General features: G+C 59.4%; 37 protein-coding genes, 2 pseudogenes and 1 other annotated feature. Of the genes and pseudogenes, 9 read left to right on the forward strand and 30 right to left on the reverse strand.

What is annotated here, in order from left to right; translation table 11 throughout:
• Positions 1-140: 140 nt before the first annotated feature.
• The 8 genes from OIN59_RS23995 to OIN59_RS24030 form a co-directional block, all read right to left on the reverse strand.
• Positions 141-1,625, reverse strand: coding sequence for a M81 family metallopeptidase (locus OIN59_RS23995; protein ID WP_274114559.1), 1,485 nt, complete (start codon positions 1,623-1,625; stop codon positions 141-143).
• Positions 1,626-1,664: 39 nt separating this feature from the next.
• The gene (locus OIN59_RS24000; protein WP_274114561.1) at positions 1,665-2,366 is read right to left on the reverse strand and encodes an ABC transporter ATP-binding protein; all 702 of its coding nucleotides are present in this window, start codon (positions 2,364-2,366) and stop codon (positions 1,665-1,667) included.
• On the reverse strand, positions 2,363-3,139 hold the full coding sequence (locus OIN59_RS24005; RefSeq protein WP_274114563.1) for an ABC transporter ATP-binding protein: 777 nt from the start codon (positions 3,137-3,139) through the stop codon (positions 2,363-2,365). Before OIN59_RS24005 ends, OIN59_RS24000 begins: the two co-directional genes overlap by 4 nt.
• Complete coding sequence (locus OIN59_RS24010; protein ID WP_274114565.1) at positions 3,136-4,143, reverse strand: branched-chain amino acid ABC transporter permease; 1,008 nt, start codon at positions 4,141-4,143, stop codon at positions 3,136-3,138. Before OIN59_RS24010 ends, OIN59_RS24005 begins: the two co-directional genes overlap by 4 nt.
• Positions 4,144-4,149: 6 nt before the next feature.
• A complete protein-coding gene (locus tag OIN59_RS24015) occupies positions 4,150-5,010 on the reverse strand; it encodes a branched-chain amino acid ABC transporter permease (RefSeq protein WP_056058931.1) in 861 nt (286 codons plus the stop codon).
• 118 nt (positions 5,011-5,128) lie between these two features.
• Positions 5,129-6,334, reverse strand: coding sequence for an ABC transporter substrate-binding protein (locus OIN59_RS24020; RefSeq protein ID WP_274114568.1), 1,206 nt, complete (start codon positions 6,332-6,334; stop codon positions 5,129-5,131).
• A 202-nt stretch (positions 6,335-6,536) separates the two neighbouring features.
• A complete protein-coding gene (locus OIN59_RS24025) occupies positions 6,537-7,295 on the reverse strand; it encodes a response regulator transcription factor (protein ID WP_274114569.1) in 759 nt (252 codons plus the stop codon).
• Positions 7,296-7,332: 37 nt separating this feature from the next.
• On the reverse strand, positions 7,333-9,345 hold the full coding sequence (locus OIN59_RS24030) for a sensor histidine kinase (protein WP_274114571.1): 2,013 nt from the start codon (positions 9,343-9,345) through the stop codon (positions 7,333-7,335).
• A gap of 726 nt (positions 9,346-10,071) precedes the next feature.
• On the opposite strand from OIN59_RS24030, the gene OIN59_RS24035 reads away from it, so the two are divergent.
• The 4 genes and pseudogenes from OIN59_RS24035 to OIN59_RS24050 all read left to right on the forward strand — a co-directional run bounded on the left by OIN59_RS24035 (position 10,072) and on the right by OIN59_RS24050 (position 13,835).
• Positions 10,072-11,346 (forward strand): tyrosine-type recombinase/integrase, encoded by a 1,275-nt coding sequence (locus OIN59_RS24035; RefSeq protein WP_274114573.1) that lies wholly within the window; start codon positions 10,072-10,074, stop codon positions 11,344-11,346.
• Between the two features lie 163 nt (positions 11,347-11,509).
• Positions 11,510-12,199: pseudogene (locus OIN59_RS24040) on the forward strand (VOC family protein); the annotation flags it as partial.
• A gap of 4 nt (positions 12,200-12,203) precedes the next feature.
• A pseudogene (locus OIN59_RS24045) lies at positions 12,204-12,431 on the forward strand (FAD-dependent monooxygenase); the annotation flags it as partial.
• A gap of 363 nt (positions 12,432-12,794) precedes the next feature.
• Positions 12,795-13,835 carry a DnaJ C-terminal domain-containing protein gene (locus OIN59_RS24050; RefSeq protein WP_274114575.1) on the forward strand — a complete coding sequence of 347 codons (1,041 nt, stop codon included), beginning with the start codon at positions 12,795-12,797 and terminating at the stop codon, positions 13,833-13,835.
• 316 nt (positions 13,836-14,151) lie between these two features.
• On the opposite strand, the gene OIN59_RS24055 is transcribed toward OIN59_RS24050, so the two are convergent.
• From OIN59_RS24055 to OIN59_RS24065, 3 genes are all read right to left on the reverse strand, one after another.
• The gene (locus OIN59_RS24055; protein WP_274114577.1) at positions 14,152-14,871 is read right to left on the reverse strand and encodes a hypothetical protein; all 720 of its coding nucleotides are present in this window, start codon (positions 14,869-14,871) and stop codon (positions 14,152-14,154) included.
• 18 nt (positions 14,872-14,889) lie between these two features.
• A complete protein-coding gene (locus tag OIN59_RS24060) occupies positions 14,890-15,279 on the reverse strand; it encodes a hypothetical protein (RefSeq protein ID WP_274114578.1) in 390 nt (129 codons plus the stop codon).
• A 575-nt stretch (positions 15,280-15,854) separates the two neighbouring features.
• Positions 15,855-16,322, reverse strand: a complete 468-nt coding sequence (locus OIN59_RS24065; RefSeq protein ID WP_274114579.1) for an IS66 family transposase — start codon at positions 16,320-16,322, stop codon at positions 15,855-15,857.
• A 21-nt stretch (positions 16,323-16,343) separates the two neighbouring features.
• On the opposite strand from OIN59_RS24065, the gene OIN59_RS24070 reads away from it, so the two are divergent.
• Positions 16,344-16,670 carry a flagellin gene (locus OIN59_RS24070; protein ID WP_274114580.1) on the forward strand — a complete coding sequence of 109 codons (327 nt, stop codon included), beginning with the start codon at positions 16,344-16,346 and terminating at the stop codon, positions 16,668-16,670.
• A 144-nt stretch (positions 16,671-16,814) separates the two neighbouring features.
• On the opposite strand, the gene OIN59_RS24075 is transcribed toward OIN59_RS24070, so the two are convergent.
• Together OIN59_RS24075 and OIN59_RS24080 are read right to left on the reverse strand one after the other, a co-directional pair.
• Positions 16,815-17,786 carry a Bug family tripartite tricarboxylate transporter substrate binding protein gene (locus OIN59_RS24075; RefSeq protein WP_274114581.1) on the reverse strand — a complete coding sequence of 324 codons (972 nt, stop codon included), beginning with the start codon at positions 17,784-17,786 and terminating at the stop codon, positions 16,815-16,817.
• 208 nt (positions 17,787-17,994) lie between these two features.
• A complete protein-coding gene (locus OIN59_RS24080) occupies positions 17,995-19,047 on the reverse strand; it encodes a porin (RefSeq protein ID WP_274114582.1) in 1,053 nt (350 codons plus the stop codon).
• 415 nt (positions 19,048-19,462) lie between these two features.
• On the opposite strand from OIN59_RS24080, the gene OIN59_RS24085 reads away from it, so the two are divergent.
• Entirely contained in the window at positions 19,463-20,446 is a 984-nt protein-coding gene (locus OIN59_RS24085) for a Bug family tripartite tricarboxylate transporter substrate binding protein (RefSeq protein WP_274114583.1), read from the forward strand.
• A 210-nt stretch (positions 20,447-20,656) separates the two neighbouring features.
• Here the strand turns inward: OIN59_RS24085 and OIN59_RS24090 are convergent, their stop codons facing one another.
• The 14 genes from OIN59_RS24090 to OIN59_RS24155 all read right to left on the reverse strand — a co-directional run bounded on the left by OIN59_RS24090 (position 20,657) and on the right by OIN59_RS24155 (position 39,521).
• A complete protein-coding gene (locus OIN59_RS24090; protein ID WP_274114584.1) occupies positions 20,657-21,547 on the reverse strand; it encodes a LysR family transcriptional regulator in 891 nt (296 codons plus the stop codon).
• 58 nt (positions 21,548-21,605) lie between these two features.
• Positions 21,606-22,553 (reverse strand): hydroxymethylglutaryl-CoA lyase, encoded by a 948-nt coding sequence (locus tag OIN59_RS24095; protein ID WP_274114585.1) that lies wholly within the window; start codon positions 22,551-22,553, stop codon positions 21,606-21,608.
• A 1-nt stretch (position 22,554) separates the two neighbouring features.
• A complete protein-coding gene (locus tag OIN59_RS24100; RefSeq protein ID WP_274114586.1) occupies positions 22,555-23,397 on the reverse strand; it encodes a Rossmann-like and DUF2520 domain-containing protein in 843 nt (280 codons plus the stop codon).
• Between the two features lie 2 nt (positions 23,398-23,399).
• The gene (locus OIN59_RS24105) at positions 23,400-24,848 is read right to left on the reverse strand and encodes an aldehyde dehydrogenase family protein (protein ID WP_274114587.1); all 1,449 of its coding nucleotides are present in this window, start codon (positions 24,846-24,848) and stop codon (positions 23,400-23,402) included.
• A 28-nt stretch (positions 24,849-24,876) separates the two neighbouring features.
• Positions 24,877-25,950, reverse strand: a complete 1,074-nt coding sequence (locus OIN59_RS24110) for a tartrate dehydrogenase (protein ID WP_274114588.1) — start codon at positions 25,948-25,950, stop codon at positions 24,877-24,879.
• Positions 25,951-25,963: 13 nt separating this feature from the next.
• On the reverse strand, positions 25,964-26,863 hold the full coding sequence (locus OIN59_RS24115) for an NAD(P)-dependent oxidoreductase (RefSeq protein WP_274114589.1): 900 nt from the start codon (positions 26,861-26,863) through the stop codon (positions 25,964-25,966).
• Positions 26,860-28,101, reverse strand: coding sequence for a CaiB/BaiF CoA transferase family protein (locus OIN59_RS24120; RefSeq protein ID WP_274114590.1), 1,242 nt, complete (start codon positions 28,099-28,101; stop codon positions 26,860-26,862). The genes OIN59_RS24115 and OIN59_RS24120 overlap by 4 nt, the downstream gene beginning before the upstream one ends.
• A 6-nt stretch (positions 28,102-28,107) precedes the next feature.
• Positions 28,108-29,088 (reverse strand): SMP-30/gluconolactonase/LRE family protein, encoded by a 981-nt coding sequence (locus tag OIN59_RS24125; RefSeq protein WP_274114591.1) that lies wholly within the window; start codon positions 29,086-29,088, stop codon positions 28,108-28,110.
• 4 nt (positions 29,089-29,092) lie between these two features.
• On the reverse strand, positions 29,093-30,079 hold the full coding sequence (locus OIN59_RS24130) for a Bug family tripartite tricarboxylate transporter substrate binding protein (protein ID WP_274114592.1): 987 nt from the start codon (positions 30,077-30,079) through the stop codon (positions 29,093-29,095).
• 352 nt (positions 30,080-30,431) lie between these two features.
• Positions 30,432-32,114, reverse strand: a complete 1,683-nt coding sequence (locus OIN59_RS24135) for a tannase/feruloyl esterase family alpha/beta hydrolase (RefSeq protein WP_274114593.1) — start codon at positions 32,112-32,114, stop codon at positions 30,432-30,434.
• A gap of 712 nt (positions 32,115-32,826) precedes the next feature.
• Entirely contained in the window at positions 32,827-33,960 is a 1,134-nt protein-coding gene (locus OIN59_RS24140) for an acyl-CoA dehydrogenase family protein (RefSeq protein WP_274114595.1), read from the reverse strand.
• Positions 33,961-33,970: 10 nt separating this feature from the next.
• On the reverse strand, positions 33,971-35,164 hold the full coding sequence (locus OIN59_RS24145) for an acetyl-CoA C-acyltransferase (RefSeq protein WP_274114597.1): 1,194 nt from the start codon (positions 35,162-35,164) through the stop codon (positions 33,971-33,973).
• Positions 35,165-35,192: 28 nt separating this feature from the next.
• Positions 35,193-35,951, reverse strand: a complete 759-nt coding sequence (locus tag OIN59_RS24150; protein ID WP_274114599.1) for a 3-hydroxyacyl-CoA dehydrogenase — start codon at positions 35,949-35,951, stop codon at positions 35,193-35,195.
• Positions 35,952-36,011: 60 nt separating this feature from the next.
• Positions 36,012-39,521, reverse strand: a complete 3,510-nt coding sequence (locus OIN59_RS24155) for an indolepyruvate ferredoxin oxidoreductase family protein (RefSeq protein ID WP_274114601.1) — start codon at positions 39,519-39,521, stop codon at positions 36,012-36,014.
• A 148-nt stretch (positions 39,522-39,669) separates the two neighbouring features.
• Here OIN59_RS24155 and OIN59_RS24160 point away from each other — a divergent pair, with 148 nt between their 5' ends.
• Positions 39,670-40,128, forward strand: a complete 459-nt coding sequence (locus OIN59_RS24160; RefSeq protein ID WP_274114603.1) for an Lrp/AsnC family transcriptional regulator — start codon at positions 39,670-39,672, stop codon at positions 40,126-40,128.
• A gap of 57 nt (positions 40,129-40,185) precedes the next feature.
• Here OIN59_RS24160 and OIN59_RS24165 read toward each other — a convergent pair.
• Positions 40,186-41,543 (reverse strand): IS3 family transposase gene (locus OIN59_RS24165; protein WP_274114605.1). Its coding sequence is split into 2 segments (ribosomal slippage): positions 40,186-41,043 and positions 41,046-41,543, totalling 1,356 coding nucleotides; the frame shifts between segments, so codons are not numbered across the junction.
• Positions 41,544-41,621: 78 nt separating this feature from the next.
• Here OIN59_RS24165 and OIN59_RS24170 point away from each other — a divergent pair.
• Positions 41,622-42,853, forward strand: a protein-coding gene (locus OIN59_RS24170) for an IS3 family transposase (RefSeq protein WP_274114607.1) whose coding sequence is annotated in 2 segments (ribosomal slippage) — positions 41,622-41,910 and positions 41,910-42,853 — 1,233 coding nt in all. Because the reading frame shifts where the segments join, the coding sequence is not laid out codon by codon here.
• Positions 41,900-42,016: a sequence feature (AL1L pseudoknot), on the forward strand. Its footprint overlaps the gene before it by 117 nt.
• Before the next feature lie 233 nt (positions 42,854-43,086).
• Here the strand turns inward: OIN59_RS24170 and OIN59_RS24175 are convergent.
• Positions 43,087-44,088, reverse strand: a complete 1,002-nt coding sequence (locus OIN59_RS24175) for a YagK/YfjJ domain-containing protein (RefSeq protein WP_274114609.1) — start codon at positions 44,086-44,088, stop codon at positions 43,087-43,089.
• Positions 44,089-44,501: 413 nt separating this feature from the next.
• Between OIN59_RS24175 and OIN59_RS24180 the strand changes: the two genes are divergently transcribed.
• Positions 44,502-45,428: a hypothetical protein gene (locus tag OIN59_RS24180; protein ID WP_274114611.1), complete on the forward strand. Its 927-nt coding sequence runs from the start codon at positions 44,502-44,504 to the stop codon at positions 45,426-45,428.
• Positions 45,429-45,499: 71 nt separating this feature from the next.
• On the opposite strand, the gene OIN59_RS24185 is transcribed toward OIN59_RS24180, so the two are convergent.
• Positions 45,500-45,868 carry an H-NS histone family protein gene (locus OIN59_RS24185; RefSeq protein ID WP_274114613.1) on the reverse strand — a complete coding sequence of 123 codons (369 nt, stop codon included), beginning with the start codon at positions 45,866-45,868 and terminating at the stop codon, positions 45,500-45,502.
• Positions 45,869-46,334 lie beyond the last annotated feature (466 nt).

Below are 46,334 nucleotides of genomic sequence, written 5' to 3' on the forward strand. Positions count from 1 at the left end.
GGCACACGCCGCCTTTGGGGGTGGCACCGATCTGGGCCAGCTCCATGAGGGAGGCCCACAGGCGTTCGCCGTTGATGCGCAGGTTTTCGGTGTTGGTCTTCACTTGGGTGTCCATGGTGTTCTCCGGAGACATGAGTCAGTCAGGGGTACGCTGGCACATCGCCCAGCGGGTAGACGGGCTGGCGCAGGTTTTCGAACGGGAACAGCCGGTAGTCCGAGCTGGTCACGCCAGGGCTGTCGCACTCCACCAATCCAGCAGAGAGCGGCACGAACACCGGTCGGCAGTACATGCGCGACTTGAGCAGCAGGTAACGATATGCCGTGGGGTCCAGGCCCACACAAGAAAAAACGCCCAGATCCCACGGTTCGTGCGGCTGCTCCACCACCACGATCTGCGTGCCGCCGGCATCCAGCCAGACGGCACGCCCCATGGAGCAGCGCTGGCCGGTGTAGATCGGCCCAGTCACGGTGTAGCTGCCGTCGCTGATGGCACGCACGGTGCCATGCACCAGCACGGGCTCTTTGACAATGCCCAGCCGGGCCAGCGGCACCTTGTTGCCCAGACGTACCGACACCTGCGCACCCACACCGGCTGCCACGAGCTGCGCGACAGCCTCCGGATCAGACAACGGCCCCGTGGCAATACCGGTCAGGCCATGCCGCCAGGCGGCCTGCAGCACGTCCATGGTGTCGCAGGTTCCGCCGGACATGCAGTTGTCGCTGTGGTCCAGCAACAGCAAGGGCTTGCCCGCCCCCTCGGCCATGCGCTGCGCCCGCGCGAAGGCGTCGGCCAAGGGCTCGCTGGCATACACGTAGCCCTCGCGCTCCGCCCAAATCTGGGCAGCCACGCGGTCCAGCGCAGCGGTGCACAGCGCCTCCCCCTCGGCAGTGCATTCCGCAGTGGCCACCACGCTCATGCACGGCGCGGCGATGTCGGCCAAGGAGAAGCCCGCAAAGATGGTCATGGCCGGGACACTCTCCCCTTCGGCCTGCCGCGCCGAGGACACGGCGGCGGCCATAGCGCCGCCCAAGGTCGTGCTGCGCAGGGTGTGACTGAGCAGCGGCAACTGTCGCCAGCGCACAGCGTACCTCGTCCCTTGCTGCAACATTTGCAGCACCAGGCGCGCCGCGTGCTCACCCGTCTCGTACATGTCCACATGCGGGTAGGTCTTGAAACCCACCATCACATCGGCGTTGTCGATCATCTTTTGCGTGATGTTGCCGTGTAGGTCCAGGGCCACGCCCAGCGGGACGCCAGGTACAGCCGCCCGCACTCGGGCGAGCAGGTCTCCCTCTCCGTCTGGCGTGTTCTGGGCGACCATCGCACCGTGCAGATCGAGCAGGATGGCATCGCAGCCCGCGGCTGCGGCAACGATGCGGTCCGTCAACTGGTTGTAAGCGTCGGCATCCATCGGTCCACTAGGGTTGGCCGTGGCAGAGACGGGCGTCACGCACTGCGCTCCCACCCGCTTTGCTGCATCAATAAAAGCAGCCATCGCCGTTCGCATGCCGACATTGGCCTGGAAAGCCGCAGCATCGTAGTCAGGAGCAAACGCCTCCAACGGCGTGGGCACGGGAGAAAAGGTGTTGGTCTCGTGGTTCAGACGAGCAATCAGAAACTTCATGAAGTGGCCTTTGGGATTCAATGCGGCAAGGGCTGGCGCTCAGGCCAGGCCCACGCCAAGGTAGCGGTCCTTGACCTCTTCGTCTGCCAGGAAGCTTGCGTTGTCGGCGGTGTAGACAATGCGCCCCTGCTCCAGGATGCAGTGGCGGTCTGCCAACTGCGTGCACACCTCCAGGTTCTGCTCCACCAGCAGTATGGCGACACCCGCCGCCTTGATGGTTTTGAGCTGGGCCACGATCTCTTCCACGATCACGGGGGCCAGTCCTTCCACCGGCTCGTCCAGCATGAGCAGCTTGGGGTCGTTCATCAGCGCACGGCCAATGGCCAGCATCTGCTGCTCACCGCCCGACAGTTGCCCGCCACCGTTGCGCCGCCGCTCCTTGAGCCGGGGGAAGATGCGGTACACATCATCCAACTGCCAGGGAGATCGCTTGCGCAGGCCCAGCATCAGGTTCTCTTCCACCGTCAGCAGCTTGAAGATACCCCGGTGCTCCGGCACCAAGCACACGCCTTGCCGGGCGATCACATGTGAAGCCTGCCCCTGAAGCGGTTTGCCAGCAAATGCCACGCGGCCTTGTGTGGGAGTGACCGCGCCTGCAATGCTCTTGAGCGTGGTGGTCTTGCCCGCACCGTTGCGCCCCAGCAGTGTGACCAGCTCGCCATCACCCACCGTGAAACCCACGCCCTGAAGCACATGGCTTTTGCCGTAGTGGGCATGCAGGTTGTCAACATCGAGAATCATGCCTTGCCTCCGGTGATCATGTTGCCCAAGTACGCGGCCCGCACCCGGTCGTCGCTGCGGATGTCGTGCGGCATACCTTCGGCCAGCACTCGGCCCAGCTGCATCACCGTGACGGTGTCCGATATGTCCATCACGATGTTCATGTTGTGCTCGATCAAGACCACCGTGTGCTCATCACGCAGGCTCTTGATCAGTCGCTTCATGTCGTCGAGGTCATCAATGCCCATGCCGGACGTGGGCTCATCCAGAAAGATGGCCTTGGGCCGGGCGGCCAGGGCCATGCCCACCTCCAGTCGCCGTTGCTGACCATGCGACAGGTTGCCGGCGGGTATGTCCGCGAACCTCTCCAGGCCCACCTTGGCCAGCACCGCCTCCACCACCTGCGATTGCGCGCGGGCGCCGATGGGTTCATGCCAGGGATTGAGGGCATGTGCGGGGGCAACGCCCTGCGCCCCAAGGCGCAGGTTTTCGCGCACGGGCAGACTCAGGAACAGGCTGGTCACCTGGAACGACCGCGCGATGCCGCGTTGCACACGCCGGTGGTCGGGTTCGTGCGTGACATCCTGGCCGTCAAACAGGATGCGCCCGCCGCTGACCGCCTTGGTCCCCGTGAGCATGTGGAACAGCGTGGTCTTTCCGGCCCCATTGGGGCCAATCACAGAGTGCACCGTGTTCGCGCGCACCCTCAGACTCACACCGCCCAGCGCAGCAAACTTGCCATAGTGCTTCTCGACGTCAATGGCTTCCAGCAGGATGGGGGCCTTGGGGCTCATGCCTGTTCTCCTTTGGTGGCCGCCGCAGTGGCCGATGGCGCCAGCGGGTCTGCCGATGGCTTGCGATAGCCCTGCCACTTGTTCCAGATGGTTTCACCCAGGCCCCACAGGCCCCGCTGCATCCATAGGCTGACCGCCATCAGCGCAATGCCCAGCAGCAGCAGCCAGCGCGGCCACAGTTGTGACAGCCAGTCGGCCAGCAGCAGATAGAACGCCGATCCGAGCAGCGACGCAAACAGGTTGCCCGTACCCCCGATCACGGTCATCACCAGGATCATCTCGCTTGTGTGGTACTCAGCATTGGACAGTGGCGCCAGGCCGGTCATCATCGCGTGCAGCGCGCCTGCAAGGCCCGTGACAGCGCCCGAAATCACAAACGCCTGCAACTTGAGCAGCCGGAGGTTGTACCCAATGGCCGCCGCGCGTTCCTCGTTGTCACGCACGGCCAGCAGAGTGCGGCCAAAGGTGGAGCGCGACACCTTGATCAGCAGACAGAACACCACCAGGAAGATCGCCGAGACGAAGCCATAGAACTGCCATGGCGATGCCAGCGTCCACAGGTTGGTGCCCAAAATGGACAGGTTGGGCCGCGGGATGTCCATCAGCCCGTTGTCGCCACCCGTCAGGCCAGTGGCCGTATAGGCGATGAAATAGAACATCTGCGCAAAGGCCAAGGTCAGCATCACAAAGTAGGTGCCACGCTGGCGAATTGCTACCCAGCCCACCACGGCGGCGCCCAGCGCCCCCATCGCCGTGGCTAGCAGCAACGCAAGCGGCATGGGAATAGGCCAGCGAGTGAGCAGTAAGGCTACGGTGTAACTGCCCAAACCAAAGAAGATGCCCTGCCCGAACGAAAGCAAGCCAGTGAATCCGAGCAGCAGATTGCAGCCCATGGCCGCCAGCGCAAAAATGAGGACCTCGCTAGCCAACGAGCCCGACTGCATCAGCAAAGGCATAGCCGCCACCACCACTGCTGCAAATAGGAAATGCGTGTATTTCTTCATGGGGATTCACTCCTTGCGGCCCAGCAGGCCGTGGGGACGCAGCAGGAGCACCGCCGCCATGGCCACATAGATCATCAAGCGGGCCCCTTCTGGCCAGAGCGTGCTCATGACGCTTTGCACGATGCCGATCATCAATCCGCCCAGCAGTGCGCCACTGAAACTGCCCAGGCCTCCCACGACCACCACGACAAAGGCTACGGCCAGGGCTTCAATACCCATGAAAGGTTCTGCTCCACGAATGGGGGATGCCAGCACACCGGCCAGTGCAGCGGTGGCAGCGCCTAAGCCAAATACCAAGCTGAAAATACGCAGCACATTGATGCCAAGCAGCGAAACCATCTCGGTCGACTCGCTACCGGCTCGCACAGCGCTACCGAGTCGCGTGCCCTCAAGAACCCACCACAGCAGCACTGCCAGCACCGAAGTGAAGCCAATCACAAACAGGCGGTACTTCGGGTAGATGAAACTGCCCCACATCACCACTCCCTGCAGCGCGTCGGGAACCGCCACGCTGTCACCCAGCGGGCCCCATTGCAGGATCACCAACTCCTGGACTGCGAGTGCCAAGCCCACCGTCACGAGGATGTGAAATTCGTGGTCCGAGGCATACACGTGGCGCAGGACCAGCTTCTCCGTGGCCCAGCCAATCGCCCCAACCACCAGCGGCACCACCACCAAGGCCAGCCAGAAGCTCATGCCCCAGCGCGTCATCTGGTAGCAAAAGTAAGCCCCGATCAGATAGAACGCGCCATGCGCGAAGTTCACGAATCGCAGCAAGCCAAAAACAATGGACAGGCCCACCGCCAACAGGAAGTACAGCATGCCAATGCCGATCCCGTTGATGACCTGTAGTAGGTAGATGTTCATAAAGTGCTCGGCCGAACAACCGCCAGCCACACTTGTCGGTGCCGCTGGGGTTCTCAAAACAAAGGGCATCCACAGCGCGCGCACCGGGCTGTACCCAGCCCGGCGGCCGCTGTGAGGGTCAGGCGCGTTTGCAGCCCGTCTGGTCGATGGGCAGGAACGACTTGCCCGAGCTGAGCACGTCCACGTAGTCGTCCTTGTTCTTCATCTTGGACTTGGCCTTGCCCTTGAGCAGGTAGTAGTTCTTGAGCACTTGGTGGTCCGCCTTACGCACCTCTTCTTCGCCCGTCAGGCCCTGGTACTTGTGGCCTTCCAGCGCTGCGATCACGGCTTTTTGTTCAACAGAACCGGCCTTGATGATCCCGTCAATCAGCAGCTTGGTGCAGATGTAGGAACCCGCCAGGCTGTAGTTGGGGTTCATCTTGAGCTTGTCATTGGTGCGTTTGACGAGATCGCGGTTGAGTTCGGAATCCACCGTGTGCCAATACTGGGCGCCAAAGTAGATGCCGTCGCACAGGTCGGCACCCAGCGACTCGAACTGCTCCAGACCAGAGGCCCAGGCCACCAGGATGGTCATGTTCTTGTGCATGCCAAAACTCACGGCCTGGCGCAGGGTGTCGGCACACTGCGCACCAAAGTTCAGCAGCAGCAGCACATCGGGCTTGGCGGCCAGCGCGTTGGTGATATAGCCGCTGAACTCCTTCTCGGCCAGCGAGTGGTAGCTGTTGCCCACGTGCTCGACGCCCTTTTCCTTGAAGATGTTCTTGGCCGCCGACAGCAGGCCATCGCCAAACACGTACTGTGGCGTGATGGTGTACCAGCGCTTGGCCTTGGGCATGGATTCGATCAGCGGACGCACCGTCTGCTCGATGGCACCGAACGTGGGCACAGACCAGCGGAAGGTCGCCACATTGCAATCCGACCCCGTGATTTCGTCAGCCCCCGCCGTGGTCACGAACAAGCCGCCAGCCTTCTCGGCCTCCTTGCCCATGGCCAAGGCCTCGCCCGACAGGATGCCGCCCGCGAAGAAGCGAGCGCCCTGCTGCTGCGCAGCTTCCTGCACTTTGCGCACGGCGGTGGCAGGCTTTCCTTCAGTATCCAGCAGCGTGTAAGCCAGGGGGCGGTTGAGGGCCTTGCCATATTGCTCGATGGCCAGTCGCATCCCCATATCTGCGAATTTTCCATTGGCGGCGAACGGGCCGGACATCGGGACCGGGCAGCCGAACTGGATGGCACCTGGGGCCTGCGCAAAGGCGCCCCGGGTCAGACCGATGGAAGCGGATAGCGCACTCAGTGCCGATACTTGCAGGAGATGACGACGTTGCATGGAGGACTCCAGTGATAGATGTGGGAGATCAAGAGTTGCAACCTCCATGGTGGGCAGGAAATTGCCTTCTCAATCTTTCCAAATCTTTCATTTACATTCATGCAAGCACAGGGTTAACCCACCACGCCTTTCCAGCAGACATAGCCAAGCCCGGCGCGCACCCGGACCGAGTGAGCACCGCAACGGAATGATCGCAAGGGGGTCAATGCAGCTGCTGCGCGTCCTGTACGAGCTGAGCTGCGGCCGTGAAGGCGTAGCCGATCTGGTGGAGAGTCTTGACCGGCAGAGGCTCGGAGAACGCTTCTGCTGCCTTTTTCCGCAGCCGCGTGAGTAGCAAGTTGAGCCGCTCAGCCCCGTTTTGGGCACGGGCACCAAACAGGTGACTACTGAGATCGCGCTTGGACACCGGTTGGCAATCTGCTCGCATGAGTTGCTGCAAGAACATGAACTCGTGGGTGGTCAGCTGCAGGCACTTTCCCTGCGGCGAAGACAGCGCCCAGTCCTTCATCGCGAGCACCCAGCACGCTGGCTGCGCCGCAGGTGCCGCCATGGAGCCCAGCGATCCAAGGGTGTCGGCAGCGGCCCTAGGGGTCAGCCGACTCGCCGTAGCGTCGATATTGGCAGCCAGCTCCAGCAGGTTGACCGGTTTGACCAAATAACGATCTGCCCCGGCGCGCATGCCTGCGAGGCGGTCATTGAGTGAATCGCGGGCGCTCAGAATGATCACCCCCACCTCGGGCCTGGACTTGAGCAGCGACGCCACGCTGAGCCCATCTTCACCAGGCAGACCCAGGTCCAAGAGAACCACATCGACAGGCTGAACAGTGAACCCTTTGTAAAACGCCTCGGCGCTGCACACACCCCAGACGCTGTAGCCCGAATCGAGCAAAAACTCTTCGATGCTGTGCAGTTGGTCGGAGTCATCCTCCACGATGGCGATGCTGGGCTTAGATTGGGTCATGTTGCAAATACCTCCGGCACCGACCGGAATGCAACATTCAGGCCACCGGTGTCACTGTCAACGGAATGTTGATTACAAAACGCATGCCCTGGGGCTGCCGTGCCTGCAGCTGGACAGCCCCGCCGTGCAAGTCAACAATCCGTTTTACCAAAGCCAGTCCCAGTCCGGCACCGGGTTTGCCCTCTGCCGTGCGCCCACGGCGGTACTTTTCAAACACCAACTTTTGTTCTTCCGGCGGAATGCCTGGGCCCTCATCCTCAACGGCAAAACGACACGTCGTCCCCTCCCGGAGCACACTGAGAGACACCGTTGTACCGGCATCGGAATACTTAAATGCGTTGGACAACACATTCATCAGCATCACCCGCAGCAGCACCGGATCACCGTTCAACGCGGGCAACCCGGGCTCCACGGCCAGAGTCAGAAGGTGCTCCACGGACAACTGCCCACCGTTTTCTGTGACCCACAGGCACAACTCCCCCACATCGACGGGCACCGGTTCCACCGCGAAGTTGTGGCTGTCGATACGGTCCTGGGTCAGGCAGTTGTCAAAGAAATAGCTCAGCCGCGCAGAGCCTCGCAAGATGCGCTGCGCCAAAGCCAGCTGCGCTGGCACCTCCTTGGACCGCAGCGCAAGCACTTGCCCAGCGGTATTGATCACCGCCAGCGGAGAACGCACCTCATGGGAAAGCATGGCGATGAAATGGCGCTGGTCGGTCAATGTCTGCTCAATGGAGGCTACCGCACTCTCCAGCTCCTGCGTGCGCTGTGCAACCATTTGCTCCAGTTCTTCGGCATGCTCCTTCAGGTGTCCAGCCATGTAGCCCATGGAATCAGCCAGAGACCGCAGCTCGCGGATCGGGCTCGATTTCGGTGCCTGTGCGTTCCAGTCGGCCTGGGTCAGCCTGACCGCCCAATCGCTGAGCACCTGCAAGGGTCTCACTACCCGGCTGGCCACGAACAGCGAAAACAGCACCGATGCCAGCATGACCGCCACCGTGGTGTAGATCGTGTTGCGCAAAACCCCGCGCAACGGCGTATTGAAGCGACTCTCGGGCAGGATGATCGCCATGGTGAGCACGGGACCTCGGTGCAGGGCGTGCGTCCACCAACGCGCCAGGTGACGCACGCCATCAACCTCCATGAACTGGTTGCCCTCGGCTTGCCCGCTCTGCAGGATGTGTTCCCCCAGCGCACGCATCACGGGGTCACGGCTCTGGTCGATGCGCATGCGGTGCCCATCGGCCAGCGCCGCCACACCGGCGGACGGATCGTGCGAGGACATGGCCAACAATTCTCCCGAGGCCTCTGCCAAAAAAGCCCGACCTCCCGACTCCAAAGCCAGCGCCGCCAGGAACTCGTTGAGCTGGGACAGCGCCACATCGGCAGTGACCACCCCAATCAGTTGCCCGTCGCGCGAGCGCACCGGTGCAGAGATGCCCATGCCGATCGCAGCATATGCACCTTGCGCATCGTTGATCATGTAGCGATAGGGTGCGTACCATGAGACCCCATCGTTGGCGATCGCAGACTGGTACCACGGACGGTTGCGCGCATCAAAGCCCACCTCGCTGCGCGAGATCAGCGTCGGCTGACGGTTCTCGGGGTCAATACGCAGCACCTCCATGGCCCGCCCATCGCTGATTCGTGCGCGCAGCATTCGCAATGCCCGGTCGTCGCCCAAGGGAGGACGGCTACCGGCGTAATACTGACCATCGGGCATGCCCATGGAGATGAAGGTCAGTTGGGGCTGTTGATCGATCTGCAGCATGAACTGGCGCATCAATACATCGGGCTGCTGCACCATCAGGTACCCGGCGCGCACTTGCTCGACGTTGAACGCCACCACCCGCTGCGGGACGTCAAAGAACGACACTACCTTCTCCCGCACACGACCCGAGACCTCATCGGCCAATTGCAGCGCAAACTCCTCCATGGCCACAACAGCCGAGCGATAGAACAGGCTGCCGCTGGCAAGCACAATAGGCAGCAATACCGCAAGCAGTGCAAGCGTCAGAAAACTGCGAAGAGCGATACGGCGCACAAACATGGGCGTTCAAGAGTGTGTAGGCACCTCGACCTCAGGTAAACACCCGCACGAGCGACTGGGCGCCTTGTATTGGATTCAATCACAAGTGCCAAGGATGGCGCGACCGACCTTTGCCAGGCGCGACTGTGCGCCTCATACCGCCAGTGCGCTTATGCACACATGCGCAATGCAATTGGATGCCAACTTCAGGCGACGCACTGTCGAAGCTGCCACCCTCAACGAGCGCTCAGTCCCTGGCTCTGTGGGCCAGAAAGTGGATTGCCTTTTGACCCTGCTGATTGGGGAGGCTAGGTACACACGCCATACGAGGGCATCTCCGCCGCCGACCTGTTCATTGAGTCGCGCTGGCGAGCGTTCATCCCCAGCCGAGGCCTGGGAGAAAACGGCACCCTAACCGCTGCAAATGTGTACAAGGCCTGTCATCACTTGCTTGTTAGGGATGGTGGCCACATGCTGGCTGTACGGGACAAAACCCTGCACCGCTGGTTACATGATGGCTACACGACTTGGAAAAAGAAAAACCCCGCTACCGTATTGATAGCAGGGTTTCCTTTGTACTGGCGGAGAGGGTGTCTGCCTGTTTAGTATACAAAGATGTTCAATGGCATCCAAAATAAGAACCTAAGTCTTTGTTTTATATAAATAAAAATTCAATATAGCTCAAAGGCCATCAACAAGAGCAATTTTTGGATGGCATACTGAATGGCATACCGGACTACGAATCCAATGGCCACCATTACCGATACCAAAGCTAGAAACATCAAACCCACAGACACAGCCATTCCCCATGGCAGCGTCACTGGTCTAGCCCTACATCCTTCCAGCACTAAGGGCCACGGTAAGTGGGTGCTTCGATACGTCAGCCCCATTTCGGGCAAGCGTCGCAATGCCGGCCTGGGCTCTTACCCCGAGATCAGCATTGCGGAAGTGGGCAAGCGCGCGACCGCGATGCGTATCGAACTGGCAGAGGGAAAGGATCCCCTTGATGAGCGGGCAAAGATTGAAGACAAGCCCAAGATTCCCACATTCAAGGAGGCCGCTCTGAAGTTGCACGGTGACCTGCTTCCTGGCTGGAAGAACCCGAAACATGGCAATCAATGGATTAACACCATGGTTGAGTACGTCTTTCCAAAGCTTGGAGACAAACTGCTGCAGGAGATCCAACCGGGTGACGTTGCGGAGATACTGAAACCCATCTGGCTCACCAAGGCAGAAACAGCTACCCGGGTCAAACAACGCATCCACGCCGTAATTGCCTGGGGCTGGGCACACGGGTACTGCCAATCAAACCCTGTTGACGTGGTTGGACACCTGCTCGCGCAGCAGCCTGGCAAAGCCATACGGACTCAACATCATCCGGCAATGCCCTGGCGAGACATTCCGAAGTTTGTGCAAACACACCTCAAGCACAGCACAAGGCCAGAGGTGACACGCACCTTACTTGAGTTTGTCATTTTGACGGCCAGTCGCTCAGGGGAAGCAAGAGGCATGACCTGGAGCGAGTTAGATCTACAAAACAAAGTCTGGACGATTCCTGCGGAGCGAATGAAGGCAAAGCTTCCCCATCGCGTCCCCCTCTCCCCTCGTGCAATGACTATCATTGAGGGGCAGAAGAGCCAACATAAAACCCTCGTTTTTCCATCAATTCGAGATCGAGTTGAGCTCTCAGATATGGCTCTTACATCACTTCTTCGCAAGCTGAAAGCAGAAAGCGACACGCCAGGAAGGGTCGCGACAACCCATGGATTTCGGTCCAGCTTTCGAGATTGGTGCAGCGAGATAGGTTACTCCCGCGATCTGGCAGAGCGCTCCTTAGCCCACAGCATCAAAGATAAGGTTGAAGCCGCCTACCATCGCACGGACCTACTGGAACAACGGCGAGGAGTTATGAATGCTTGGGCGGCATTCGTAACAGGCAAAACACCTGTGGCAGTTACATCAGAGGAGCCAAGCAGACCACGGATCTCTGCGAATCATGCCGCATCGCTTACAGGCGATTAACATCACTGTGTCCAAGTCATTTGGCAGCCCTCTAGAGGCAATGCTCGACGCCTTAGGCTGCAAATGATGATCAGTTCGTTCATGGCAAGAGAGGCGCGCGTACTACAGGTACACAGCCCTCTGTGATGACCTCATCAGCGTCTACTCTGGCAGCTTCAAACCTGAGCTGCGCCGAGACCGGGAAGTGACACGTACCCAGGGCGTCGTGGGCGCTTTCGACGACATGGGTTTCGCCCTGGCGTTTCAAGTCACTGTGCGCAAGCCGCTTGGCCTGCCGGCCGAGCTGGTCAATGTTCCAGGCGCGACGGGCAGAGCGGCGAATGAGTTGGGGATGGACGATGAGCTGGCGGCGTGCCCTCGTACCCTGTCGCACGTCGTTTACTTCGTGCCCGATGCGGCCAAAGCCGAAGCCTTCTACGTCCGGCTAGGGTTCACTGTGACCGACCGGTTGGGCGGCGGCCCCTTTCTGCGCCCAGCGGGCACGTCGGAGCACCATACGCTGTTCCTCATTCAGACCCCACCGTTCAGGAAGGGTGTCGAGCACTTCACCTTCCACATGGGCGGACCCACCGAAGTCATGGTCGCCGGAACGCGTTTCGTTCAGAAGGGATACGAGTCCTTCTGGGGCCCGGGGCGGCATAAGCTGGGAAGCAACTGGTTCTGGTACTTCAACAGCCCGCTGGGTTGCCACGTCGAGTACGACGCCGACATGGATTTGCACGACCCTTCCTGGACACCGCGCGACCTGCCGATGGGCGCCGAGAACTCCCAATACTTCCTGCTCAAGTCCAGCGAGAAATGGGCGCCGGGTGGCCCGCCGCCCAGCGGCGTTCGCGACAGGAAGGCGGTGTAAACCCATGACCCCAGAAAGGATCTTGATCATCGGCTATGGCTTCTCCGGCATGGCGGCCGCCATCGAGCTGCGCAAGAACGGTGCGGAAGTCTACCTCGTCGAGATCGACCCCGAGTGGCGCAACTATGGCGCTGGCATCAGCCTCGCCGGCCCGACCTTGCGTGCGTTTCGCCAGCTTGGCGTCCTGGATGCTTTTCTTGCGCATGGTAACGCGCATGAAACGGTGTCCCTTCGGCCACAGTCTCCGCCAAGATACCAGCAAACATGAGCCTTCCGTGGCGCTTTTTTGTTTTTTCTACCATCAAATACACCAAAAGAAGTTTGCTTCGATGGGTCATTGATGGAGCTTGCTGAAGGGAGCAACTTGAGCCGTGCTTTCCGGGGGGTCTCCACCCCCTCTCGCATGTGAGTTCTCCGAACCTAGGACGCGTCTGTTTCTCTGCCAGCGTTGGACATTTTGGGAGCTTCCGAGTTCTTCAACAGAATAGCCCCGACAGCACATATCCCTGAGATCGGGAAAACTTGGCCGTGCAGAGCGAACGCCAAACCAACTCGCACAGCCGGAGGATCCGGCGGGCCCGCTACGCCTGCTAACATGCTGCACTGCAACATAGCTTGCACCAATCAGACCAAGGACCTCGACGACCCTTACCACGAACTTGGCTTGGCGCCAGGATCCAGCGATGCCGAGGTGAAGGTTGCGTGGCGCCGCCTGTCCGCACGCTGGCACCCGGATCGCAACAACAGCCCGCATGCCCTGAGAAAGATTCAGCGTATCAATCGAGCGCTGGAAATGATCCGCAACGCCCAGGCCGAACCAGAGGCTGATACCGAGGGTCCCGCCCCGGGTGCGGAACCTTCCACTGTCGAGCACACCATCAACCTCACACTCGAGGAAGTGGTGACCGGTTGCGTCAAGGAAGTTCGAGGCGAGGTGATCGAAGACTGCGCCGAGTGCTCCGGCAGCGGCCTGCAACTGCAGGCTACCGAGTGCAGTGAATGCGGTGGCGCTGGCCACAGCCGGCAGAATCTTTGGTTCGCTTGGATCGCGTCAACGGACAAATGCACAGCCTGCCGGGGACAAGGGAAGACGCGCCATAGTTGCACTGCCTGCGCAGCGAGCGGTAAGGCACCGGCGAGGAAGTACCGCTGTCGGGTGCCGGTCGCGCCTGGCGCGCGCGGTGGCGACCTGCTTGATATCAGCGCCCGGGTGGAAGGCAATCGACGCCAGCACAAGCTGGCGCTGCGCGTGCGCGTAGAACTGCGGCCGCACGAATTCTTCACGGCTGAAGCCGATGGGGCCTTGAAGTGCGAGCTGCCCGTCGATGGGTTTGCATGGATGGCCAATCGCTGGATAGAGGTTCCGAGCCCCCGCGGGCTGCAACAGATGAAGCTGCGGCGAGGCCATCTGAACTACCGCATCAAAAACGCGGGCCTACCGTGGAAGAATGAGACAGAGGCTGGGGACTGCCTTATCACCGTCGTACCGATGTTTCCGCAGGAGCTTAGTCATGAGCAGGAGGCCATGATCGATCGGCTGGTGGCCAGCAACTCCGGGACGGCCGGTACGTCGGCAGGTGGTCGCATGGCGGCATGGAGCCGGTTGGTGAACAACTGGCTGGACCGGCGCAGGTGAGATCCTCAATGACCATCAGCATGATGGACTAATGGTGGCCCGCTTTGGCCAACATCATCGGTACGGAGCTGTCGTTTGCCGGCGAGTTATGACCGACTTGTTCAGGCTGTAAGCAGTCGGTCGCCACGCCCCCGATAGCTGACTGCTGCGAGGAAAAGCCGCCAGGGACATTCTCGCGTCATTCGCTTTGCTCGACTACTCCGGGCGCGTAGGAAAAATTCACGGTCTCGAAAGTTTCCATGCCCGTAGTCGCTCACTCCCCTGACTCCGCCGCGATTTTCAGCCTGCGCATCTACGAACTGCTGTCGATATCTGCCTAGTGGTAGCCGGCCTCTGTGTCGTCCCAGTCCTGCATGTGCCGAGCGCGATGAGTTTCGTTTTCGGCAGGAGTAGTTTCGCGCTGGATGGCTACGACCAGCGCATCGCCTCCCGCGATCAGATCTTCAATCAGCGTTTGAGGTGCCGCGGTCGTACTGCTGTCCGTACCGGTGTAGCCCGATTGCAGCAGACTGTAAAAGACTGTCTGGCGCATGTAGCACCCCTCCAAGGCCACAGAACTCAAGTGGACCTTCTTGGACCTTGGTGCTTTCGCTGGACCACGCACCAGCGCTTCGAAATGCTCCAGCGGGAGGAGGAAGCTCGGTTCCGAATCACCGTAGCGGCGGACGAACTTGAGGTAGAAGAAGTCGTCGGAAAGCCGATAGGTCTTCTTTGAACTCACTGCGCGTCGGGAAAACCGATGCATCGCGCCCAGTTGCTTGGAAAGGTGACGATCCTGAGTGTAAGTCCAGTCGTCGCGCCCGCCCGCGCCGTCGTGTTGAAGCATCTTGTACTGGACCATCACGAGGTTGTCGTGGAAGTGGTTGATGTAGATGAGATCGACGCCGAACACTTCCTCGAGCTTCTTGCGATTGGCCGTGATGACCTCTAGGGTCTGCTGGCCCTTGTGGAATATCGCGCGCCTGGTGGCATCGCTGCCGACGAGCTCGAAATCCGGGAACCGGCGCGCATCGTGCTCGATCACCGAGTCCTCCATGAACCGTGCGCCGACCAGTCAGCTCTCCTTGCCCTTGACGAGTTCGAGATGCGCGGCGGGCGCATCGCCCGACAGTCCGAAGACCTTCAGCGCCATGTCGATCGCGTCCCCCTGCAGTCGTGCGGAAGGTTCGAGGGGAAGTGGTTCGAGCCCGACGGACACCATGCGCAGCGCGTCATGATTGCCCTGGGAATTGGCCATCGTGTCCAGGAGGATCGCGCTTAGCTTGGGCGACAGTTTGGTCACCGGCGACGGGTCCGCCAGGTGTTTGGAGAATCGCTCTGCAGCGCGTGCCTCCTGGATCAGACCAGCCAGTTGCGACGCTGACGGTGTGACGCGCGCGGTTCTGTCGACCTTGATCCGGGTGTCGAGCGTGGCAGTAACCTGCTTGGACTTGATGACACCCACGTATAGCATCTCCTCCCCGTCATCGTGATCCTAGAGGCCTCGCCAACGCGTTCAGGTGTCAGGCATAGGCAGGGAGCGACGACCTCGCGCAGGTGATCGTGCGGGATGTTGAGCGTGAACTCCCTCATGCCCTTCCTGGAACCCAGGAGGGCGCCGTATTGATGGTCTTCGAGTCGAAGAATGTCTATCGGGCGGCGGGTCACGAACCTTCGCAGGAAGGACTGCCACTCCGGGGTTGTTGAATCGGTCACGGTTAACAAGTGAGTCTGTGGATCTGACGCTACACCCTATATGCGCAGACGAGGCCAAGAGTTTCCGCCGTTTCTTCCTGAAAGCGTGCGATCCCAACAAAGGGCCGCGGCACGAATCACGGCCTCCAGCGGGTTTCAGCGAGCCACCGGCTCACCTGGGCGATCTCACCTTCCTGCAGTGATGACGGCGTGGGCAGGTTTGCGCACCTCCGGATCCCTCCCGTACTAAAGCGCCCCGAGGGCCCGTCGATGGCGCCTTGGTTATGGGGACTCATGGTGGGCAACAAAACGATCTCCGCGTCGCTTGAGAACTCCTATTGCATGTCAGTGTCCATCAAGACGATGGAGTGTTGGCAAGCGCGAACCGTCGGGGTGAGTCGCTTCGTGGCCACACATGCGGTCCGACTGCACCAAGCTCCTCATCACGGCCGCGCGTTGCCCGGCAAGTTCACTGCCCACCAACATCCAGGCCTTGCGCCCCGTAGCCCATGGCTTGATCTGGAGCTCCATGTGGTTGTTATCGATAGGTACCGCACCGTCTTCGAGGTGATGCGCGAGTGCCGTCCAGTGCTCGAGCGCGTAGTCGATGACAGATGCCGTCGAGCCGCCATTTGCCAAGCGCCGGCGCTCAAGTTGCAGCCATGCGCCGAGCTGGTCCCACAGCGGCCGCATCAGTGCCTGCCGCCCGCTGCGACGCCCCTCGTCGCTAAAGCCGGCGAGTTCACGTTCGACTGCGTAGATGCCTGCAAAGCGCTGTATCGCATCCTCGCCCACCGCGCTGGTGCCACCCAATCAAGCAGGTAGGACTGGATGATGTCTCTTTTTTCAACCAGAAAAGCAAACGAGGCACTGCAGGTTTTTGATTCGGCGATCAATTCGGTTTCGCGCTCTCAGGCAAACTTAGATGCCGTGCAGTCGCGCTTAGAGGCCACGATTGCCAACTTTGAAATCTCGTCAGAAAAAACCGCTGCCGCCCGCGCACGCATCGTTGATGCCGACATTGCCCAAGAAACGGCGCAATTGGCGCGACAGCAAATCTTGCAAAACGCTGGTACTGCTATGGTCGCGCAAACCGATGCTTTGCCGGAGCAGATGCTGCACGTGCTCAAGGGCATAGGGCTTGGCAGTTTAAGTCGTTGAAGCTGATTTACCCAAGCTTCTAAAACCACGTGCGAGCGCCTCGCTAGTACCGGGTGAGCCTTGAAATCGCGGTATAAAACCAGTCTAGTTTTATCCGCCCCCTTTTTTAGTGTTAGTTTTCGGTCAGCGGAACATAGTCCCGCACTACTCCAGTTTGATGCCAGTCGCTTTCACGATTTGATCCCAGCGCTTTTCCTCCGTCGCGATGAAGTGTGCCGACTGCAAAGGGCCTTTTGGCTCTGCCGCCTGGACGCCCAAGCTCTTGAGCTTGGTACGGAATTGATCGCTACCGATGACACGCGACACAGCAGCATTCAATGTCTCGACGATAGATACGGGCGTGCCCTTCGGCGCAACCAGAACGTAAGGGACCGTGTAAGAAAAATTCGAAAGCCCCGCCTCTGCCATTGTTGGAGTCTCGGTGAACACAGGATCACGGTTTCTAGCAACTATCGCTAAGCCTTTGATCTTTCCCGCCCTCGCGTATTCCATGGCGCCCACCTGCAAAAATCCATAGGCGACCCTGCCGGCCATCAAGTCAGGAAGTATTGAAGGCACGCCTTTGTAGGGAACGTGCGTCGTGTGCACTCCCACCTCTAGGTTGAAGATCTCTGTGAGCATGTGAATCGGAGAACCCAGACCAGCAGAAAAATAGGGGTACTTGGAAGGATCTGCGCGCAATAAAGACACGAATTCCTTCAAGTCATTGGCTGCAATGGAAGGTGCAGTTACCAAGACCAATCCGACGTCCGCAACATGGGAGATCGCAGCAAAGTCGCGTATACCCGCATATGGCAGCTTTTCTTGGACGGAAGCCGCGACCACTGCAGGCAGGTTCGCCAGAAGCAGCGTGTGCCCATCTTTAGGCGCACGAGCTACAAAAATGCCTGCCACCGTTTGACTGGCACCTGGTCGGTTCTCAACAATCACTGGCGACCGAATGATTTCAGCGAGATCGCTTCCTAGGGCTCTTGCGACAATATCCGTCGGGCTACCAGCCTGAAACGGAACAACGATGGTGACAGGTTTGTCCGTAAAGGACTGCGCTTGGCAGACAGGGAACAGAACAAGGCCGAACACTGCAATCAGAAACCGAGTGAACGCAAAACGTGACATATTGATGGTCTCAAATTAGGCTGGAACCAGGGGTCAGCTCTCAGTTGAAGAGTTCGCGGCAAAAGAAGCGATGGCGCGGGGCGCAGCGCATTGCGTCGACCGAATCGTTGGCGCCAGACGTCAGGCCTGGCCAATGATTGCGCCGCTCGCACAACTCCCGCGAGTTCTTTCAGCACACCGCGGAGCGAATTTTCTGGTGCAGCAGCTTTCAGAAGATGTGGCGAAGGCCCACGTCGTACCCATTGGAGCTCGAACCTGGTGCCGTCACAGCGTTGTTCAAAGCCATCGTGGAGCCACCGCTGTTACGTACGTGCGCGTACGTCGCGTAGAGGGCAGTGCGCTTAGACAGCTGATGGACGTAGCCGAAAGCCACCTTCCTGGCTTCCGAGTTGATCGCTGCGTTGGTCTTGTACGTAGAGAACGAGGCTTTCAGTTCATTCACCCCCACTGGGACGACAACACCGATGACGCCTCCTCGACCGGAAGCAACGCCAGTGCTGTCCCGGTTTAGCGTGGCCATCAGTCGGACCATGCCAAAGTCGTACGCCGCGTTCAGATTTCGTTGAGTTGCATCTCCGGCAAGGTAGTGGGTACGTCCCCAAGCTGCGCCGAGCGTCATGCGTCCCGCCGTGTAAGCAAGGCGAATGCCGTCGCCGTTGCCATCGTTGCTGTTGGGTGCATTTCGTGCGTTCTCGCCCCAGTAGTGCATCAACTGCAGACCGAATCCACCAACGACTGGCGACAAATAACCTAAGCTGTTGGAGGCCCGGGTATTGGTGACCCCAGAGATGTTCGCCACATACGAAGCTGCAGCACCCGCACCCACGTTCCCAAAGGGATCACCAGCTGCATGGTTAAGATACTGTGGCACAAGGTCGCGCCCGATACGAATCTCGCCCAACGTTACGCTAGCCAATGAAACCGTGGAACGACGTCCAAATGTAAGACCTTGACTTTGGGTGGCGCCACTGCCGGCCTGATTGTTCGTATTGGTCGGAACCCCTGAGCCATCGTCTAAGTTGTAGCCCGCTTCAAGCCAAAAGTTGGCCGACAGACCGCCGCCCAAATCTTCGGCTCCACGAAATCCGATGCGATTGGAGCTCAAGCCTCCCCGTGAAATCTGCGTTCGATTTGACGTCGAGCCTGAACCGTGGCTAATGGAAGCGTCCGCGATGCCAAACAGCGTCAAGCTTGTTTGCCCGAAAGCGGTGCCGACGGTGCCGACAAGAACCGACAGCAAAAGTTGGTCTCTGATTTTCATGTGTCTCCGGTATGGTTAGTTGTGGTGACGGCGAGTGTTCGCCAGCCCGACACCGGAGCGATCCAAAATTTTCCGACTGCCATCGCTGGACGCGAGACATCAAGAACAGTCAGTGCGTCCACCCTGTTCAACTCCTCGCGTGCCCTTGCCTTCAAAAGCGAATGTCTGAACTTGCGATCCACGAGCTCATGCGAATTGAAAGAATGAAGAAGTTCCTTTGTAGATCGCATGGAGGTGATGCGATGAACTTCAACCGATGAGCAAGACACTCATCGCGAATTCCGAGGGCACCGAGTCGATTTGAGATGCCTGTGCGATGGCGGCGCCACAACATTGGCTTCCCATCAATAAACCGGGCCGAAGAGCTGCGGAGATTCGAAATCTGCTGCGGCGATCGCCCTCCAGGAGACAACCTATGACCTTGCGCAATATCACTCGGCGCCAACTCATGCGCCATGCAGCCGCCTCTGGCGTTCTTGTCACAATGGGCCCTCAAGCTATCAGCCAAACAGATCGTCCCGTTCGTCTCGTCTTGCCTGTCGCTGCCGGTTCGGGTGTGGACGCACTGACCCGTGCCATTGGCCCAGCGCTGTCGAAATCTCTGGGACATCCGATCGTGGTTGAAAATCTACCAGGCGCTGGAGGCATCATTGGGACCTTGGCTCTAACAAAGTCCACGCCCGACGGTCGCACCCTAAGCATCGTTTCCAACAACCACGTGGTCTTTCCCTCCGTTCTGAAGTCAGTTCCGTTCGATCCATTGGGCGACATCACGCCCATCTCCATCATCGGTACCGCCCCAATGGTCCTAGTGGTGAACTCCAAGCTTCCGGCAATCGACTCGAAACAACTGATTGCGCTAATGCAAGCAAAGCCTGGATTGATTAACTACGCATCAGGAGGCAATGGCACCCTTCCGCATTTGGCAGCGGCGATGTTTGTCGACGAGGCAGGTGTGAAAGCGAGCCACATTCCCTACAAAGGGGTAAGCCCGATGGTCACCGATCTCATCGGCGGTCAAGTGGATTTTGGGATCCTCTCTCTTGGGGCCATCCACGCACAGCTGAAGAGTGGTGCCCTGCGCGCCATCGGCGTCGCCAGCGCAGAGCGGAGCGCAGCGGCACCACAAATCCCGACATTTAAGGAGCAAGGTCTGGCGAATTTTGTGATTGATGCCTGGTTCGCCGTCATTGGGCCCAAGGGCATCCCGCCAGCAGAAGTAGCACACATCCATTCGGCATTGACCGAAACGTTCAGATCGGCCGATGTTATCGCCTCGATGGCAAAGCAAGGTATTACGGTCGCTCTGAGCACGCCCGATCAAGCGAAAGCCTATTTCCGCTCTGAGCTTGCGAAATACGCGACGCTGGTCAAGAAAGCAGGCGTAGAGCCGCAGTAGGTCTGGATCAATGCACGCCGCCGTAGTTCTCTCAAGCAGGGGCGCCTAGCTGGCGCCAGACGGCGCAAGTTGAAGCGTGCTGACTAATCCTGGCTCGTGCACTGGCTTGATCAATTGACCCCCCCCTGAACGTTCAACATAGGCTGGCGAAACGAATAGACGGATCGGATTGTCGAATTGTGAGCCGATAACCGATATGTGCCCGATTCCTTATCGACGTCCAGAGGAGAGGAGGTGGTCAAGCAACATCTGCCCTGCAGCGGATTGAGCTTCTCCGCGCCGCACCCCGAGTTTGATTCGGCGGCGGGCCCAAGTTTCTGTGAGCTGCATGGTCACCAGTTCGGTTTGCTCGTATAGAGGAACAGCACCCAAAGGCATCAGTCCGATGCCAAGTCGTTGGCGAACCATCGAGATCAACGCGTCGTAGGATTGTACGAAAAACCTCATGCGCAATTCGCGACCAGCACTCGTAGCAACTCGTTGCATGATGGTTCCCATAGCACTGTGACGCTGCATGCCGATGTGCTCGTAGTCCAAGGTATCGAGAAAACTGGCTCGACCACGAGGCGCAAGTGGATGAGACCTGTGCATGATCATGACCACCTCGTCTTCGCGATAGGGGTGGACATCAAGTTGCTGCTCGTCCTCGGAGAACATGAAGACGCCGATATCGGCAACGTTGTCCAGGACCATCCGGGTCACGCTTGAACTGATGCGCTCCTCCAGATCAATCTGAATGCGCGGGTAGGCCTGCGTGAAGTTGCTGAGATCGGTCGCTAGGAACTGTGTGATCGCAGAGAGGTTTGCAGCTACGCGCACGTGGCCTGATGCTCCCGTTGCGAAATCACGAACCTTCACTTCCAGATCGACCGCCTGGTGCAACAAAGTTCTGGCGCCCCGAACCAGAACTCTTCCAGCAGCCGTGGGCTCGACTCCGCGCGCTTGACGAAGTAACAACGCCGTCCCCAGAACGCGCTCCAACTCCGTGACGCGTTTGCTAAGCGCGGATGCGGCGATGAATTCGCGTTCGGCCGCAGCCGTTATGCTCCCCTCCTCCACGACTGCTACAAACAATTTCAAGGAATGCAGATTCAGTCGCATAAGGTTCTGATAAAGAAAGAGGTAGATCGCATTGTGCTACCTCCATCCTTGGTCGTCTTCAACTTCCCAATGCGCACAGTGCCTCTTCAACTGTAAAACGGCGCAGCCTGGGGCCGGCGTGCATCACCTGTCCTGGAAGCGGATGTCCGAGCAGATTCTCAAATTCCTTGGCGACCTCACACAGCGCTGCAAGGTCGATCCCGGTGTCTACCCCCAATTCTTGCAACATGTGGACCGTGTCCTCGGTGCAAATGTTGCCAGTGGCTCCAGGCGCGAACGGGCATCCACCGATGCCCCCGAGCGACGATTCGAAGGACGTAATGCCGCTTGCCAGCCCTTGCACAACGTTGACCATGCCCATGCCACGAGTATTGTGGAAGTGCAAGGTAACAGGCAGACCGGGCAACTTGTGGCGCAACATGTCGACCCGCTGTTTGACCAGGCGTGGCGTGGCCATGCCCGTCGAGTCGCCAAGCGTTATGCCTTGGAAGCCGAATTCCGCAAACGCCGTAGCCAAGCGCTCGATCTCTTCCAGCGCGACCTCGCCTTCGAAGGGACAACCGAACGCCACCGCAATGGCCGCGTGTAGGTGGACACTCGTGCCACGCACTAGCTCGGCCGCTTCCCGCATGTCTTCCAACGAGCGAGCGCGAGAGCGGTTGAGGTTGGTCCGATTGTGCGTCTCGGATGCAGAGAGAAAGACCACGACCTCATCGACATTGGCCTGCAAAGCGCGCTCGATCCCTTTGGCGTTGGGTGCAAGCGCTGCCAGCGTCACGTCACCGCGCCGCTTGACCTCTCGCATGAGATCCGCGGCATCCGCGAGTTGCGGAACGGCACGCGGAGACACGAACGATGTCGCTTCAAATCGGCGCACGCCTGCGTCGATCAATGCATGCAGTAGCCTAAGCTTTTGCTCCGTCGGGAGGAACTTCGATTCCATCTGAAGTCCGTCGCGTAAGCCCACTTCAGTTATGGTAACGCGTGGTGGATAGGTTTCGCTCATGCTAGTTTCCCGTTTCCGATACTTGCGTTGTTTGTTGAATTGCGAGACGCCTCGCCAGTCGACTCAGTTCCTGATAAAGGATCCCTGCTTCCGGATGCCATCGAAACACCTCGGCCCCTTGCAACCGAACGACTTTGTGATCTCCCCGTGCTGCAGGACCTGTGATGGCCCGGGGCCCGAACTCCGAAATGTTTTTCACGGTTGCTGCCATCAGCGATGCTTCAATTTGCGGCACCAACGCGTCAGGAACGCCCGCACTGGCCCATGCTTCGCGAGCGATCGCTTGCAGCACCACTGTGAAATTGCTCGAAAAGACGGCAGCAGCGTGGTACAGCGGTTTGGAAGCCGTCTCAACTGAGAAGCACTGAGCGCCGGCGGCCTGGAACAACGGGCGCAGCGCGGCCAGAGCAACTTCGTCACCCTCCAATCCGCAAGGTGTTCCAGAGAACTGGGCAACCGCAGCTGCTGGATCGGCGAACGTGAGTACTGGGTGGGTGCTAGCAAGCGTCCAACCTAGCGTGCGCAAAGGCGTAAGCGTGGCCGCCGGCAGAAAACCGCTGCAGTGGAACGCCACGGTACCGGTAACCGGCGGCACTGCAACTGCCATTTCCTCGGCCACCTCTGCGATTTTCGTGTCCGGTACAGTGATCAGCCATAAATCAGCCGGCCGCATGTCTTGCCAACCCCCGACCGCCTGGCCCGCCTGGATGAACTCTGCCGCTCGGCTCGCCTCCGACAAGTCCAGTCCTTTCAGATCCTGCACAGTGCAGACACCGTTGGCATGAAACACGCGAGCGAGCGTCTGCCCCACCTTGCCGCAACCGACAATGTTCAACGTCTTCATGATCAGCCGTGCTTGACTGCGATGGTCTTCAACACGGTGAACCCCAGTAAGGCTTCGAATCCCTTCTCGCGACCGTAGCCGCTGGCCTTAACTCCGCCGAAGGGCAACTCCACGCCGCCGCCTGCGCCGTAGTTGTTGATGAAAACCTGACCACATCGAAGCTTTCGCGCCATGCGAAGTTGTCGCGCTCCATCCCGCGTCCACACCCCTGCAACCAGTCCGTAGTCGGTGCCATTGGCCAGCTGAATGGCTTCAGCCTCGTCTGCAAAAGGCATGGCTACGAGCACAGGTCCAAAGACCTCTTGCTGTGCGATGCTGTGCTCATGGGGCACATCGCGGAACAGCACAGCCGCCTGATAAAAACCTGCGGCAGCTGCATCCGGGTGCAATTGGCCGCGCGCCATCACCTGGATGCCATCCGCCTCGGCACGGGCCACGATGCCCTTGACCAAGTCGAACTGCTTGCGGTTCACGAGCGGCCCCATGTCAAGACCCAGAGCCGGTGGGCCCGTGCGAAGTGCGCGAAAGCTGTCGGCAACCGCTTCCATAAATTTCTCATAGACACCGCGCTGCACCAGCAGGCGGCTGCCTGCAGAACACGTTTGGCCCGCGTTTTGAACGATGGCGTTCACGATCACCGGCAACGCCGTATCGAGGTCAGCATCATCGAAAACGATTTGGGGCGACTTACCACCAAGTTCCAAGGTGACCGGGCAGTGGCGCTTTGCGGCGGCTTCTGCGACCAGACGGCCTGTGACCGTGGAACCTGTGAACGAGATGTGGTCAACGCCGGAGTGAGCCGTCAGCCAAGCCCCAGCCTCGTGCCCGAACCCTGTCACGACGTTGAGTGCGCCGGCCGGAAAGCCCACTTCCGCAGCCAGCTCGGCCAGACGCAGCAAGGACAGGCTGGCGTCCTCGGCGGGCTTCACAACGCAGGCATTGCCCGCCGCCAGCGACGCCCCGACCGTGCGGCCGAAAATCTGCATAGGGTAATTCCAGGGAATGATGTGGGCGGTTACGCCGTGCGGCTCGCGCACGGTCACCACCATATACCCCTGTTCGTAAGGCAACGTTTCACCGTGCAATTTGTCGCAAGCTCCCGCGTAATACTCAAAATAGCGAGCGAGTGCGACCGCATCCGCTCGAGCGGTCTTCATGGACTTACCCGTGTCTTTGGCCTCGAGGGCAGCGAGCTCTTCTGCGCGTTCCGTCACTGCGGCTGCGAAGCGGTGCATCAGCCGGCTGCGCTCAAGCGCGCTCAGGCGGCCCCACGGGCCGTCGAACGTGTCGCCGATAGCCGAGCGCGCTGCCTCCACTGCCGCGTTTACATCCTCTTGGGTGCCACGAGCGATCTCGCCCAGGATGCTGCCGTCGCTAGGATCGGTGACGGGAATCGGCTCACCTTGACCATGGGAGATCCATGCATTGGCGATGTAGTGTTGCTTCTTCATGTCTAACTCTTTCAATGATTTACGGCTGCTAGATGCATTCAGCGATGGCACGGCCCACGTCGGCCGTGCTTGCACTGCCGCCCATGTCGGGCGTGCGTGGCCCGTCGCGCAGCACCGTCTCGATGGCTTGGACAATGGCATCTGCGGCGGCCTGGTGACCAGCGTCACCCCGACCAAGGTGCTCCAACATCAACGCAGCCGACCAGATCTGACCGATCGGATTTGCAATCGCCTTGCCGGCGATGTCTGGTGCTGACCCATGGACCGGTTCGAAGAGCGAGGGGAACTTGCGCTCTGGATTGAGGTTGGCGGAGGGGGCAATGCCGATCGTCCCTGTGCAAGCAGGGCCCAGATCGGAGAGGATGTCCCCGAACAGGTTAGATGCCACGACTACGTCGAACCAGTCCGGGTGTTGCACAAAGTGGGCCGTCAGGATGTCGATGTGATACTTACGAACACTGACGTCTGGGTAACGCTTTGCCATCTCGGCAAGGCGCTCGTCCCAAAACGGCATCGTGACCGAGATGCCATTGCTTTTGGTGGCTGCGACCAGCGACTTACGGGGGCGCCTCCGCGCCATCTCGAACGCATGCTGCAGAACGCGATCGACGCCGTAGCGCGTGAAGATCGACTCCTGGATGGCGATCTCACGCTCGGTGCCCTCGAACATCCGACCGCCTACCGAGGAATATTCGCCTTCGGTGTTTTCGCGCACGATCAGGAAGTCGATGTCACCTGGCTGACGGTTCGCCAGCGGGGACGCCACTCCTGGCATCAGGCGGGCCGGGCGCAGGTTGACGTATTGATCGAACTCGCGGCGGATTTTGATCAGTGACTCCCAAACCGCCGTGTGGTCGGCCACGATGTCGGGGGCACCGACTGCGCCGAAGTAGATGGCGTCGTGGCCACCGATCTTGTCTTTCCAGTCCAGCGGCATCATCGTGCCGTGGCGCACGTAGTGGCGGCTGCACCAGTCGAAATGGTCGAGGGCGAAGCCGATGCCGAACTTGCGGCTGACGGCATCCAGGACGCGCACGCCCTCGGGCATGATCTCGGGGCCGATTCCGTCACCAGGAATGACGGCGATGCGATGGGTTTTCATAAAAAGTCTCCGATCAGGTTTTAGACACGTCAGCGGGCTCGGCCTCGATCAACAGCGAGACCAGTTCTGGCACCATGGCCCGTGGACCGCCCTGCTGCACGGCGGCGTCGAAGGTCGCCGAGACGGCGTCGCCGATGCGATGCACGGCGCTGCTGTCGCCCGCCATCTGCACGTAGTAGCGCAAATCCTTGAGCGCGTTTGACATGAAAAACTGCAAGGTCGAGCTGTCACGAGAGAGGATGTAGGGCTTTAACCGATCAAGGGCCACACCCGCTCCACCGCCAGAGGCCAGAACCTCCACAAACAGCTCTGGCCGAATGCCGCCCCGTGCCGCGCATGCGGCCGCTTCCGCGAGCAAAGACACGCTGCCCAGCGACACGAAGTTGTGCAGCAACTTGAGACGGTGGCCAGCACCGATGACGCCAGCGTGGGACACGTTTTCGGCGAAGCAGCGCAGCACTGGCATCAGCTGCTCCAACACCGCGGCGTCCCCGCCCACCAGCAGATTCAGGCGGCCCTCGTGCGCGTGCTGCGCGGTGCGCGTCATGGGCGCGTCGACGAACAGCCCGCCGGCCGACACGACCATGGCAGCCATGCGCTCCGTGGAGGCGGGAATCGCGGTGGAGCAATCCACCACGATGGTTCCAGGCCGAAGCCCCTTCAAGACGCCATCGGCACCGGAGAGCACCAATTCGACCTCAGGGCTGCCCGTGACGCACAGAATGATCACGTCGCTCTGCGCTGCCAGCGCGCGGCCCGTCTTTTCCGTCTTGGCGCCTGCCTCGAGCAGATCGTCCATTGGCTGGTTGCCTGCATGCTCCAGGGCCACCAAGGGGTGACCATGCTTGAGGATGTTGCGCGCGATGCCGTGGCCCATGAGGCCCACACCGATGATGCCGACACGTTGTTTCATGCTGCTTCTCCGCTTGCGCCATGACCGGCGCGTTCTGCATCGGCGGCAAGCGCCGCGATCTGGGCATCTCCGTAACCAAGTTCGCGCAACACGCTCGCGTTGTCGGATCCGAGATCGGGCGCTGGCAACCGCACTTGGCATGGCGCTTCGGAAAACTTCAGCGCGAATCCAGTCATCTTCACCTTGCCATGGCCTGGGTGCTCCACTTCCATCAGCATGTCCTGCGAAAGGACTTGGGGATCCGCATACGCACCCGCAAGATCCTGCACCATGCCTGTCGGCACGCCTGCTGCGTTCAACACGTCGATCCAGTGACTAACTGTCTTCGTACGCACAACCTCGTTGATCACAGCGTTGACGTGCGTTCGGTTCTTCACGCGAGCTGCATTCGTCTGGAAGTGCACGTCGTCCTTCAAGTGCTCCAGCTCTAACGCCTTCATCAGCTTGTTGTAGACACCTTCGTTGGAGGGCGCGATCGTGATCTCGCCATCGGCCGCGGTGAACAAACCGTAGGGCGCCACCAAGGAATGGTCATTTCCCACCGCCTCAGGTACCTCGCCGGTGGCAAAGTAGTGGGCCGATGAGAACGCACCGTAGCTCAAGAGGCCATCCACCAGAGCAGCGCTCACTCGCTCGCCCCGACCCGTGCGATCGCGGCGCATCAGCGCGGCAACCGTGCCCAGTGCGGCATAAGTGCCCGCGACCAGATCGCTGATCGGAATTCCGGTGCGCAAAGGGCCAGATTCGCGCGTTCCATTCAGAGCCATGAACCCACTCATGCCCTGAGCGATGAAATCGAAGGCCGGCCGGTGCACGTACGGGCCGGTCTGACCGAAGCCGGAAATGCTGGTGTAGATGATCCCGGGCTTCAGCGCCTGCAAGGCATCCCATCCAAGCCCCATCTTGTCCATCACACCGGGTCGAAAATTATCCACGACGACATCGGCGGTGGCGATCAGTTTGCGCAAGGCCTTCATGCCCTCAGCCGAGCGCAGATTGAGCCGGACGGACCGCTTGTTGCGGTTGAAAGCCGCGAAGTACCAGCTGAGCCCTTCGATGCTGTGGCCTTGCTGCCTGATGGGGTCGCCTTCGGGCGGCTCCACTTTGATCACCTCGGCGCCCAGGTCTGCCAGGTGCATGGTGCAGAACGGGCCGGAGAGGATGCGGCTGAGATCGACTACGCGCACGCCTTCGAGTTGGCCAGGCGGTTGCGCGGTGTTGGAAGTTGCTTGTTTCATTGTGATTCAATCCAGGACAGTAGGTCCGTAATTCCAGTGCTCGGGCGCATGGCCAGCAACGGGTGCGCGCCAAGTAGAAAGCCCGTGGTTGAACAGGCTGCCCAAGTAGACGCTGCGCAGGTCAGCGCCGGCAAAAGCCAGGCTTGAGATATTGCGCAGGCTGAAGTTCTTGCCAAGGCTCAGCTCCTCCCAACCAAAGCGATCTGCGCCGAACATCTCTTCAGCGTGAGCAATAACGTCATCTGCGCAGTCTTCCAGGAAGATTTCGCTCGTCCCGGTGTCAGCATCAACGCGGAGAAGGCGATTGCTGATGATGCTGGTAACCCACACGTCACCGGCACTATCAAATTCCAGGCCATCGGGCCAAGTGCCAACGCCGAACTGGGCAACCGTCTGCCTTGGCCCAAGGCGGTTGCCATGAAGGATCTCGAAGCGAGAGAGGCGTCGAGCGTAGGTCTCGTTGGCATAGAGCCAATGCCCGCTGGGATCAACTCGCACTTCATTGCAGAAACCGAGTCCAGTGGCAACAATGTCCATTCGGCCACTGGTTCCCACTACGCCAATCACGCCGTCATAGGCGGTCTCAGTTCTAAAGGCGAGTGTGCGCGGCACGTTTCGGGTGCAAAGTGAGAGCCATATTCGCCCATCCAGATCGGGATAGAGAAAGTTCAGCGGAGTCGTTGGCACGCCTTGTTGCTCGCCTAGGAAGCGTTCGACCTTGCCTGGCGCAGTCAACCGCCACGCACCTCCTTCTGGGCCCACATTGGCGATCAAAAAGGTTCCATCCTTCAGGAGTGCAATTCCGTTCGGGACGAACTCCGCGAATGGCCAATCGACACGTGCAGATGGGTCACGCCGCTCGCCAACTCGAATCACTCCAAATTCTTTGTCGCCTGCGTACAGACGACCATCGGCCAATGCGATGACCGATTCAGGCCGATTCAAGTTGGTCCCGGTTACGGGAAGCGGTGAAGGCAGGGTGCTCATGCAGTTACTCCAAAGTGATACGGGATTGACGAACCACCTTTCCCCAGCGCTCGTACTCACTGTCGACAAAAGTCTGGTAGTCAGGCTGACTCATCGGCTGGGAGATCACCTGCAGTTGCCGCAATCTGGCCGATACATCGGGCCGGGCCTCTACTTCATTGATGGCTTTGTGAAGACGTGCCACGACGTCGGCAGGCACCTTCTCGGGGGCCAGGAATCCGACCCAGGTCGTCAGGTCGACGTTCGCCCCTTGCTCCTTCAACGTAGGGAGCTCGTTTAAGCCAGGAAGCCGCTCTGACGCTGCTACGCCCAGAAGTTTGATACTCCCTGACTTCACGTACTGCTCGACGAGGGGCATCGGCAGAATGGCGGCCTTGACCTGCCCACTGATGAGCGCATTCAAGACAGGTGCGGTTCCCTGGAAGGGCACGTGAAGCATGTCGATGCCTGTTGCAGCCTTCAGGGACTCGCCCAGCACATGTCCTGAGCTGCCGATCCCCCAGGAAGCGTAGGAGAGCGGTGCCACCGACACACGGGCCAGTTGGACGAACTCTTTCAAATTGCTGGCATTCACCGAGGGGTGTACCGCAAGCGCGTACGGAAAGTACCCAATTGGCGCAACAGCCACGAATGACCTACGGTCGTAGCTCACACCCTTCAGCAGATGCGGCATGATGGAATTCGAGTCAGCTGTTCCGTAGACCAACGTGTACCCGTCCGCCGGACTTTTTGCTGCGATAGTGCTGCCGATGGTCCCTGTCGCGCCAGGCCTGTTCTCAACGACAACAGGTGTGTTCAATCGCTCGGACAGCGCAGGCGCCATCAGACGAACGACCACATCGCCGCCTCCACCCGCAGGCCACGGCACGATGATGCGGATGGGTTTGGTGGGAAAATCTGCCGCCATGGCTGGCAGAGCATTTGCAGTCAGACCGAACAACGCAGTGCCAACGGCGAAGGCGCGACGCGTGAGGTGGCTGTGGGTGACCATAGAACTGTCTCCTTTTTTTATCTCCGTCTTGAGGAGCGGAGTGGCCAAATCATCGTCGGCGGCGCCGCCTGCGCCATCTGCATTTTTCGCGACGGCATCGCCGGGCGCGATACGCCTTCAGTGAACAGGCACTTGGGCAAACGATGCGTACCGGCCGGCCCGGATCGCTGGGCCCTGCCTAGTTGCCGCCACGCCCCCATCGACCCGGCCACTGGCAGCGAGATGCATCGCCAGACCCGAAAGGCAACTGCCAAGCACAGGTTTGAAGATCGCATCTCAAACGCGTCAGCGCGGGCCACGCGCGTTCAAGCCACGCGATTAATACCGATGTCTATTGCACTCCCGCAATGCGCTAGTCGGCGGCTGAGCAGGTGAAGCTGGACTCGATGTTGGTGTCTCCCGAACCGTTGTACCGCGCGATTTTGGGCGCGGCACAAAGCGGACGCGTGCGAACAATCGTTCGGGTGGACAGATCGGAGCCACTGAACTGGGTCGCGACAATCCGGTCAGGCGCGACTCCCTTCTCCACCCAGTGCTCAAGCGCAGTCAGAAGGTCCCGCGTCGGATCGCCTGGGGCGACGCTGCCGCTGGTGAGGTCGTTACCAAAGGCGTTGGGAGCGGAACCACCGCTGCAGTGCCCCATTCCCGGTGCATTGAACAATCGCACGAAGCTGGAGGACTGGCCCGTAACGACTTCCACGTTGTGCAAGTAGCGCTCCATGTCATTCGGCGGCTTGAGTGAATCGGCCAAACCCTGAAACGAGATGAGCTTTCCGCCCCTATCCCGGAAAGCCCTGACGTCCGGGTTCACGGCGCTGACCATCTGCCCGATCGTTCTTTCCATCGTTATCACGTCCTGGCCCCAGTCAAATGTGCGCCAGTCCCATTCTTTGCCGAACACCCAGTGAAAGATCGCGCCAAAAGGAACGAGTGCCTCGGGCGGCGCCGCACCGACGTACATGCCCCAACTCGCCTCCGAGCCAGGTAGGGGTCCTTGGAAGATGAGCTCGCCAGTGAGCCTGTTTCGTGGTCCTGCATAAATGGCATTTACGGTGCTCACTTGCGATGTCGTGAGGCAGGACGCATCGTCTGCGCCACTGCATTGCAGAACTTTCGGGTTGAAGGTGCAGCGTTCTGGACGGCTGATGATCTTGTCGCTCACGCCATCGAGCGAATCGCATGCGGCCATCACACTGTCGGCGAGCAGTGTCAGTTTCGCCGCTGGCAACGCGGACTCGGGGCTTGCCTTTGAAGACGCCCAACTCCACAACACCGATTGGTGTGCACCCAGGCGATTGCTGCCGGGAGCACCCGCGATGATTCCGTCGTAGTCGTCAGGAAAGCGAACGGCCTCGTGGATTCCCTGCCCTCCGCCCGTCGAACACCCCATAAAGTAAGACTTACTTGGAACCCGGGCGTAGTACATTGAGGACACCTCCTTCGCGAAAAGTGTCATGAGGTGCGTAGAGCGGTAACCCCAATCCACCCATTTCTCAGGATGGTTCAGCAGCGGCGACCCGTCTCTACTCGTTGAAGGCGCCGTGCCCATGTCAGTGTGGGCCACCGCGTACTTCCTTGCCAAGCCTTGAGACAAAGCACTGTAGTTCAAAGACCCGCCGTACCCGCCGTTGCCCAGACCCAGGTACTTTCCGTTCCACCCCTCCGCGGGCAACCAAACTTCGACGCGAATATCACTGTCGGCCGACGGTTGCAAAGAGGCTGAGACTTGGCAGAACGCGGGCACGTTCGGAATCGCCGCGTTAGACGGAGTCGTGAAGGTACTGGCTGGGTGGTGCGAGACCTTGAGCAGTTTCGCGCCGCTGAAGGCTCTGTGCGCCAAATCCTGACATTTGGCTTCCGCCGCGGTTGGCACCAAACGGGTGACACCACCGCCGCATCCGAGGACCAATGCCGCCGAAACAGAAACGGTCGCTAGCAGAAGAAAAGGAAACCTTGCGCCGGGCTCTTTGTCTCGTGACGCAGAGGCGCCCAAGGCAGCCTTCTGAGAAATCCAGTCCTTCAGTGACCAAGTCATCGAGTTGCCTCCTTGTTAAAGCCTCGGCCTGATTGAGCGAGGTCATTCGATGATCTTGAGCGCCAAGAATTCAGCCTTCGATTTTCTTCACTGCGTTATCGCAAACAACGATGGACGTCAGAACGCCTTTTTTCGTGGCGCACCGATCGTGTGGCTGATGAGAGAATCCTCGGAGAACGACAAAAGGCAACCACTGCGCACGTCCATCAACCTTAAGTCTCGGCGAATTTTCATTTCCGCCTGTGAGGAGGGCTCGATCGCAGGTGCAGCGGAGCGGGAAGCGTTCACAGCCTCCGCCATCAGCAAGATGGGTGACAGAGATCGAAGCGGAAGTGGGCACGCCCATGCTCACGCGACGGTCACGCAGGGTCACTCGGACGGCTGCTGTTGAACTTCTGTCGAGGCGCGCAGGATTTTTGCCGGACTGCGACCGACTTGACGCCGAGTTGCGAGAGCATGCGAGCGGAAGGCTTTGGCACGGGAAAGTTCTCGCCAATCACGCATCCATAGCTCATTTCTTGCCGTCTGATCAGGCTGCTTTTATGCGAATCCATCAAGGGGTTCGCGTGAACTTGGCTGAGCGCACCGGCGACGAGGTGTCGCTGGGCGTCCTGCGCGGCAAAGCGCAATTGGCAGGCCCCGATGCTGCTTTGCTGACAAGAGATACGGATCCCCTGAGGGCGATTTGGCGTCTCTCGCACGATGTCTTAGTTCAAGTGGCGAGTGAACGCGTAATGAGCATCTTTTGGATGTCAGAAGTCCCTTCGTAGATCTGGCACACGCGCACGTCGCGGTAGATGCGCTCCACCGGAAAGTCGTTCACCACACCGTAGCCACCCAGCGTCTGGATGGCGGCGCTGCACACACGCTCGGCCATCTCGCTGGCAAACAGCTTGGCCATGGCGGCTTCCTTCAGGCAGGGCTTGCCGGCATCGCGCAGCGCGGCGGCGTGCCAGATGAGCTGGCGCGCGGCCTCGATCTGCGTGGCGCACTCGGCCAGGCGAAAGCCCACAGCCTGGTGGTTGAAGATGGCGGTGCCGAAGCTCTCGCGCTCTTTGGAATACGCCAGCGCCGCATCAAACGCGCTGCGCGCCATACCCACGCTTTGGGCGGCGATGCCGATGCGCCCGCCTTCGAGTGCGCCCAGGGCAATCTTGTAACCCTCGCCTTCGGCGCCAATCAGGTTCTCGGCCGGGATGCGGCAGTTGTCAAAGTTGATCTGCGCGGTGTCGCTGCTGTGCTGGCCCAGTTTGTCTTCGAGCCGCGCCACCACATAGCCGGGGTTGCTGGTAGGCACCAGGAAGGCGCTCATGCCCTTCTTGCCCGCGCCCTTGTCGGTGACGGCGATCACGATGGCCACATGGCCGTTCTTGCCGCTGGTGATGAACTGCTTGACGCCGTTGATCACGTATTCGTCGCCCTGCTTGACGGCCGTGGTGCGCAGGGCAGAGGCGTCGGAGCCCACATGCGGCTCGGTCAGGCAGAACGCGCCCAGCATCTCGCCACGCGCCAGGGGCGTGAGCCAGTCGCGTTTTTGCTGCGCGTTGCCGTAGCGCATGAGGATGGCGTTGACGGGGCAGTTGGTCACGCTGATGGCGGTGCTGGTGCCACCATCACCGGCGGCGATTTCTTCCAGCACCAGGGCCAGCGTCACATAGTCCAAGTTGGCACCACCGAACTCTTCGGGCACGCAGATGCCGTAGGCACCCAGCTCGGCGAGGCCCTGGTGGGCCTCCTTGGGGAAGTGGTGTTCCTTGTCCCAGCGCGCGGCGTGCGGCCACAGTTCGGTCTGTGCAAAGTCGCGCACCGCGTCGCGGATCATTTCCTGGTCTTGGGTCAGCAGCATGGCTACGTCCTCAAATCAGTTCCAGCGCCAGCGCCGTCGCCTCGCCTCCGCCGATGCACAGCGTGGCAATCCCGCGCTTCTTGCCACGCGCCTGCAGCGCATGGATCAGCGTGACAACGATACGCGCGCCGCTGGCGCCAATGGGATGACCCAGGGCGCAGGCGCCGCCGTTGACGTTGACTATGTCGTGAGACAGGCCCATCTCAGACATCAGCGCCATAGGCACGACTGCGAAAGCCTCGTTGATCTCCCACAGGTCGACATCGGCCACGCTCCAACCAGTCTTGGCCAAGAGCTTCTGCGTGGCACCGACTGGAGCGGTGGCGAACCAGTTAGGCTCCTGTGCATGTGTGGTGTGGGCCACGATGCGTGCGAGGGGCTGGCTGCCCAAATGCTTGGCAGTTGATTCGCGCGCCAGCAACAGCGCAGCAGCGCCGTCGTTGATTGATGAGCTGGAGGCGGCGGTGATGGTGCCGTCCTTCTTGAACGCGGGCTTGAGCGCCGGGATCTTGTCGAGCTTGATCTTGCCGGGGCCTTCGTCCACGCTGACTACGATCTCGCCGCTACGGCCCTTCACTGTGACGGGCGCGATCTCCTTTGCGAAAGCACCAGATTGCGTGGCGGCCTGCGCGCGCTGCACGCTGGCGATGGCAAACTTGTCCTGTTCTTCGCGCGTGAAGCCGTACTTGGCAGCACAGTCCTCGCCGAATGTACCCATGGAACGACCGGCTTCGTAGGCATCTTCCAAGCCGTCCAGCATCATGTGGTCCATCACGCGGTCGTGACCGATGCGGATGCCGCAGCGCCCCTTCATCAAGAGATGCGGTGCATTGGTCATGCTCTCCATGCCGCCCGCCACCATTACATCGTGCGCGCCGGCCAATAGCATGTCGTGCGCCATCATCGCAGCCTTCATACCAGAGCCGCACATCTTGGATAGCGTGACCGCGCCCGCTCCTTTGGGCAGCCCGCCCTTGAAAGCCGCTTGGCGGGCCGGGGCCTGGCCCTGGCCCGCCATGAGACAGTTGCCGAACAGCACCTCGCCCACCAGTTCGGGGCTGATACCAGCGCGCTCGACTGCGGCCTTAATGGCGACGCCGCCCAGGTCATGCGCGGCCAGGCTGGCGAAGTCGCCCTGGAAGCCACCCATGGGTGTGCGCGCAGCGCTTAGGATAACGATGGGGTCTTGATGTTGTGTGGTCATGGGTCTCTCTGCTGACGAGGGATTTAATTCACTTTGGTGCCAATCGGATGGCGCCATCGAGACGGATGACTTCGCCGTTCAACATGTCGTTCTCGATAATGTGCTTGGCAAGCTTCGCGTAGTCCTGGGGAGTACCAAGCCGTGATGGGAATGGCACGTTTGCGGCCAGCGCTTCCTGCACCTCTTTTGGCATGCCGAACAACATGGGCGTGCCAAAGATGCCAGGGGCGATCGTCACGTTGCGAATTCCACTGCGCGCGAGGTCGCGTGCGATGGGCAAGGTCATCCCGACCACGCCGCCTTTTGAGGCGCTGTACGCGGCCTGTCCCATTTGGCCATCGTAGGCAGCAATTGAGGCCGTCGAGATCAATACGCCGCGTTCGCCTGTGGGCTCCGGTTCGTTGTGACTCATGGCATCGGCCGCGAGACGAATCATGTTGAAAGTGCCAATCAGGTTGACCTTGACGGTCTTGCTGAAGGACGCGAGCGCGTGCGGTCCGTTCTTGCCTGCAGTCTTCTCCGCCGGGGCGATGCCGGCGCAACTTATGAGACCAACCAGCTTGCCAAGCTTGAGCGCGACTGCCACCGCAGCCTGGCCATCGCTTTCCTGGCTAACATCGCATTTGACGAACACACCACCGATTTCTTTAGCAACTGCTTCGCCCTTGTCGGCTTGCATGTCGGCTATAACTACCTTGGCTCCGTGTTCGGCCAGTATGCGTGCCGTGCCTTCTCCCAGGCCTGACGCACCACCGGTCACGATGAAAACTCTTCCTTCAATCTGCATGTCAATCTCCTTGGAACGTGGTCTTGTGGATGAGCGCAGGCGCGGCCATCGGGTCAGTCATCAGGCAGACTTGATAGAGACCACCGTATCTGTCGCCACCGAAGGCATTGGGGCTGTGCGCAACGCGGCGCGTTGAGAGGCGTACAGCTTCATGGCGGCCTCTTTAACAGGGCCGAAGCCGCGTACTTCTTGAGCGAGTTTGGCGAGTGCAACAGCTCGCGCATGGTTGCTCTCGGTTAGCCCGTCGCTCAACGTCGCCATGTCGGCCAGAAATTCGGCCGCGAGCGCGCGCTCGGACCGGCGTTCGTGTGTGTAGCCAAAAGGATCAGCAACGGTGCCTCGCAGGCCACGCATGGCCGACAACACACGCATGGCCGTGAACACCCAGGGCCCAAACTTTCGCTTCTTCGGACGGCCAGTTGCGGGGTCGATCGGAGAAAACAAGGGCGGGGCCAGCCAGACCGACAGCTTCTCGGCTTTCGAGAATTGGGCTTCGAGGGTCGCCTTGAACTCTGGCGCGGCGTACAGTCTGGCGACCTCGTACTCGTCTTTGTAAGCCATCAAACGGTAAGCGCCGATTGCCACTGCGCGCGCAAACTCGCTGCTGCCCGGCAACATCCTTCGTTCGGCACCAGCCGCGCGTGCAACGATGTCGCGGTAGCGCTGGGCGTAGGTCGCGTCTTGGTAGGCCGTCAGCTCATCAGCGCGGTGCTGCACCAATTCGTCGAGTGACATGTCGTCTTGCTTGGGTACGTGAACCTTCGGCTCGGCGATGCTCGCCAACCCGCTCGGATTCGACGCAGCGATTCGACCCCACGCGAACGCGCGCTTGTTCAGCGCCACGGCCGCGCCGTTGAGTTCCAGAGTTCGCTCGATTGCTTCGTGCGACAGCGGGACCAGACCGAGCTGCCATGCGTAGCCCAGCATCAAGGTGTGGGTGGTGAGCGTATCTCCAAACAGTCTCTGCGCGAGTTCGGCGGCATCAAACGCATGAAAGGCATCGTCGCGGCAGTGCTTAGCCAGCCGCTTGTGCATGAGAGACGTCGGCAAGCTGGCATCGCGCTGGCGCACGACGTCTGCGGTGGGCGTTTCTCCCAGGTTGACAATGGCCGCGCTGCGCTCTGAAGAGAGCCGAATCAGGGTGTCTGCGGCGGCTGACACGACAAGATCCGCTCCAAGCAGCAGATCCACCGCGCCATGGCCGATACGTCCGGCGTGCAAATCCGATGGCGAGGGAGCGATGCGCACTTGGCTCACAACCGCGCCATTCTTCTGCGCAAGCCCGGTGAAGTCGAGAACCGTGGCACCTCTCCCTTCGAGATGCGCTGCGCCGCCGATTAAGGCACCCATGGTCAACACACCTGTGCCGCCAATCCCCGTCACGTACACATTGAACACACCCCGCAGAGGTGGAAGAACAGGTGCCTGAAGACGCGCCATGAGCTCAGCCTCCATGGTCTTCAGACGCTGATCGTCGGGTTTGCGCAGGGCCACACCGTCAATTTCTACAAAGCTGGGGCAGAAGCCCTTCACGCACGAGAAATCCTTGTTGCAACTGCTTTGGTTGATGGCACGTTTGCGGCCAAGCGGCGTCTCCAGCGGCTCGATTGCTATGCAGTTGGATTGCACTGAGCAATCGCCACACCCTTCGCACACGCTCTGGTTGATGAACAGGCGGCGGTCAGGGTCCGGGAATACGTTGCGCTTGCGGCGGCGGCGTTTCTCGGACGCGCACGTTTGCTCGTAAACGATGGCACTCACGCCGGGTACCTCGCGCAACACGCGTTGCACTGCGTCCAGTTCGTCACGGTGGTGGACTTCGACACCATCGGCCAATTCCGGGTGACCACGCCAACGTTGCGGATCGTCCGACACGAGCGCGATGCGCTCAACGCCTTCGGCCTTCAGTTGCCGCGTCACCCGCGCTGGCTCGATCAGGCCCTCGGCGGTCTGCCCACCTGTCATCGCGACCGCATCGTTGTAGAGGATCTTGTAGGTTATGTTGCTCTTCGCGGCCACGGCCGCACGAATCGCCAGCAGGCCGGAATGCTGATAGGTTCCGTCGCCCAGGTTCTGGAACACGTGATCCACGTTCGAAAAAGGCGCGGCACCAATCCACTGCGCGCCTTCACCGCCCATCTGACTGAAAGTGCTCGTGCGCAACTCTGGCTGAGACAAGGCCATGACGTGGCAGCCGATGCCCCCGCCCGTCACGGAGCCATCTGGCGTGCGCGTTGACGTGTTGTGCGGACAACCAGCACAGAAGTACGGACGCCGAATGGGAATGACGGCGGATACCACAGGCTGAACGCGTTCCTCAAGCTTCGCCAGTCGCTGCGCCAACACCGGTGCCGTGATGCCATTTGCATGAGCGCGGGCCACCAGCGCTCTGGCGATCATCAGTGCGCTGAACTCCGAGACTTCAGGGACGACCGGCGCGCCGCGGTCGTCGGTCTTGCCCGTGACACGTGGGCGCTCCGACGCGGAGCGGTGGTAAAGCGCATCTTTCAACTGGGTTTCGACGTTGGAGCGTTTTTCCTCCAAGATGAACAGCTCCTGGTGGCCCTGTGCAAAATCCAGAGCCCCTACGGTTTCCAGTGGCCAGCTCATCGCCACCTTGTAGATCGAGATGCCGAGCGCCTGCAGGTCCGATTGGCTCAACTCCAAATCGGCGATGGCCTGCATGAGGTCTTGGTGCGCCTTGCCTACGCTGATGATGCCCAGCCTGCGCTGCGGGGCTGCAATCACCACCCGATCGAGTTGGTTGGCACGCGCCCAAGCGCGCGCAGCAGGCAAACGCTCTTCGAGAAGGCGCCGCTCAAGTTCTGCCCGCTGCCCCGGCCAGGCGACGTTTGGATCCCAATTGAGCCCATGTGCAGGCACCTGAAAATCTTGTGGCAGTACGAAGCTAGGCAATGGTCCGAGGTCGATAGAAGCCGCCGTCTCAACGACTTCGGCAATGGTTTTCAGGCTGACCCACAAACCAGAAAACCGTGACAGAGCAAAGCCGGCAAGCCCAAAGGAGATGACATCTTCCACACTCGCAGGTTGAATTACCGGTATCGACGCAGATTGAAAGATTCCGTCCGTGTGATGCGGGTACATCGACGATTGCGCTGCATGGTCGTCGCCGGACACTGCCAGCACACCACCCAAAGGTGACGTGCCCAGCACATTAGCGCTCCGGAACACGTCGCCTGTGCGGTCCACACCGGGGCCCTTTCCATACCAAACGCCAAATACGCCGTCCACGCGCGTAGTGCCGTAGGCCCGGTGCATTTGCGCGCCCCACAAAGCCGTGGCGGCCAAGTCCTCGTTGAGGCCGGGCTGGAAGACGATGTCATGAGCCTTGAGCTCGTTGGCCGCTTTCCACAGTTGCTGGTCGTAGGCTCCTAGCGGCGAACCGCGGTAGCCGGAGATGAGGCCCGCAGTTTTCAAACCGTGCTTTCGATCCAGCTGGCGTTGCAACATTGGCAACTGAACCAGTGCCTGGATTCCGGTCAGGAAAGTCCGACCCTCGGCTTGGGCATATCGTTCTTCCGCGCCTCTAATTTGTTCATTTGCGGCCACGCGTTTGCTCCAGAAAATAGCTGATTTACGACTCGTAAGTATTGGCTCTGGAGCGCAGTCGTTGTCACCAATCTATATCACCATCTCTTTATTCGATAGGCTGTTTGCGCTACGATTCGGCCAAGAATCAGCTTTTTTCTCCAATTTCATGGAACTCGATCGTCTGGACATCCGAATCCTTCGCGAACTGGCGGCCGACGGCCGCCTGAGTTGGCGCGACCTGGCCGAGCGGATCGGCTTATCGCTCACTCCTACCATGCGCCGGGTGAAGCGACTGGAAGAAGACGGGTACATAAAAGGGTACGTGGCAGAACTCGACGAGGCTCGGCTAGCGGGCTCAATGAGCGTCTTCGTGTCGGTGACACTTGAAAAACAATCCGACAAGGCCATCGCACGCTTTGAAAGCGAGATTGCCTTGGCGCCTGAGGTCATGAGCTGCTTCCTCATGACTGGCGACTCCGATTACAACTTGCGTGTGGTCGTGAGGGACCTTGACGCTTACCACCAATTTCTCAGGCGTTCGCTCACGCTCATTCCCGGCGTGGCGCACATCAAGTCGAGTTTCGCGTTGAAAACGGTGCTGATGCGCTCAGCGCCGCCGCTGTAGTGAATCGCCCCGGTTTTGAACTGCCCCCCAGAAGTTGGACGGTTGCCTCGCCGCCAATCAGGCGGTGTTTCTCAGCCGGTATCCCACCGGGCTGAGTCCGTTCAATCTGAGCTTGATGCGCTCGTGGTTGTAGTAGTGGACGTAATCATGCACGCCCGCTTCGAGCGTATCAATGCTATCGGGCCTTTCGAGATGGAAGTACTCGGCTTTCAGTGTGCCGAAGAAGCTTTCAATCGCCGCGTTGTCAAAGCAGTTGCCCTTGCGGCTCATGCTTTGCTCGACTCCGCGTCGCACGAGCATCGCTCGGTAGGGCTGCATCTTGTAGTGCCAACCTTGGTCAGAATGCACGATCAGGCCTGCGACGCAATTGGTCCGCGATAGCGCGGCCTCAAGCATGCTGGAAACCATCTCGAAGACCGGCCGCCTTGCCATGCGGTACGCGACGATCTCGCCGTTGTACAGGTCCATGCAGGCCGACAGGTAGAGCTTTTGGCCGCTTACATTGAACTCGGTGACATCGGTCGCCCATTTCTGGTTCGGCGCGGTCGCGCAGAAGTCGCGCTGCAGAACGTTGGGTACGTGCGCATCGCTGGTGCCCGGGACATGCCAGGAGCGCTTCTTCGCCCGGATCAACGCACGTAGCCCCATCTTTTGCATCAGACGCTGCACGCACTTGTGGTTGACCGGTTGTGCCATTGAATTGCACAGCGCTGCCGTGATCCGCCGGTATCCGTAGCGGCCCTTGTGCTCGTCATAGACAGTGCGGATTCTGGCTTCCATGGCGCTTTGCTGGTCGGCGCGCTGGCTCGCCTGGCATTGGTAGTAGAACGTGCTGCGCGCCAAGCCTGCTACCTGCAACAGATCCGCCAATTTATGGTGTTGCCTCAACCCGGCAATCAGTCGCGCTTTGTCGGCGCAGCTGATCTCTTCGACCGGATCAAGGCCTGCAATTTTTTTAAGTACGCGACCTCCGCGCGCAGTCGGTCGTTCTCTTCCCGCAGGGCTTTCTCCGCATCGGCGACGACCGTGCTCGACGGTGCGGCAGAGCGTCGTTCTGGCTTCATCTTGGGCTGTTCTTCATTCCTGGTCTCGCACGCCTGCAGGCGGCCTTGATCGAGATTGCGCCGCCAGACCACAATCTGGTTGGGATTGCGGATGTCATACAGCGCCGCGACCTGACGACTGGAAAGCTGCTCGCGATCCTGATGAGCCAGCACCTGCAACTTGAACTGCACACTGTACGCGCTGCGCTTGGGGCGCAAACCATCGATGCCGTGCAGGCGGTAGTGGCTCACCCACGTGCGAACCTTCTCCTCGGGAACTGACCACCGCCGAGCCAAGAGCTTCGCGCCGCCTTCGCCTGCCAAGAAGCTTTGGACCACTTCCAGCTTGAACTCCGTTTTGTACTTCTTCATGTAACCCCTTGAAGTTTGTCCAACTTCTGGGGGTCAGTTCATTTTTGAGGAGGCTCAACACTCTGAGAGGATTGAGCCATGAAGAAGACAAACAAGTTCTCGCCTGAGGTGCGTGAGCGCGCAGTGAGGATGGTGCAGGAACAGCGCGGGGAGTACCCATCCCTGTGGGCAGCCATCGAATCTATTGCCCCCAAGATTGGCTGTGTGCCGCAGACCCTGAACGAATGGGTCAAACGCGCCGAAGTGGATGCCGGCACGCGAGAAGGTGTCACCACAGCCGAAGCCCAACGGGTCAAGGAACTGGAGCGCGAGAACAAGGAGCTGCGCCGGGCCAACGAGATACTGAAGCTGGCCAGCGCGTTTTTCGCCCAGGCGGAGCTCGACCGCCGTTTGAAGTCCTGAGGGATTTCATCGACAGGCATCGTGGCACCTTCGGGGTCGAGCCGATCTGCAAGGTGTTGCAGATCGCCCCGTCGGGGTATCGAAGACACGCAGCGCTGATGCGCGAGCCCGGCAGGCGCTGCGCTCGGGCCCGTCGCGACGAACTGCTGGCATTGCAAATCGAACGTGTCTGGCAGGCCAACATGCAGGTCTACGGCGCAGACAAGGTCTGGCGTCAACTTCGTCGGGAGGGTACAGCCGTAGCCCGCTGCACAGTGGAGCGGCTGATGCGCAAGCTGGGGCTGCGCGGTGTGATGCGCGGCAAAGTCGTGCGAACCACCGTCAGTGATGGCAAGGCGCCATGCCCGCTGGACCGAGTTAACCGCCAGTTCCGAGCCGAGCGGCCGAACCAGTTGTGGGTCAGTGACTTCACATATGTCTCGACCTGGCAAGGCTGGTTGTACGTGGCCTTTGTCATCGACGTGTTTGCCCGGCGCATCGTGGGCTGGCGCGTGAGCAGCTCAATGCGAACTGACTTCGTCCTCGATGCGCTTGAACAGGCGCTATACGCGCGCCAACCCGAGCGGGACAGCAGCCTGATTCACCACTCCGACAGGGGCTCTCAGTACGTCAGCATTCGGTACACCGAACGCTTGGCACAAGCTGGCGTCGAGCCCTCGGTGGGCAGCAAGGGAGACAGCTATGACAACGCGCTGGCAGAGACGATCAACGGGCTCTACAAGGCCGAACTCATCCACCGCCGAGCTCCCTGGAAAACGAAGGAAGCAGTCGAGTTCGCCACGCTCCAATGGGTATCGTGGTTCAACCACCATCGCCTGCTTGAGCCCATCGGGTACATACCGCCTGCAGAAGCTGAGGCAAACTACTATCGGCAACTCGCCAGTCAGCCCACCACAACGGCGGCCTGACTTAAACCAAACAGCCTCCACGGAACCCGGGGCGATTCATTGCCAGCAATAGCGTCAAAAGCCAGACGGCTCAACAGTGCCTTCTGGCTGGCCGAATAGTAGATTCTCGGTCGCTGCTTCATATGCAACACTCCTTCCGCCTGCGCGGTGATTAGTGAGTTGCAAAGGCCGGTTGAATCCGCCCTAAGATGCAGACGAGCGCCCCCTCAAGCGCCAAAATAGATCGCGCCTCTCTACCCCCATCGCGAGACACGCGCTGGAGGAAGAGTCAGTCCCGTCCTAAGCACTCGCCCCACATGCGGCATGGCCACCCTAACGAGAAGGTCTCGTTTAGCCAAGTAATCAGCAACCCGCTGGAACCCCGCAATCGTCGCGTCATCGAGTCCGCTAAAAACGCCAACGCCGCAGTAACTAAAGCGAGCCTTGTATGTCGGCTCATTGCTGTTGTGGTACAGACCCGCACCCTTCGTCACCCTGGTCTTCCATAGCTCGCCGATGATTCGAGCAATCGTCACATCTTGGCGCACTTCTGATCCATTGAGAAGCAGCATAAGGTGCATGTGAGGGCCCTTCCGGACCCCGTACTCCAACTTGGCGGCATAGCCGAGAAAGCTATTTGCAAAGCGGTCTTTGATCGCGGCCAATAGTTCACTCCAGTGGTCTAGGATCTCAAGTTTGGGATCAGCCTGCGCCGCGTATTGATTGCCGTAACCCACATCAAGCCTGATCACCATGAGCTTGCGGTATCTTCTTTTGAAGGCCAGCATTCTTTTGACCAATGCCCCACTGGCACGCTCTCGCTCTCGTCGCGCGTTGTCAATCTTTGATCTGCCAAACCAACTCGCATACACCACGGTGAGCGATTCCAGTATCTTCATGGCCAAAAACAGTGCCGCCTCACCCGACAGATGCTCAGTCATGCTTCTTCCAATTAAGACTGGCGGAAGCGCCCGTTCCAGGCATGCGATGTGTGGGTCACTTTTGGCGAGTCGAACTCGCTCAATCACCTCATAGAGAGCCATACCCTCCAGAAGATCTGCTAGCTTTTGGGCTCTTCGCACACGAGCATGAGGAGCCGTAGAGAGCTTTTTCTTACCTCTTCCAATCGGGCAAATGGATTGCAGTGCAGATTGCAATTGCGTCATCCATAGAAGCGAGCCCTTGTCTACATTGACTGAAGGATCGGATGATTGGATTGCACCGTCGATGTGCGAATCCGTTAGGTCCATAAACATTAATTTTACTCCATTGCTGTTATTTGAAAAAATGTTGGGTACTGTGTTTCGATTGCAACCAAGATCACATATACAAGAGAGAACCGATGGTCACCTTATAGAGAGCGATAGCCTCTTTGAGAGACACCTACTCAATGAGGGATCACCTATATAGCTGCAATACACATCACAATAATCACATCACATAACATATACTCCGCTTATAAAATACCATCTCACATCAGAAAAATTGCATAAAACCAAGCTTTTCATAGAGAAATATCAGATCCAATTGCAAAAGGAAGCATTTGAGTTACATCCGTTCTACAACTGCTTTTAGACCTTCGAAGACTTTTCATTGAGATGTCTAAAGCTATTGAGTAAGACATCATTCGCTGAATAGCCCTCAGCCACTCACTGCGACAACACCAGTCATGTTCTTTCGCCAAATCGATAGCCGCATTTCCATTAATAGACCTTTCAAGAACTCTTCGCTACGGCTAGTGGAAGTGCTGGCATGGATGGACGACAAATCACTTCTTCCTTCTCACGAGTACAAGCCGCAGAAATGGTCATATGCGGAGGCCATTGACATCCTCCAAAAGGTGCTGTTCGAGGGACTGCCATTGCCCTCTTTCCTTTTCCTACAAGAGGCGATTCCGCAGGCCAATCAACGTCAATCGATCATTGCACTGACTGGCTATCGCTTGCTCGATCTGCTCTATCAGGTCTTTTATCGAAGGGCACCCATTGACTGCATAGCGAGTGAGACAAAGAAACCCGTCAACTTTCTTGCACTTGAACTGAAGTATTGGCAGAAAAACGATCAGCACTTTGGCCCTGGATCAATTGTCGATATTCCTTTTCTGCCAGACACTGAACTAGAGCCCACGTACAGCGGCAAACTGATTCCAGATCAAGCGAGTTATCTGATCAAAGAAGGACTTTTTCCATTACGCGCTCTCTGCCACCCAGGTGATCTATTGGCGTGGCAGATCGCGATGAAAGATTGCCTGGAGTTACGCGCGCTGAATGGATACAAGCAGGATTACTCATCCGAAGAATTTTCACCCTGGGTTGCTCGACACTCCACTCATACTGAATCGCAGGCTGTGGCCAGCAATTCAATACAGCCGCACTCGAATGAAAACTTCTTCTCAAGAGTGGCCCTTCAGAACGATAGTGTGATTGGCAACTACTTGAAGCGAATCTCACCCATGGGCAATACGCCGGTATTGGCAGACATTCGCTCCAAGCAATGGATGGCCTTTCAGCAGTACGAACTCAACGTTGTCTGGGTTGCTTCGAAAGAGGTGGCGGCGTCAATGAGACCAGAAGTCAGCGCCGAGCAGCCACGATGAAGCAATACAAGCCCTCCCCCTCCAGGGGGAGGCCTCATGATGGCGTGTGTTCTGAGTCAAGCCCACCGGACTCAGCTGATGAGGCACGCTTCTGGGCCGTGCTCGTGCAGCCAATTGGGGCGTTTCCCATGACCATTCCAAACTCTTCCAGTAGTGGGATCACGATAACTGCGGCGAGCAGACGGTCCACTCTTTTGAAATGAGTTCGGTGGCGCTGGAGAGGGCAGTACCTCTTTCAGATCCTCGGCAGTGAGTTGGTACTTTTCAATGCACTGAGCGACTATTTGGAGTCCTTCAGCGACCATTGCTCTGCGTAGACTGGACAGCTTGTCATCCACACTTCGCTTCTCTTCGGCAACGGCCAAGTATTGGGCCAACACAGATTCCTCGGACGGTGCGGTTTGAGTCATGCGCGATGCCATCATCTCTTCAAGTGTCATGTTGATACTCTTTCTTAAACAGGTTTTGGGGGAAGGTGCTCTTTGCGGATCAGGCGGAGACCATTTTTGTGACGTTTTTTGACGAAGGGGGGCCTGCAAACCTGCTGAACTGGCGGGTTTGCAGGGGGGTCTCCTCTCAAATCGATGCCGTTTTAGTCAAAGGGCGGAACGTCACCGATCCATGGCAAGATCGCACGGAGACTAAAAAGACGGCCGGTACCCGGTGGGTAGCCCAAGCTGAGCAGGTCGCTGCAAGCCAAGGCCGTTCGACACGCTGGGAAATTGAGGTGCGTTCTTTGCCATGGAGAATTCATGCACCAAGGGCCTGAAGTACTCCCGTGTTGGTGCCGATGCAATCTTGACCAGCTAAACCGCAAAGTGCCAATCCAAAATTGACCAGGGTGTTCCACTGACCTGCTGAGAATTTCAGCAGGGATTCAAGGTGATCACCATGGACATGATTGGC

Origin of the sequence: Acidovorax benzenivorans, assembly GCF_028680575.1 — a bacterium.
Taxonomy (GTDB): domain Bacteria; phylum Pseudomonadota; class Gammaproteobacteria; order Burkholderiales; family Burkholderiaceae_C; genus Acidovorax; species Acidovorax benzenivorans.

What these genes read in the sequence shown, in the direction of transcription:
- OIN59_RS24055 (WP_274114577.1), bottom strand. Translation starts at nt 14,871, where the DNA reads ATGGAGGACTCGGTGATCGAGCACGATGCGCGCCGGTTCCCGGATTTC.
- OIN59_RS24010 (WP_274114565.1), bottom strand. Translation starts at nt 4,143, where the DNA reads ATGAAGAAATACACGCATTTCCTATTTGCAGCAGTGGTGGTGGCGGCT.
- OIN59_RS24175 (WP_274114609.1), bottom strand. Translation starts at nt 44,088, where the DNA reads ATGTTTATGGACCTAACGGATTCGCACATCGACGGTGCAATCCAATCA.
- OIN59_RS24085 (WP_274114583.1), top strand. Translation starts at nt 19,463, where the DNA reads ATGACCTTGCGCAATATCACTCGGCGCCAACTCATGCGCCATGCAGCC.
- OIN59_RS24180 (WP_274114611.1), top strand. Translation starts at nt 44,502, where the DNA reads ATGTTCTTTCGCCAAATCGATAGCCGCATTTCCATTAATAGACCTTTC.
- OIN59_RS24035 (WP_274114573.1), top strand. Translation starts at nt 10,072, where the DNA reads ATGGCCACCATTACCGATACCAAAGCTAGAAACATCAAACCCACAGAC.
- OIN59_RS24150 (WP_274114599.1), bottom strand. Translation starts at nt 35,951, where the DNA reads ATGCAGATTGAAGGAAGAGTTTTCATCGTGACCGGTGGTGCGTCAGGC.
- OIN59_RS24135 (WP_274114593.1), bottom strand. Translation starts at nt 32,114, where the DNA reads ATGACTTGGTCACTGAAGGACTGGATTTCTCAGAAGGCTGCCTTGGGC.
- OIN59_RS24080 (WP_274114582.1), bottom strand. Translation starts at nt 19,047, where the DNA reads ATGAAAATCAGAGACCAACTTTTGCTGTCGGTTCTTGTCGGCACCGTC.
- OIN59_RS24115 (WP_274114589.1), bottom strand. Translation starts at nt 26,863, where the DNA reads ATGAAACAACGTGTCGGCATCATCGGTGTGGGCCTCATGGGCCACGGC.
- OIN59_RS24025 (WP_274114569.1), bottom strand. Translation starts at nt 7,295, where the DNA reads ATGACCCAATCTAAGCCCAGCATCGCCATCGTGGAGGATGACTCCGAC.
- OIN59_RS24020 (WP_274114568.1), bottom strand. Translation starts at nt 6,334, where the DNA reads ATGCAACGTCGTCATCTCCTGCAAGTATCGGCACTGAGTGCGCTATCC.
- OIN59_RS24015 (WP_056058931.1), bottom strand. Translation starts at nt 5,010, where the DNA reads ATGAACATCTACCTACTACAGGTCATCAACGGGATCGGCATTGGCATG.
- OIN59_RS24130 (WP_274114592.1), bottom strand. Translation starts at nt 30,079, where the DNA reads ATGGTCACCCACAGCCACCTCACGCGTCGCGCCTTCGCCGTTGGCACT.
- OIN59_RS24105 (WP_274114587.1), bottom strand. Translation starts at nt 24,848, where the DNA reads ATGAAGAAGCAACACTACATCGCCAATGCATGGATCTCCCATGGTCAA.
- OIN59_RS24070 (WP_274114580.1), top strand. Translation starts at nt 16,344, where the DNA reads ATGTCTCTTTTTTCAACCAGAAAAGCAAACGAGGCACTGCAGGTTTTT.
- OIN59_RS24140 (WP_274114595.1), bottom strand. Translation starts at nt 33,960, where the DNA reads ATGCTGCTGACCCAAGACCAGGAAATGATCCGCGACGCGGTGCGCGAC.
- OIN59_RS24120 (WP_274114590.1), bottom strand. Translation starts at nt 28,101, where the DNA reads ATGAAACAAGCAACTTCCAACACCGCGCAACCGCCTGGCCAACTCGAA.
- OIN59_RS24160 (WP_274114603.1), top strand. Translation starts at nt 39,670, where the DNA reads ATGGAACTCGATCGTCTGGACATCCGAATCCTTCGCGAACTGGCGGCC.
- OIN59_RS24050 (WP_274114575.1), top strand. Translation starts at nt 12,795, where the DNA reads ATGCTGCACTGCAACATAGCTTGCACCAATCAGACCAAGGACCTCGAC.
- OIN59_RS24090 (WP_274114584.1), bottom strand. Translation starts at nt 21,547, where the DNA reads ATGCGACTGAATCTGCATTCCTTGAAATTGTTTGTAGCAGTCGTGGAG.
- OIN59_RS24125 (WP_274114591.1), bottom strand. Translation starts at nt 29,088, where the DNA reads ATGAGCACCCTGCCTTCACCGCTTCCCGTAACCGGGACCAACTTGAAT.
- OIN59_RS24145 (WP_274114597.1), bottom strand. Translation starts at nt 35,164, where the DNA reads ATGACCACACAACATCAAGACCCCATCGTTATCCTAAGCGCTGCGCGC.
- OIN59_RS24110 (WP_274114588.1), bottom strand. Translation starts at nt 25,950, where the DNA reads ATGAAAACCCATCGCATCGCCGTCATTCCTGGTGACGGAATCGGCCCC.
- OIN59_RS24185 (WP_274114613.1), bottom strand. Translation starts at nt 45,868, where the DNA reads ATGACACTTGAAGAGATGATGGCATCGCGCATGACTCAAACCGCACCG.
- OIN59_RS24030 (WP_274114571.1), bottom strand. Translation starts at nt 9,345, where the DNA reads ATGTTTGTGCGCCGTATCGCTCTTCGCAGTTTTCTGACGCTTGCACTG.
- OIN59_RS23995 (WP_274114559.1), bottom strand. Translation starts at nt 1,625, where the DNA reads ATGAAGTTTCTGATTGCTCGTCTGAACCACGAGACCAACACCTTTTCT.
- OIN59_RS24075 (WP_274114581.1), bottom strand. Translation starts at nt 17,786, where the DNA reads ATGTCACGTTTTGCGTTCACTCGGTTTCTGATTGCAGTGTTCGGCCTT.
- OIN59_RS24100 (WP_274114586.1), bottom strand. Translation starts at nt 23,397, where the DNA reads ATGAAGACGTTGAACATTGTCGGTTGCGGCAAGGTGGGGCAGACGCTC.
- OIN59_RS24095 (WP_274114585.1), bottom strand. Translation starts at nt 22,553, where the DNA reads ATGAGCGAAACCTATCCACCACGCGTTACCATAACTGAAGTGGGCTTA.
- OIN59_RS24000 (WP_274114561.1), bottom strand. Translation starts at nt 2,366, where the DNA reads ATGATTCTCGATGTTGACAACCTGCATGCCCACTACGGCAAAAGCCAT.
- OIN59_RS24005 (WP_274114563.1), bottom strand. Translation starts at nt 3,139, where the DNA reads ATGAGCCCCAAGGCCCCCATCCTGCTGGAAGCCATTGACGTCGAGAAG.